Genomic DNA, 54,536 nt, shown 5'->3' on the forward strand with positions numbered 1-54,536 from the left:
GATGTATTACTCACCCGTTCGCCACTCGCCACCAGGGTTGCCCCCGTGCTGCCGTTCGACTTGCATGTGTAAGGCATGCCGCCAGCGTTCAATCTGAGCCAGGATCAAACTCTTCAGTTCAATACCTGTTACTGTTTTCGATTCAATTAAGAATCGGTCGCTCACTCAACGTACTGACAGTTCAAATTCGTCTCTCGACGAACAAAAACCTTCCTCAATACTGTGTGAGACTTGATACTTTCGCTCAGCCTCGACCCGAAGATCGAAGCACCGCGTTCGCCATCAAGCGCCCACACTTATCGGCTGTAAATTTTTAAAGATCGCGTCGCTCAACCGTCGGCCGCACCGAAGAACTTCCTTCTAGCACCGCCCGTCTTGCGTTGCTGCATCAGCAGCAGAGAAGCGAGATTATGCAGAGTCTTTCACATCGCGTCAACAGTTTTTTTAACTTCGTTCGAACTTCATCGAACCCTCAACCGTTGCCGCACCCTCTGCTCCGCACCCGCGCAAAACACGGATACAACCCGCTTCGCACAAGGCCTCGCTTCCCTTCGCTCAGTCGCATTGACTGCGCGAAAGGGCGTGATTCTAGGCCCCTTCCGAACACCGCGCAAGCGGAAATTCGCGGAACGCGTTTCAGGCCCCAGCGCTCGCTCGAGCCTGCGCGTGAGAAAGCACGACAAACGAAAGCGAGGGGTGCAGCACGCCTTTCCGCTTCGCGTGCACGGCTCGGCTTACTACGTGGCGGAACAGACTAGAATGGAGGGCTCATTGAATCCGACCAAGTCAGCCCCTATGCGCTCGCGAATCGCTAAACGCCTTCCACCCGATGCCGACAAGCTCGTCGGCCTGTCCCTCGCGCTGTTCGCGTCCGGCAGCCGAATCGAAGATCGCTTCTGGGAAGCCAAGCTAGACACGCTGCTCGCGAAAATCGTCCGCAACGGCAATCAAACGACGCTCGACGCCGCGCTCGATCATCTGCAGCAAAATCACCCCGACGCGTACGGTGCGCTCGCGGACATGGCCGAAACCCATAGCGAGTCATTCGTCGTCGACCACGAAGGCACGCCTCACGAGGCGCTGTTGATCGCGGCGCCGGTCTTGGCCTGGACACGCTACATGATCCCGTCGGGCCCGCTCAAAGGCGACGCCGTCGACTCACTGCGCGCCCATTTGCAGGCCCACGTACTGGCCGCGGATACGCGCGTCGCGCTCGCGCCGTTCCTCTATAGCATCGATCAGCTGCCGCGGCATCACGTCGAAACGTATCGCCTCGCGCAACAGCTCATCCAAGCGGCTTTGAACGGCACCGCGGCAAAGATGAGTTTCGGCGACTTGCCCGAGACCTCGCCGATTCTGGCCGACCCGCGCTTTCTGCTTGCCGTCGTCGCCGCACCGGTCGGCGCGCCGCTCTTTCGCTGGCAAGAGGAAGAGAACGGCGTGCGGATCGAGCGAGGCCAATGCCTCGAGCAATGGGCCACGCAAGGCGGCGCCAATCTCGCGCAGGTGCTGCCGGGCTGCGAGGTCGAATGCCTGCTGCCCGACGCCTATTACTCGGCATGCCGCGACGCCGACGAGCGCGTGCGGCCGCACACCGTGCGCACGGCCATCCGCTACTTGTACGACACCATCGGTGCGACACCGCAGGATCTGCGCGCCGTCGTGGCCGGCTTCGGCGAGCGGCGCATCGACGAATACCGCGTCGGCTTCACGCGCCGCGGCAACAACGACGTGATCTACGGTGTCGTCTGGCCGCTCTACGGCCGCGAAAACGGCGAGCTCGCAATCGACGAGGAAGCTGAAGACACGGGCGGCCCGCTCGAGGAAATCATCGCACTGCTCAAGGAAGCGGGCGTGACCGACATTCGCCGCCACGCCGGGCGCTTCGAGCCCGAATACTGCGACGACTGCGGCGTCCCGTTGTACGCAGATCCGCTCGGCGAAATCGTGCACGCTGAAATGCCCGAAGACGCGGAACCTGCTCAGCCTCACTTCCACTGACCCCCCGCCTCCCGCCCCTTCCCGCTACGACAGCGGGAAGGGGCGTCCTATGCCGTCCGGCTAGCCGCCTTCCCGTAAGGAATTTGTCATGATTGTGCGAGCGCGCATCGTGGCCGCCGGCACTCGCTCGGCGTTTTCCGCCGCGCGCTCCGTACCGACTACAAGGAGGCAAAACATGCGGTTCGCAGTTCTCAGCTCGGAAGCCGAGCGGCGCGAGGGGCTCAAGGCGCTGTTGCGGCAAATCGATCGGCACGCCCGATTTTGCGAAGCACGCGACTGGTCGCAGGCGAGCCGAGCAATGCGGCGCGTGCCGGCCGAGCTACTCGTCGTCGACTGGCAAGACGCCATGCGCGCCGGCTCCGTGCGTGCCCTGCTCAACGAATATCCTCGCCTGCGCGTCGCCGCGTTCGTCGATGACATCGCACCGGCGCGCGTGCGCACGCTCGTCGATGCCGGCGTGCACGGCATCATTCCGCGCGCGACGAATCCGCGGCTCATCGTCCGCCTGCTCGAACTCGTCCTGGCCGGCGGCCTGTATGCCCCCTTCCTCGCAGACGAACAGGGCGACGCGCGCCCGCGCAACCGCTTGCCCGCCGTCTTGCCCCCACTCGATTCAGCGCCCGACCTGCCGCGGCGCAAGCGCTTCGTGCCGGCCCTTTCACCGCGGCAAGAACAGATCATGCGATGCGTCCACATGGGCAGCACGAACAAGATGATCGCGCGCACGCTCGGAATCAGCGAGGGCACGGTAAAAATCCATCTGGCCAGCATATTCCAACAGTTGGGCGCGCCGAACCGGGCAGCCGCCGTCGCTATCTACAACGGCTGGCTCACGCCGCAGCTCGAAGTGCTGCGTGCGGAAGCCCAGGGCGCCGTCAAGCCGGTGCTGGGGCGACGCGGCCCGGTGCCGCTGCGCCGCGCCGCATCGTTCAAATATCCATTGTCGCGGAACGATCCGTCGCTCGATCTGCCGCTCGCCGCGGAGCCCGACGTGCCGTTCGGCGGCGGCCCTCCCGGGGGCGGCTGAGCACGGGTGTTGGGTATGCAAGGCGCGGTTCGCGGTTTGCTAGGCTCATAAAGCAGGGAGGCCGGGGAGCGCCGTACATGCTCTCCCCGTTTCGCAGCCCAACGAGTAATATGGACACTATGGGCTTCTTCTACACGCCGCTTCCGTTCTGGGTCGCCGTCGGTGGCTGGGCCACCGCCGCTGCGCTGCTCGCGCTCGCCCTCGCTCGGCGGCCGTTCAGGCGGCTACAGGACGGAACGCTGCAGCACGTCTGGCTGGCGATCATCGTGGCCATTTCGGTGCTTTGGGCGAGCAACGCCTGGCTCGACGACGGCCCGGTCATGCATCTGCTCGGCGCGACCTTGCTCGTCACGCTGTTCGACTGGGCGCTCGCGCTCGTCGCCATGGCCGCCGTTTCGGGTGTCGCGGCCCTCGTTTTCGATGCCGCGTGGCACGGCGTCGCGCTGACGTTCCTCATCTACGGAGCGATGCCGGTCGGCATCTCCGCCCTGTTCCAGCGCGCCTGCACGGCTTGGCTGCCGCGCAACCTGTTCGTGTTCATCTGCGCGCAAGGCTTCGTGTCGCCGGCGATCGCCGTCACGGTAGCCGGAGTCGCAGCCGCCGCCGCGCATATCGCGCTCGCTCACGGATCGCCCGCCGTCGTGCCGATCGGCTACGCATTCAGCGTATTTCTCTTGGCAACGGGCGAAGCCTGGTTCACGGGCATGTCCACGGCGCTCATTGCCGTCTACAAACCGACATGGGTGACGACGAACGACGTCCGCCGCTACCGGCTGGGCGGGCCACGCACTTGACGAAGCGCGGCGTTTTGCCATCGGTGCGTGCAGTCAAGCATGAAAAATTATTCATCCCGACATTGAACTCCGCCTTGGAGTGGGGCATCTTACGTGCCTGTGTCTCAATCACGCCTACCGGATGGATAGCTCCAAGTTCTCACGCCGCCTGCGGCAGTTCGCAGGGCTGCTGTTGGCCACTTCGGCCGTTTGCGCCGCGCCGCTGATCGCGATCGCCCCGGCCCGCGCCGATACGATCGATCAGCGCAACGAAATGATCGCCCACTTCATCAACGACATGCACGCCGACCCGCTCGTCGCCGATTGCGCGGCTCACGGGAATTTCGTGGCGAGCACGTCGACCGTCATCGATCACGTCGACTTCCCGCCCGAAGCATTCGATTCGGCCCACGCCGAAATCACGCCGTGGAACCAGCCGTTCGACGAGGGCAAGCAACGCACTACGGTCGAGAAAGTCGTCAGCGTGGAAGGACAAGGCATTCCGCGCGAAACGGCGCACGAGCCGTATCCGCTCAAGTTTCGCTGCGGCTATGTAGGCACTCAGATGCTCGCGTTCAGCTGGAACGATCCGGTCCCGGCACTGAAGCCGCGCAACGAGAGTTCTTCGTCGAGGAAAAAGGGCAAGCACCGCCACGGTGGCCACGCAACGGGACACACGAGCAAAAGCGCGGTCAAGCACTCTGCCGGCAAAAAGAAATCGTCCGCCAAATCGCGCACGAAGCACTGATCGCTCACGTTCGCCGGCACGCGCACCCGACGCTGTGCCGATCGGCGGGGCAGCGCGCTGGCCTCGGGCATCACGATAACGGCAGACGAAACGGCCGGCCGCGGCGCAGCTTCAGCCCCGCGCTCGAACGCCGAGCCGGGGCTCGATGCCCATTCGGCGCCGGCCCGCCACGGCGGCCTCGCGCAAGGCGAGGCGGGCGGTTCGTCAGGCGAACGCCTCCAACTGACGCAGTATCGCGCCCAGCATGGCCGCGCCGAGCGCAGCGCTGCGCTCGCCGTTCCAGCCCACGCGCTCGTCGGGCAGGTTCGCGTTGTCCTTGAACGGCATCTCCAACGTCAGCGACAAGCATCCGAACGTATGACCGATGTACTTCGACGCGAGCTTGAGCGCGTCTTCCCGGTACTTCGACGCTTCATAGCCGTGCTCGTCTTGAAAGTCCGGACTCGCTTGCTTGAATGCTTCGATGAATGAGCGCTGCTCGTGCAATTGTTGCTCGGTGAAGCTCGGCAGCATTTCGCTGCCCGCGACGAACACATACGGCAGCGCCTCGTCGCCGTGGATATCGAAGAACATGTCGCAGCCGTTGGCGTGAATCGCCTCGCGCACGACGAACACCTCGGGGCTGCGCTCCGGATCGGGCGCGAGCCATTCCCGGTTCAGGTTCGCGCCCGCGGCGTTCGTGCGCAGATTGCCGCGCACGCTGCCGTCCGGATTCATATTCGGAACGATGTAGAACACGGCGTGCTCATAAAGCTTGCGCGCAACCGCATCGCCCGCCCAATCGCCCCACCCGGCCAATCGCTTGACGAGCCCTTCGACGAACCATTCGGCCATCGTCTCGCCGGGATGTTGCCGCGCGACGATCCAAATCTTCTTTTTGGGCCGTGCTCCGCTCGCCTGCGGCGTGCCGAGCACGAGCAGCGACATCGGCCGGCCCTCCACCGTGCCGCCCAGCTCCACGAGCGTCGCCTGCGGCATCTGCTGGAGCGCCCCGAGGAATTGCGCATGCCGCTCCTCGCTGTATGGCTCGAAGTAGGCGTAGTAGATCGAATCGAACTCCGGCATGTGCTCGATCGTCAATGTCCGTCCGTCGTACGAGGCCGGCACGCGGAACCAGTTGACCCGGTCGTAGCTGGCCATCGCGCGATAGCCGCGCCAGCCTTCCGCGAATGCGCAGTCCGCAGCGTTCTCGAACGTCATCACGCAATGCTGCCCGCTCGCACCGGAGAGCCGAAAATAGAACCATTGCGCAAAGTCGGCATGGCTGTCTCGGCGTATGCGCAGACGAATGTCGTCCGCCCGGCTGCATGAGATGACTTCGATCGCGCCCGCGTCGAAGTTGCTCGTGATCGAAAGGCTCATGGGGAGTTCCGTGATGAAGGGATGGGACGATTGGCGTGCGAAGGCGAGTCCTAGTCGCCCGCGCGGCGGCGGAACACGAACGTCGCGTCGTTCGATGCCGCGGCATCGAACGCATAGCCTTCGACGCCGAAATCCTTCAGTTGCTCGGGCGAATCGATCCGATTTTCGACGGCGAACCGCGCCATCAGACCGCGCGCGCGCTTTGCGTGGAAACTGATGATTTTGTAGCGGCCGCCCTTCCAATCCTCGAATACCGGTGTCACGACGCGTGCGTCGAGCCGCCGCGGCCGAACCGACTTGAAGTATTCCGTGGACGCGCAGTTCACGAGCACGCGCTCGGCGCTTTTGCTCCGCCGCAACTGCACGTTCAGCGCATCGGTGATGCGCTCGCCCCAAAAAGCGTAGAGATCTTTTCCGCGCGGATTCGGCAAGCGCGTGCCCATTTCGAGGCGGTAAGGCTGCAATAGATCGAGCGGACGCAGCAGGCCGTAAAGCCCCGAGAGCACCCGCACGTGGCGCTGCGCGTAATCGAGATCGGCGCCCGAAAGCGTCTTCGCGTCGAACCCTTCGTAGACGTCGCCGTTGAATGCGAGCACGGCCTGCTTGGCGTTGCCGGCATGAAATTGCGGCGACCAATCGGCGTAGCGCTGAAAATTCAGATGAGCCAGCGCGTCGGAAATGTCCATCAGCGACGCGATCTGCTGCGGCGAATAGCGCCGCAACTCGCCGATGAGCTGCGCGGCGTCGTCGACGAAATCCGGGATCGTATGCTTGGCGATGTGCGGGGGCGTCTCGTAGTCGAGCGACTTGGCAGGAGACAAAACAATTATCATAAGGGTTCGCCGAAAGGCTCGCCGGCACGCCGTGCCGAGCGGTGAAAACGAAAAGCCCGATTGTAGCGAATGCCCCATACCGATGCTGAAGGCCTGAAAAACGTGCCGCGCGTGGTGCTCGATTCCAATGTCTGGATCGACATCCTCGTATTCGACGATCGAGCAACCCGCCCGATCCATGCCGCACTCGAGCGCGGCGAGCTCGATGCCGTCATCGACGAGCGCTGCCTGGCGGAGCTCGCGCACGTGCTCGATTATCCGCAATTCGTCGCCCGCGCCGTCGACAAAGCGGCCGCGCTGGCCGCCGTGGCGCGGCTCGCCGCGCTCGCGCAACAGGCCGAGCCCCGCGACGGGCCGCCCCTGCCCAAATGCAAGGACCGCGACGATCAGAAATTCCTCGAACTCGCCCACGCAGCGAGAGCCGATTGGCTCGTCTCGAAGGACCGCGCGCTGCTCAAGCTGAACAAGCGCACGTCGCGCGATTTCGGGTTTCGGATCGCGGAGCCGGCGCCGTTCGCGTCGGCCTGTTTTCTCGAGCTTCCTTTCGCCACCGCCAACCTCGGATAACCGCGCCCCATGAACGCACCGCACGCACCGACTCGCCCGCCCTTCGCCTTGGCCTCGCGTCTGCCGAACGTCGGCACGACGATCTTCACGGTCATGAGCGCGCTCGCCGCGGAGCGCGGCGCCGTCAACCTCGGCCAAGGTTTTCCCGATTTCGACTGCGACGCGCGCATCGTGGAGGCCGTGTCGCGCGCGATGCGCGACGGCCACAACCAATACCCGCCGATGGCCGGCGTCGCGCCGCTACGTGACGCGATCGCGCGCAAAATCGAAGCGATTCATGGCCGAGCCTACGATCCGGCCACGGAGATCACGGTCACGGCCGGTGCGACGCAAGCCTTGTTGACGACGATTCTCGCCACCGTCCATCCCGGCGACGAGGTCATCGTTCTCGAACCGACCTATGACAGCTACGTCCCGTCGATCGAGCTCGCGGGCGGCAAGCCGGTGTTCGTCGCGCTCGAGGCGCCCGACTACGCGATCGACTTCGAGAAGCTCGCGCGCGCGATCACGCCGCGCACGCGACTCATGCTCATCAACACCCCGCACAACCCGACCGGCCGAGTCTGGCATGCAAGCGACATGCGGCGCCTCGAAGCGATCGTGCGCGACACGAACGTGCTGATTCTGTCGGATGAGGTATACGAGCACATGGTCTACGACGGCGCGCCGCACGAGAGCGTCGCGCGCTACCCCGAACTCGCTCAGCGCAGTTTCGTCGTATCGAGCTTCGGCAAGACGTTCCACGTCACCGGCTGGAAAGTCGGCTACGTGGCTGCGCCCGCGGCGTTGACGGCCGAGTTCCGGAAGGTCCATCAGTTCAACGTCTTCACCGTGAACACGCCGATGCAAATGGGCCTGGCCGACTATCTCGGCGACCGGGCACCGTACGTGGAATTGCCGGCGTTCTACCAGCGCAAGCGCGACTTTTTCCGCGAGGGGCTCGCGAACACGCGCTTCAAGCTGCTGCCCTGTGAAGGGACGTACTTTCAATGCGTCGACTACTCGGGAATCAGCGATCTGCCCGAAGCCGAGTTCTCGAAGTGGCTGACCACCGAGATCGGGGTCGCCGCCATTCCCGTCTCGGCGTTCTATCACGAGCCTCGTGAGTCGGGCGTCGTGCGGTTTTGCTTCGCCAAGCGCGAAGCCACGCTCGCTACCGCGCTCGAACGCCTCGCACGTCTTTGAGCGGCGGCAATGTGCGAGCGCCAAGCGCCGCGACGCACATTGCCGCTAGGCCTCCTTGATGTCACGCGCGCTTTGCTGCCCCGGACAATGCCGCCATTTCCGCTTTTCGGTCGGCCACGATGCGCTGTGCGGCAGGACGCTCTTGTTCGATGCGCGTGACGTACGCCTTCCAATCGATGCCGGCCTCGTGCAGCAGGTCGCGGCCGAGCACGTTCTTCGTCGCCAGGCCGACGAGCGGCAGGCTCGCGTAGGTGCAGATGTCGGCGAAGGTGAACGTTTCGCCGCACGCGTACGGCGCGAATTTCGCGATCCGCTTGAACCCCGCGACATTGCGCGTCAAAGTGCGCGCAACGCGCACCTTCGTCTCGTCGCTCGCCATGGGTCCCCCCAGCATCTGCGGGTAAAGCTCACGCGCAACGAGTTCGACATGCAGTTCGAGCACCGCCGTGAGTTGGCGCACTTTCGCCGCTTCGAAAGGATCGGCGGGGAAGATGGCCTTGTCGGGAAAGCGCGCGGCCAAGTATTCGGCGATGGCTTGCGACTCGCTCAGATCGCCTTCTTCGGTACGGATGAACGGTATCTTGCCGAGCGGCGAGCGCGCGAGCGTGGCCTCGTCCTTGATCGGCAGCATCACCCGAACTTCCTCGAACGCGATCCCGTGCTCGAGCAGGATGAACTTGACCTTGTTGTAGTAGTTCGAAAACGCGATGCCGTGAAGTTGAATCATGCGTCTCTCCAAGCGAGGGGCGCCGAGGGCGCCTAGTTTTGTGCGTCTTGCGCGCTGACAGGGAAACGGCGCCTTAGCCCTCGGCCGTTTCGAACAAAACAGCCATGCTACTCTAACCGCACTCGTGGAACTTGGACGTCGACGATCGCGCTCGGTTTCGGCTCGCGCCGGGGCAACGCCGACGACAGCGACCGACTACGGCGACATCCGCATCGACGAATCGACCAAGATCATCGCATCAGGAGACATCATGAGCGCAGAGCTGCTCGCTTCCCGACCGCCCGAAAGCGAGTCGACCCTCGTCTTGACGCTGTCGAATCCCGGTGCGCGCAATGCGCTGCACCCCGACATGTATGCGGCCGGCATTCAGGCGCTCGAGACAGCCGAACGCGACGCCTCGATCCGCGCCATCGTTCTCACGGGCGCCGACGACTTCTTTTGCGCAGGCGGCAATCTGAACCGGCTGCTCGAGAACCGCGCTCGAGATCCGTCCGTGCAGGCGCAAAGCATCGATCTGCTCGCCCAATGGGTGCTCGCGCTACGCACGTCGAGCAAGCCCGTCATTGCGGCCGTGGCCGGCGCGGCGGCCGGCGCCGGCTGTTCGCTCGCGCTCGCCTGCGATCTGATCGTCGCAGCCGACGACGCCAAATTCGTCATGTCGTATGCACGCGTGGGCTTGACGCCCGACGGCGGCGGCTCGTGGTTCGTCGCCCAAGCGCTGCCGCGCGCGCTCGCAACGGAAATGCTGCTCGAAGCGAAGCCGGTGTCGGCCGAGCGGCTGCATGCGCTCGGCGTCGTCAACCGCCTCGTCAAGACGGCGCAACTGCGCGATGCGGCGATCGAGTGGGCCGATGAGCTCGGACGCGGCTCGCCGAACGCGCAAGCGCGCATCAAGGCGCTGATCGCACAAGCGGGCGCGCGTTCGCTGGCCGACCACCTAGAGGCCGAGCGCGATGACTTCGTTGCATCGCTGCATCACGCCGATGCGCTCGAAGGCATCACCGCGTTCCTCGATAAGCGCCCCGCCCGCTATCGTCGCGAGTGAGGCGCCGCAGCCTTCGCCGTGCTTGCCGCGGTGTCTTCGCTTTTCGGTCATCGATCTTCATCCCTTCAGCGGGAGTCGTTACATGGCAACGAACGAGCCGGCGGAACAGTCCAGCAAGGCGCCCGATTACTCGGCGTTCGTCGGCACGCATGCCGTTTCGGAGCCGCAGCGCTTCGACGCCGATGCGCTCTCAACCTGGTTGTGCGAGCATGTCGGCGGCTTTGCCGGGCCCTTGATCGTCGAGCAATTCGCCGGCGGCCAGTCGAATCCGACGTTCAAGCTCATCACGCCCTCGCGCGGCTATGTCATGCGCGCGAAGCCAGGCCCGGCGGCAAAGCTGTTGCCGTCCGCGCATGCGATCGAACGCGAATACCGCGTCATGGACGCGCTCTCGAACACCGACGTGCCGGTTGCGAAGATGCTGGCCTTGTGCGAGGACGAAGCCGTGATCGGACGAGCCTTCTACGTCATGGAGTACGTCGAGGGCCGCGTCCTGTGGGACCCGTCGCTGCCCGGCATGACGCCGCCGCAGCGCGCCGCGATCTACGATGAAATGAATCGCGTCGTCGCGGCGCTGCATTCGGTCGATGCGGCGGCGGTCGGCCTCGCCGATTACGGCAAGCCGGGCAATTATCTCGCGCGCCAGATCGCGCGCTGGAGCAAGCAGTACCAGGCGTCCGAAACCGAGCCGATCGAAGCGATGCATCGGCTGATCGAGTGGCTGCCCGCGCATGCACCGGCCGATACGGGCGAGCATCAGGCCGTCGTGCACGGCGATTATCGGCTCGACAATCTCATTTTTCATCCAAGCGAGCCGCGCATTCTCGCCGTGCTCGATTGGGAGCTGTCGACGCTCGGCGATCCGATCGTCGACTTCGCTTATCACTGCATGGCGTGGCACGTCGATCCGTTGCAGTTCCGCGGTATCGCGGGATTGAGCTGGGAGACGCTCGGCATTCCCGACGAACGCCGCTATGTCGAGCGTTATTGCGAGCGCACGGGCTATTCGGTCCCAGGCGACTGGAATTTCTATCTTGCCTTCAACATGTTCCGCATCGCCGCGATTCTGCAAGGCATCATGAAACGGGTGACGGTCGGCACTGCGTCGAGCGCGCAAGCGATCGATGCGGGCCGGCGCGCGCGGCCGATGGCCGAACTCGCCTGGTCGTATGCACGGAAAGTGCGGTAACGGTCGCGGTCACGGCAACGCCACGGCTAACGGCAAGGCTCGTACAACGGCAACCACCGGCGCGCAAGACGACGCCATCCTCTCGAGGGACACACCTGATGAACTTCGACTACACCCCGAAAGTGCAAGCCCTGCGCGAGAAGCTGCTCGCCTTCTTCGACGCGCACATCTATCCGAACGAGCGTGCCTTTCTCGAGGAAATCGCACGCAACCGGTCGGCGGGCAACGCATGGGTGCCCACCGAACTCGTCGAAACGCTGAAGGTGCGCGCGAGGGAAGCGGGCCTTTGGAATCTGTTTCTGCCCGCTTCGACGCGCGGCGCTGGACTCACGAACCTCGAATACGCGCCGCTCGCGGAGATCATGGGGCGCGTGCCCTGGGCGCCCGAAGTCTTCAACTGCAATGCGCCCGACACGGGCAACATGGAGACGCTCGAACGCTATGGCTCCGAGGAGCAAAAGCGCACTTGGCTCGAGCCGCTGCTCGCCGGCGAGATCCGCTCCGCCTTCTTGATGACGGAGCCGGACGTCGCGTCTTCCGACGCGACGAACATCGAAACGCGCATCGAACGCGACGGCGATGCTTACGTGATCAACGGCCGAAAATGGTGGTCCTCGGGCGCCGGCGATCCGCGCTGCAAGATTTATATCGTGATGGGCAAGACCGACCCTCGCGCGGCCAAGCACCTGCAACAGTCGATGATCCTCGTGCCCGCGAGCGCGCCCGGCGTCACCGTGCACCGCCCTCTGCACGTATTCGGCTACGACGATGCGCCGCACGGCCACATGGAAATCACGCTCGACGACGTGCGCGTGCCCGCATCGAACATGCTGCTCGGCGAAGGGCGAGGATTCGAGATCGCGCAAGGGCGATTGGGCCCGGGGCGCATTCACCATTGCATGCGATTGATCGGCCTTGCCGAGCGCGCACTCGAGCTCATGTGCAAGCGCACGTCGCAGCGGGTTGCATTCGGCAAACCGATTGCAGCGCAAACGGTCACGCAAGAACGGATCGCCGAAGCGCGCTGCATGATCGAGCAGGCACGGCTGCTGACATTGAAGGCGGCTTACATGATGGATACGGTCGGCAACAAGGGGGCCCGCGGCGAAATCGCGATGATCAAGGTCGTCGCGCCCAACATGGCCTGCCAGGTGATCGATTGGGCGATCCAGGCGCATGGGGGCGGCGGCATGTGCGACGATTTCCCGCTGGCTTACGCTTATACGTGCGCACGCACGCTGCGCTTCGCCGATGGCCCGGACGAGGTGCATCGAAACGCGATCGCAAAGCTTGAACTGGCCCGCCACGCCGCGGCATAGCGATCGGTCGACTTGCTTGCGCTCGTCCCGACCGGCTCGGTGGGCGCGTCTGCGGAGCGATACCCGCACGGGCGTCATGGCCTTGGTGGGACCGTCGGCGACGCCTGGCGATCCATGCTAATTTCCGCGTGGGAATCGGTTCCGCTCGTTGCGGCACCGATAAGACACACGAGGAGCGGCAATGATCGACGTCTACAGTTGGGCTACACCGAACGGCCACAAGGTGCACATCATGCTCGAGGAAACGGGCCTCGAGTACCGCGTTCATCCGATCGACATCGGCGCGGGCGATCAATTCAAGCCCGAGTTCCTGGCGATCAGCCCAAACAACAAGATTCCGGCGATCGTGGATTCCGATGGCCCCGGCGGCCGCCCGCTTTCGCTCTTCGAATCCGGCGCGATTCTGATTTATCTGGCCGAGAAAACCGGCAAGTTCTTGCCGCTAGATACCGCCGGCCGCTATGCCACGCTGCAGTGGCTGATGTTCCAAATGGGCGGCCTCGGGCCGATGCTCGGTCAGACGCATCATTTCCGCGTCTACGCGCCGCAGCAGATCGAATATGCGGTGAACCGCTACACGAACGAGGCGAAGCGCTTATACGGCGTCATGGACACGCAATTGGGCAAGTCGGCCTACCTGGCGGGGGACGACTACACGATCGCCGACATCGCAGCGTTTCCGTGGACGCGTTCATGGAAAAACCAAGGTCTCGAGTTGGCCGATTACCCGAACGTCAAACGCTGGCACGAGGCGATCGCTGCGCGACCGGCCGTGCAGCGCGGCGTTGAAGTGCTGGCCTCGGCGCGCAAGCCGCTGATGGACGACAAAGCGAAGGAAATGCTGTTCGGCGCGACGCAGTATGCCAAGCACTGAGCGCTTGACGCTGAACGAACGCTGAACGAGGCTGAACGCTGAACCGTACGGCCACGATCGCGGCTGATCCCCCGGTCTCTCCTCGCGCCCACGACGAAGTCGCCGCCGCGAAAGCCGCGGTCAGAAATAATGCCGCGTGACGAATTGAGCGATGCAAACGGGCTTGCCGCCCCCGTTGGCTTCGACGGTGACGTCCCACGTGACCTGCAACGCATCGTCGCCGACATCGGCCACTTCAGCGACGACAAATGAAGCCCTCAGGCATGCGCCCACAGGCACCGGTGCGGGAAACCGAACGCGATTGAGCCCGTAGTTCACGCCCATCCGCTGCTCGATGCGCACGACTTGCACGAGCAGCGACGGAATCAGCGACAGCGTCAAGAATCCATGCGCGACCGGGCCGCCGAACGGCGATTCGCGGCGCGCGCGCTCGGGATCGACATGAATCCATTGATCGTCGCCCGTGGCATCGGCGAATCGATCGACGCGTGCTTGATCGACCTCGATCCAATCGCTGACGAGCGCCGGGCCGCCTACACGCGCGCGCAGCGCCGCCGCATCCGGGATCGGCACAGGCGAGCGCGCCTGCGAGGCCATCGGAGCGGTCATTGCCGCGCCTATTGCAGCGACTCTTTCGGCACGCACGCGCCGGGCACCGCCATGACTTCGATGCCTTCGTCGACGAGCGCACGCGCATCCTCGGGTGTCGTCACGCCCCGGATGCTGCGCGCGGGCGCTTCGTTGTAATGAATTCGGCGCGCTTCTTCGGCGAAGCGATCGCCGACGTTTTCCGCCTTGCCGACCACTTCGCGCAACGTGCGCAGCGCCATGGCCTCGAACTCGCGCGCCCGTTCGGCAGCCGCCGCGCGATCGACGACAGCGCTGCCTTTGCCCTCACCCGCCGCCTCCGACGGGGCGTCCCGCCGCTGTGCACCGCCGTCCCGCGTGCGCGTGGCGCCCGACAAATTCAGGCGCGGCGCGGACGGCAGACGGCTCACCTCGGTCGAGGCGCAAACCGGGCATTCGACCAATTTGCGCGACAACTGGGATTCGAAGTCATCGGCGGAGGCGAACCAGCCTTCGAAGCGATGACCGAGCGGACATTGCAGATCGAGAACCTTCATGCTGAACGTTGAATATCGAACATCGAACGAATGTACGAATGTACTTTAGGGCGACGAGCTCGCCGGCTCCAGTCTTACGTAAAGCTAACGAACGCGCCCTAGTGTAGCGCAAACGGAGCGAACGGCCGTTCGCCCGACCCCGATTCTACGCGCTCGGCGCGGCCCCTGCCGAACCGGGCATGACGGGAAACGGCGGCTCCGTGCGATCGGGCTGCCATGCGCCCGACAGCACCTTTTCGAGCCAAAAATGCCCGATGATCGTCTTCACGTCGGTGATTTCGCCGGTGCGGATCCACTCGCCCAGTTGCTGCGCGTCGGCCGTGAAGATTTCGAGAAACTCGCCGTCGTCGAGCTTGCGCTCGCCCTCGGTCAAGCCGCGCGCGAGGAAAATGTCGATGAATTCGGTCGAATACGAAATGATCGGATGAATGCGCGTGAGAAACGTATAGTCGCGCGCGGAATATCCCGTTTCCTCGCGCAGCTCGCGCTCGGCGCAGGCGAGTGCGCCCTCGTCCGGATCGAGCTTGCCGGCCGGGAACTCCGTCATCACCTTGCCGATCGGGTAGCGGAACTGCCGCTCGAGCAGCACGCGGCCATCGTCGAACAGCGGAATGACCATGACGGCGCCCGAGTGCACGACGTACTCGCGCGTCGTCTCCTTGCCATCGGGCAAGCGCACGGTGTCGCGTTTGACTTTGAGGAAATTGCCGTCGTACGCCGATTCGCCGGCAATACGTATCTCGGTCAGTGACGCGTGGTGATGCGGATGATTGGGATCGGACGGCTGAGCCATCAGCAACTCCTGCAAGAAGCCGCCGATGGCCGACTGACCATCAGCGGCGTTTGACGAGATATTGAAACGTGAAGCCGGGGAACGCGAACACGACGAACATACTGAACGTGATCGCGTAGAACTGCCAGCCTTGATCGAAGCGGTTTCCGGCCCGCGCCTCGAGCGCGAAACCGATCATGCCGATCACGAAATACAGGACGAGCATCTCGAAGATGCGAATCCACGCGCTCTTTTTCGCCGCGCCGAGCGGCACCAAGGCGAACAGCCGCTGATTGAAGAACGGCACGTTGGCGCCCACGAGCGCCAACAGAACGATGAACCAGCCTGCTGCGCTCATTACAGCGCTACGGGCAGCGTATGCGCGACGGCGTTCAAGCACAGCGTCATGAGCGGGCCCGGAATGATACCGAGCGCGACCACGGCAATGCCGTTCAGCACGAGCAACCAGCGGCCCGATGCATCGCTCTCGATCGGCGAGGCATCTTGCGGTGCATCGAAGTACATCAGCTTGACGATACGCAGATAGTAGAACGCGCCGAACAGCGACGTGATCACGGCCAGCACCGCGAGCCACGTCAAGCCGGCGTTCACCGTCGCCTCGAGCACGGCGAGCTTCGCGTAGAAGCCGACCGTCGGCGGAATGCCCGCCAGCGAGAACATCATCGCCATCATGACGAACGCGAACACCGGGCTGCGCTTGTTCAAGCCTTTGAAGTCGTCGAGCGTGTCGGCTTCGAAGTCGCGGCGTGCGAGCAGCATGACGATCCCGAACGAACCGAGCGTCGTCAGCAGATAGATGATGCTGTAGAACATCGCCGAGCTGTAGGCGCCCGCCATGCCTTCGGCCTTGCCGTCGACGACGCCCGAGAGCAAGCCGAGCAGCACGAAGCCCATGTTCGAGATCGCCGAGTACGCCAGCATCCGCTTGACGTTGCGCTGGACGATACCGGTGATGTTGCCCACGATCAGCGAGAGCGCCGCCAAGATCGTCAGCATTTGCTGCCAATCGCCGGCCAGCGGCAGCACGCCCATGACGAGCAAACGCAACCCCCATGCGAAGGCCGCGACCTTCGGGCCGCCGCCGACGAGCAGCGTCATGGCCGTCGGTGCGCCGTGATAGACGTCAGGCACCCACATATGGAACGGAACCGCACCCATCTTGAACGCAATGCCGGCCACGATGAAGATCACGCCGAACAGCAACACCGCGTTGTTGATGTGACCCGATGCGACGGCCTTGAGCACTTCGTTCAAGTCGAGCGAGCCCGTCGCGCCGTACAGCATCGACATCCCGTAGAGCAGGAAGCCCGAAGCCAGCGCGCCGAGCACGTAGTACTTCATCGCTGCTTCGTTCGACTGCGACGCGTCGCGGCGCAATGCGATCGCCGCGTACAGCGACAGCGACATCAACTCCAAGCCCAGGTACAGCGTCAGGAAGTTGCTGCCCGAAATCATGACGAGCTGGCCGAGCAGCGCGAACATGCCGAGCAGGAAGAAATCCCCGCGGAACAAACCGCGCTGCTCGAGGTACTTGCGCGAGTAGATCAGCGTGACCGCATAGCCGATCGACACCACCGCCTTCATCGCGCTCGCAAAGCCGTCGACGACGTACATGTGCGAGAAGAAGTACTGGGGCTGGGGCTCGAACACGAGCGTGACGAACCACACGCCCGCGACGATCGACGAAAGAACCGCGATCAGATACGTGAGGCGCTTGCCGGACTCGCCGGCGAACGTTTCGTTCAGCCACGCGAGAACGGCGGCCGCCATCAGCAGCCCGTCGGGCAACAAGAGAGACATAGAAGCGTTTTGCATGATCGTTTCGTTGCTCCGCTCGGCGTTACTGAGACACCGGCAGCTTCGACTGCGCGACGTGTGTGAGGAGGTTGTCCACGGAAGCGTGCATCACATCGGTGAAGGGCTTCGGATACACACCCATGAACAGCGTCAGCGCAGCCAGCACGCCGAGAATCAGATATTCGCGGCCGTTGATGTCCTTCAGTTCCTTCACGTGCTCGTTCGTGACGGCCCCGAAGTACACGCGCTTGTACATCCACAGCGTGTAGGCCGCGCCGAGAATCAGCGTGAACGCCGCGCCGAACGCGATCCAGAAGTTGTACTGAACCGACGCGAGAATCACCATGAATTCGCCGACGAACCCGGAGGTGCCCGGTAGGCCGCAGTTGGCCATCGAGAACAGCATCACGAGCGCCGCGAACTTCGGCATGACGTTCACGACGCCGCCGTAATCGGCGATCTGACGCGAGTGCATGCGGTCATAGAGCACACCGATGCAAAGGAACATCGCACCGGACACGAAGCCGTGCGAGATCATCTGCACGATCGCGCCTTCGACGCCGAGCTGGTTGAAGATGAAAAAGCCCAGCGTGACGAAGCCCATGTGCGCGATCGAGGAATACGCGACGAGCTTCTTCATGTCGGCCTGCACCATCGCGACGAGCCCGATGTAGATCACGGCGATCAGCGACAGCGTGATGACGACGGGCGCCAGCGCGTGGCTCGCGTCGGGCGCGATCGGCAGCGAGAAGCGCAGGAAACCGTACGCGCCGAGCTTCAGCATGATCGCGGCCAGCACGACCGAGCCGCCCGTCGGCGCTTCCACGTGGGCGTCGGGCAACCACGTGTGCACCGGCCACATCGGCACCTTCACCGCGAACGCGAGGAAGAATGCGATGAACAGCAGGATCTGCGGCGTCATCGCGATCTGAGCGCCTTGCCATGCGGCCAAGTCGAACGTGCCCGTTTCGACGTACAGGTAGATCAGCGCAACCAGCATCAGCAGGGAGCCGGCCAGCGTGTAGAGGAAGAACTTGAACGCGGCGTAGATCCGGTTCGGGCCGCCCCACACGCCGATGATCAGGTACATCGGGATCAGCGTCGCTTCGAAGAACACGTAGAACAGCAGGCCGTCGGCGGCGGAGAACACGCCGATCATGATCCCCGAGAGGATCAGGAACGCAGCCATGTACTGCGAAACGTGCTCCGTGATGACTTCCCAGCCCGCGATCACGACGATTGGCGTGATCAAGGCCGTCAGCACGACGAACCACATCGAGATGCCGTCGACCCCGAGGTGATACGTGATGTGGAAGCGTTCGATCCAGTTCGCCTGCTCGACGAACTGCAGGGCGCTAGTGCTCGAATCGAACCCGCTGATGAGCGGCAGCGTCACGAGCAACCCGAGGATCGAGCCGATCAGCGCGAGCCAGCGCGCGGGAGCGGGGTTCTTGTCGGAACCGACGGCGAGAACGAGCAGACCGAAAACGATCGGCAGCCAGATCGCGGTACTTAGAATCGGAAAAGAGTGCATTAAGTGTCCCCCGCCTTATTTGCCGCCGAGCGTTACAAACAGGGTAAGGAGCCCCAGCATGCCGATAATCATGGCGAACGCGTAGTGGTAGATGTAACCGGATTGCAGGAAGCGAATCACGCTCGCGAACCAACCGATGAAGCGTGCGCTGCCGTTGACGACACCGTCGATGACCACGACGTCGCCTTCCTTCCACAGGCCGCGGCCGATGGCCACCGCACCGCGGGCGAAAACGACTTCGTTGATCTTGTCCATGTAGTACTTGTTGTCGAGCAACGTGTAGATCGGCCCGAACGCGCGGCGGATCACCGCCGGCAGGTCGGGACGCCGCAGGTAGAGGAACCACGCCGTCACGAAGCCCGCGACGGCCAGCCACAGCGGCAGCGAGGCCACGGAGTGCAAGCCCATCTGCGCCCAGCCGTGGAATTCCTTGCCCATTTCTTCGAGCGCGCCGTGGTTCTCGCCGATGAAGATGACCTTGTCGAACGCCACGCCATGCGCGAAGAAGTCGCCGTAGATCATCGGGCCGATCGCGATCGCGCCGATGATCACCGAAGGAATCGCCAGCAGGACGAGCGGCACCCACACCACCCACGGCGTTTCGTGCGGCTCGTGCGCATGGCCGTGATCGTCATGGCCGTGGCTGTGGCCGTGATCATGATCGTCGTGACCGTGGCTGCCGTGCGCCGCCGATTCCGCACCGTGGCCGTTGCCGAAGTCCTTCGGATGACGGAAACGCTCTTCGCCGTGGAAGACCATGAAGTACATCCGGAACGAGTACAGCGCCGTCACGAACACGCTGGCCACCACCGCAAAGTACGCGAAACCCGAGCCCGGCAGATGCGAGAGGCCCACGGCGTCGATGATCGAATCCTTCGAATAGAAACCTGCGAAGAACGGCGTGCCGCACAGCGCGAGCGTGCCCATCAGCGACGTGAACCAGGTGATCGGCATGTACTTGCGCAGGCCGCCCATGTTGCGCATGTCTTGATCGTGATGCATGCCGATGATGACCGACCCGGCACCGAGGAACAGCAGCGCCTTGAAGAACGCGTGTGTCATCAGGTGGAACACGGACACCGAATAGGCCGAGGCACCGAGCGCGCAGGTCATGTAGCCGAGCTGCGACAGCGTCGAGTAAGCGACGACTCGTTTGATGTCGTTCTGCACGACCCCGAGCAAGCCCATGAACAGCGTCGTGATCGCGCCGATCACCATGATGAACGACAGCGCCGTATCAGACAGCTCGAACAGCGGCGACATGCGCGACACCATGAAGATGCCGGCGGTCACCATCGTTGCCGCGTGAATCAGCGCGGAGATCGGCGTCGGGCCTTCCATCGAATCGGGCAGCCAGACGTGCAGCGGGAACTGCGCCGACTTACCCATCGCACCGATGAACAAGCAGATGCAAGCGACCGTCAGCAGGCCCCACTGCGTGCCGGGGAACGTCAATGCGGCGAGCGCCTCGCGCTTGGCGAACACTTCGCCGTAGTTCATCGAGCCGGCGTAGGCGAGCACGAGGCCGATCCCGAGCAGGAAGCCGAAATCGCCGACGCGGTTCACGAGGAACGCCTTCATGTTCGCGTAGATGGCGCTCTCACGCGTGAAGTAGAAGCCGATCAGCAGGTACGACACGAGGCCCACCGCTTCCCAGCCGAAGAACAGCTGCAGGAAGTTGTTGCTCATGACGAGCATCAGCATCGAGAACGTGAACAGCGAGATATACGAGAAGAAGCGCTCGTAGCCGTCGTCCTCGGCCATGTAGCCGATCGTGTAGATGTGCACCATCAGCGACACGAAGGTGACGACGACCATCATCATCGCCGTGAGCGAATCGACGAGGAAGCCGATCTCGAACTTGAGCGTGCCGACCTTCATCCATTCATAGACGGTCGCGTTGTAGCTGCCGCCTTGCATGACGTCGGCGAACACGATCGCCGACAGGATGAACGAGATCAGCACGCCGAGGATCGTGACCCGGTGGCTGCCTTTGCGCCCTACCACCTTCCCGCCAAGACCTGCGATCAGCGAGCCGGCGAGCGGTGCGAGCGGAACCGCCAGCAGCAGGTTTTCATTGAGTGTCGTGGACATAACCGCAGTGCCTGAATTTAACCTTTGAGCTGATCGAGATCCTCGACGTTGATCGTGTCGAGGGTACGGAACAGAGTCACGAGAATCGCGAGGCCGATCGCCGCTTCCGCTGCCGCGACCGTCAGCACGAAGAACACGAAGATCTGCCCGTGCACGTCGCCGAGGTAGTGCGAGAACGCGACGAAGTTCGTGTTCACCGCGAGCAAGATCAGTTCGATCGCCATCAGGATGATGATGACGTTGCGACGATTCAGGAAAATGCCGACGACGCCGATCGCAAACAGGATCGCGCCGAGCACGAGGTAATGAGCCAGGGTCAACATGTTTTTCTCCTCGGCGTTCAGCGGTTGCTGCCGACGCTGCCCGCGCCGACATTGGCGTTCGGTTCGCCTGCGGCGCCTTCCGCCGTCGCCGGTAGCGCCGAACGCTCGGCCGGCATCTTCACGATGCGCACGCGATCCTTCGCGCGCACCTTCACTTGTTCCGACACGCGCTGGCGCTTGCTGTCCTTGCCCTGGCGCGCCGTCAGCGCGATCGCCGCGATGATCGCCACGAGCAGAACGAGGCCTGCGACTTCGAACGCGAAGACGTAGTCGGTGTAGATCACCTTACCGATCAGGTAGGTGTTCGGCACCGCGGCAGCAGCGGCGCCGGCCGCGACGGGCGCGGTCGTCGCGCCATAGCCGTGCCAGAGGATCAGCGCGGTCTCGACGACGATGATCGCGCCGACGATGGTGGCCGTCGGCACGAAGCGCTTGAAATCGCGGCGCAGCACGTCGAGATTGATGTCGAGCATCATCACGACGAACAGGAACAGCACCATCACCGCGCCCACGTAGAGCAGCACGAGCAGGATCGCGAGGAATTCGGCCCCGAGCAGCATCCAGATCGCCGCGGCGTTGAAGAACGCGAGCACGAGAAAGAGCGCCGACCCGACCGGGTTGCGCGACGTGATCACCTTCAGGCCCGACACCGTCAGGAGCAGCGCGAAGATGTAAAACAGTACGGTCGTGAATTCCATGATTACCGGTTCATCGTTAGCTCATCAATCGGGCGCGGCGGCAGGCACACGCGGGGCCTGACCGCGGCGGCGTGAGCACCGCCGCGTCACCTCGACTACGCGTCGAGCAGGTACGTCTCAATGCTTTAACGGTACGGCGCGTCGGCCGCCTTGGCCGCGGCGATTTCCGTTTCGTAGCGATCGCCAACCGCGAGCAACATGTCCTTCGTGAAGTACAAGTCGCCGCGCTTCTCGCCGTGGTACTCGAGGATGCTCGTCTCGACGATCGAATCGACGGGGCAGCTTTCCTCGCAGAAACCGCAGAAAATGCACTTGGTCAGATCGATGTCGTAGCGCGTCGTGCGGCGCGTGTTGTCCGCGCGCACTTCCGATTCGATCGTGATGGCCAGTGCCGGACACACCGCTTCGCACAGCTTGCAAGCGATGCAGCGCTCTTCGCCGTTCTCGTAGCGGCGCAGCGCATGCAGGCCGCGAAAACGAGGCGACAGCGGCGTTTTTTCCTCGGGGAACTGCACCGTGAACTTGCGCCGGAACGTATATTTGCCCGTCAGCGCGAGCCCCTTGAGCAGTTCGGTCAGGAAAAACGTCTTGAAGAAATTTTGTATAGCATTCATTTCGCTCGCCTTATCCTTTATTTCCAGATGTTCAGCGGCGACATGATCCAGAAGCCGACCACGATCACCCAGAGAATGCACACGGGCAAGAAGATCTTCCAACCCAAACGCATGATCTGGTCATAGCGGTAGCGCGGGAACGTCGCGCGGGCCCAGATGAACACCGACAGCAGAAGGAATACCTTCAGCATGAGCCAGAAGATGCCCGGGATGAACGACAGGAATCCGAACGGGGCACTCCAGCCGCCGAGGAACAGCGTCGCCGCCAGCGCCGAGATCACGATCATGTTGATGTACTCGGCGAGGAAGAACAGCGCGAACGCCATCCCCGAGTAATCGATCATGTGGCCGGCCACGATTTCGGACTCCCCTTCCACCACGTCGAACGGGTGACGGTTCGTTTCGGCGATGCCCGAAATGAAGTAGACGACGAACACCGGCAAGAGCGGCAGCCAGTTCCACGATAGGAAGTTGACGCCGTGTGCCGCGAAGAAGCCGTGCTCTTGCGAGCCGACGATCGCCGACAGGTTCAGGCTGCCCGAGGTCATCAGCACGACGACGAGCGCGAAGCCCATCGACACTTCATACGAGACCATCTGCGCCGCGGCGCGCATCGCACCGAGGAACGCGTACTTCGAGTTCGAGGCCCAGCCCGCGAGAATCACGCCGTACACGCCGATCGACGAAATCGCGATCACGTACAACAGGCCGGCGTTGATGTCGCCAAGCACCGCTTTCGCCTGGAACGGGATCACGGCCCAGACCGCGAACGCGGGCACCACCGTCATGACCGGCGCGATCAGATAGAGCCAGCGATTGGCGGCCGTCGGCTGAATCACTTCCTTGAGCAGGAGCTTGAGCACGTCGGCGATCGGCTGCAGCAAGCCGGCAGGGCCGACGCGGTTCGGCCCGAGACGCACGTGCATCCAGCCGATGAGCTTGCGTTCCCAAAGGATCAGGTACGCCACGCACAGCAAAATCGCGACGGAGACGACGACGATGCGCACGAGCGCCCAGACCGTGGGCCACGCCACACCGAGCGCCTCGGCGCCGCCTGCGTTGATCGTATCGAACAAGCTCATTTACGCCTTCTCCACCACGAGTTCACCGAACAAGCCGCCGAGCGCCGCGCCAAGCTGCGTGCCCGCCGATACGCGCACGGCCGTTTCCGCGAGCGCCGCATCGCGCGTGGCGCCGGCTTGCACCGTACGATCGCCCTGGCGCACGCGCACCGCGTCGCCCTCCTTCAATCCGAGCTTGTCGAACAGCGCGGCCGGCAAGCCAACCGCGTTCGCCGTGCGCGCGGCGGTCGTCAGATGCAACGACGGCGCACGGCGCACGAGCGCGTCGGCATGATAGATCGCCACGTCGGCAATGCGCTCGAGCGCGCCGTTCGGCGTTCCTTGCGTGCTACGTGCCACGGGCGCGTTCGTCCGATTGTTCAGGCGCGACGCGTCGACGCCGGCCGGCAGCGCCGCGGCACGCACTTCTTCGACCGTGTCGTAGTCGAAGCCGGGCAGACCGAGCACGTTGCCGAGCACGCGCAGCACCTTCCAGCCCGGGCGCGTTTCGCCGAGCGGACGGACGACACCGTTGAACGATTGCAGCGTGCCTTGAGCGTTGACGAACGCACCGCCCGTTTCCGTGAACGGCGCGACCGGCAGCAGGACGTCGGCATAGTCGAGCCCCGTCTTGAACGGCGAGAGCACGACGACCGTTTCGGCTTGGCCCAGCGCGGCAAGCGCTTGCGCGGGATGGGCCGTATCGAATTCGGGTTCGAAGTTCAGCAGCACATAGCCCTTGCGCGGCTGCTCGAACGCGGCGCGCGCGTCGAGGCCTTGCGGGCCGGGCAGCGCGCCGACGAGGTGCGCACCGACCGTGTTCGCCGCTTCGGTGAGGAAGCCGAGCGTAGCGCCCGTTTGCTCGGCGATCCACTGCGCGAGCGCATGGATGCGCGAGAACTCGGGATGCTGGACGGCGCTGTTGCCGATCAGCACGGCACGGCGCTCGCCGTTCGCCAGCGACGCGGCCACTTCTTGCGCGGCAGCCGATGCCTCGACGCCCGCCGCGCCCTCGGGCAACGCGACGCCGCGTGCCTGAGCGACGGCGGCCGCGATGCCGGCCAACGCATCGACCCATGCCGACGGCGCGGCCACGATCGCTTTCGCGGTCGGGATCAGCGAGTTGTCGCCCGTCGCTTGCAGCAGATGCAGCTTGGCACCGCTGCGCGCGGCCTGGCGCAGGCGTGCGGCCATCAGCGGATGATCGCGGCGCAGGAACGAGCCGATCACGAAGGCGGCATCGATCGTCGACAGTTCGGCCAGCGGCATGCCGAGCCACGGCGTACCTTCCGTCGTCGACGAGAAATCGGATTGACGCAGGCGGAAATCGACGTTCGGCGTACCGACCGCTTGTGCGAGCTGCTTGAGCAGGAACAGCTCTTCCACCGTGCTGTGCGCGCTGCCGAGCAGGGCGAGCGCGTTCGCACCGTGATCGGCGGCGACGCCCTTCAGGCTCTTCGCGACGTATTCGAGCGCGGTTTGCCAGTCGGTTTCGATCCACTGTCCGCCTTGCTTGAGCATCGGCTGCGTCAAGCGGTCTTCGCTGTTCAGGCCTTCGTACGAGAAGCGGTCCTTATCGGAGATCCAGCACTCGTTGATCGCTTCGTTCTCGAGCGGCAGCGCGCGCATGACGCGATTGTTCTTGCTCTGCACGACGAGGTTCGCGCCGACGGAATCGTGCGGGCTGACCGACTTGCGGCGCGACAGCTCCCACGTCCGTGCGCTGTAGCGGAACGGCTTGCTCGTAAGCGCGCCGACCGGGCACAGATCGATCATGTTGCCCGACAGTTCGGAGTCGACCGTCTTGCCGACGAACGTCGTGATTTCCGAATGCTCGCCGCGGCCGAGCATGCCGAGCTCCATGACGCCCGCGATTTCTTGGCCGAAACGGACGCAGCGCGTGCAGTGAATGCAGCGCGTCATCTCTTCCATCGAAATCAGGGGGCCGACGTTCTTGTGGAACACGACGCGCTTCTCTTCGGCGTAGCGCGAAGCCGACTTGCCGTAGCCCACAGCCAAGTCCTGCAGCTGGCACTCGCCGCCTTGATCGCAGATCGGGCAATCGAGCGGGTGATTGATGAGCAGGAATTCCATCACCGATTGCTGCGCCTTGACGGCCTTGTCGGACGTCGTGCGCACGATCATGCCGGCCGATACGGGCGTCGCGCAGGCAGGCACGGCCTTCGGCATTTTCTCGACTTCGACGAGACACATGCGGCAGTTCGCCGCGATCGAAAGCTTCTTGTGATAGCAGAAGTGAGGAATGTACGTGTCGACCTTATGCGCAGCCTGGATCACCATGCTGCCTTCGGGCACCTCGACCTTCTTCCCGTCTATTTCAAGTTCAACCATGATGATGAATGGTCCTTAACCTATTACCGCTCAAGAGCACGCCGGGCGGTTTGAATGAAGCGACGGCGTCGCCTTGGCGGGCAGTTACGCGAGCACCGCGTCCGCGGCGTGCGACGCACCCGCGTGGCCCCCGACGAGGCAACGCTTGTGCTCCACGTGATATTCGAACTCGTCCCAGTAATGCTTGAGCATCCCGCGCACGGGCATCGCCGCCGCATCGCCGAGCGCACAGATCGTGCGGCCCATGATGTTTTCGGCCACCGAGTTGAGCAGATCGAGGTCTTCCTTGCGACCTTCGCCATGCTCGATCCGGTTCACGACGCGATAGAGCCAGCCCGTGCCTTCACGGCACGGCGTGCACTGGCCGCACGACTCTTCATAGTAGAAGTACGACAGGCGCAGCAGCGAGCGCACCATGCAGCGCGTCTCGTCCATGACGATGACGGCGCCCGAGCCGAGCATCGAACCGGCCTTGGCGATCGAATCGTAGTCCAAGTCCGTTTGCATCATCAGATCGCCGGGCACGACGGGTGCCGACGAACCGCCCGGGATCACGGCCTTCAGCTTCTTGCCGCCGCGCATGCCCCCGGCCAGCTCCATCAGCGTCGCGAACGGCGTGCCGAGCGGCACTTCGTAGTTGCCCGGACGCTCGACGTCGCCCGACACCGAGAAAATCTTCGTGCCGCCGTTGTTCGGCTTGCCGAGCTCGAGATATTGCTGAGGCCCGATTTCGAGCAGGAACGGCACCGCGGCGAACGTCTCGGTGTTGTTGATCGTCGTGGGCTTGCCGTACACGCCGAAGCTCGCCGGGAACGGCGGCTTGAAGCGCGGCTGGCCCTTCTTGCCCTCGAGCGATTCCAGCAGCGCGGTTTCCTCGCCGCAGATGTAGGCGCCGTAGCCATGATGCGCGTGGAGCTGGAACGAGAAGCCCGAGCCGAGGATGTTCTCGCCGAGGAAGCCGGCGCGGCGCGCCTCTTCGAGCGCCTCTTCGAAGCGCTTGTAGACGTCGAAGATCTCGCCGTGAATGTAGTTGTAGCCGACCGTGATCCCCATCGCATAGGCGCCGATCGCCATCCCCTCGATGAGGGAGTGCGGGTTCCAGCGCAGGATGTCGCGGTCCTTGAACGTGCCGGGCTCGCCTTCGTCCGAGTTGCAGACGAGATATTTTTGCCCCGGGAACTGACGCGGCATGAAGCTCCACTTCAGGCCCGTCGGGAAGCCCGCACCGCCGCGGCCGCGCAGGCCCGAGGCCTTGACGTCGGCGATCACTTGCTCGGGAGGAATCTTCTCTTCGAGGATGCGGCGCAACTGCTTGTAGCCGCCGCGCGCCACGTAATCGTCGAGATGCCAGTTCTCGCCGTTCAAGCCGGCCAGAATCAGGGGTTTGATGTGACGGTCGTGCAAAGACGTCATTTCGAAAGCTCCTCGAGCAAAGCGTCGATCTTTTCGGGGCTCATGAAGCTGCACATGCGATGGTTGTTCACGAGCAGCACCGGTGCGTCGCCGCACGAGCCGAAGCACTCGCCTTCCTTGAGCGTGAACTTGCCGTCGGGCGTCGTTTCGCCGAAGTCGATGCCGAGCTTGCGTTTCAGATAGTCGGCCGTTGCCTCGGCGCCGCCATGCGGCCCGAGTTGGCACGGCAGGTTCGTGCAGAGCGTGATCTTGTGCTTACCGACGGGCGAAGTCTCGTACATCGTGTAGAACGTCGCCACTTCCTGCACGGCGACCGCCGGCATGCCGAGATAGTCGGCCACGAACTGCATCAGTTCGGGCGACAGCCAGCCGTGCTCTTCTTGAGCCACGGCCAACGCCGACATCACGGCGGACTGCTTCTGATCGGCGGGATACTTCGCCACCGCGCGATCGATTTCTTTCAGGCCTTCAGCTGAGATCATTTTGAGAACACGAACTCTTTCAATTCCTACCGAACGAAAACCCGCCGCGCTAGTGCGTCGCGGCAGACCCGGCGCATCGGCCAACGGGGGCATATCGGCCACCCGCGTTGCCGGCGCGCCGTGCGGCGCTTACCGGTCGATTTCGCCGAACACGATGTCCTGCGTGCCGATGATGGTCACGGCGTCCGCGATCATGTGACCGCGCGCCATTTCGTCGAGCGCCGCCAGGTGCGCGTAGCCCGGCGCGCGAATCTTCAGGCGATACGGCTTGTTCGCGCCGTCCGACACCAGGTAGATGCCGAATTCGCCCTTCGGATGCTCGACCGCCGCGTACGCTTCGCCTTCCGGCACGTGAAACCCTTCCGTGAAGAGCTTGAAGTGGTGAATCAGCTCTTCCATGTTCGACTTCATGCCCACGCGCGAGGGCGGCGCGACCTTGTGATTGTCGATCATCACCGGCCCCGGATTCTTGCGCAGCCAGTCGATGCATTGCTTGGCGATGCGCACCGATTGGCGCATTTCTTCGACGCGCACGAGATAACGGTCGTAGCAATCGCCGTTGACACCGACGGGGATGTCGAAGTCGAGCTGATCGTACACCTCGTACGGCTGCTTCTTGCGCAAATCCCACTCCACCCCGGAGCCGCGCAGCATCGGGCCCGTCAAACCGAGTTGGAACGCACGCTCCGGGCTCACGACGCCGATGCCGACCAAGCGCTGCTTCCAGATCCGGTTGTCGGTGAGCAGCGTTTCGTACTCGTCGACGCAACCCGGGAAGCGCGTGAAGAAATCATCGATGAAGTCGAGCAGCGACCCTTGGCGCGCTTCGTTCATCCGCTCGAGCGCCTTCGCATTGCGGATCTTCGACGCCTTGTATTGCGGCATCGCATCGGGCAGATCGCGATAGACGCCGCCCGGGCGATAGTAAGCCGCGTGCATGCGCGCACCCGATACCGCCTCGTAGACGTCCATCAGATCCTCGCGCTCGCGGAACGCATAGAGGAACACGGCCATCGCACCGACGTCGAGCGCGTGCGCGCCGATCCACATCAGGTGGTTCAAGACGCGCGTGATTTCGTCGAACAGCACGCGGATGTATTTCGCACGAATCGGCACGTCGATGCCGAGCAGCTTTTCGATCGCGAGCACGTAGCCATGCTCGTTGACCATCATCGACACGTAGTCGAGACGATCCATGTACGGCACGGACTGGATGTAGGTCTTGCTCTCGGCGAGCTTTTCCGTCGCGCGGTGCAACAGGCCGATATGCGGGTCGGCACGCTGAATCACTTCACCGTCGAGCTCGAGCACGAGGCGCAGCACGCCGTGCGCAGCCGGGTGCTGCGGGCCGAAGTTGAGCGTGTAGTTCTTGATCTCTGCCATGGCGCCCTCTTAGTGTTTCAGACCGCCGTAGCGATCCTCGCGAATCACGCGCGGCGTGATTTCGCGCGGCTCGATCGTCACCGGCTGGTAGACGACGCGCTTTTCTTCCGGGTCGTAGCGCATTTCGACGTAGCCCGAAACCGGGAAGTCCTTGCGGAACGGGTGACCGATGAAGCCGTAGTCGGTGAGGATGCGGCGCAGATCGGGGTGGCCTTCGAACACGATGCCGTACAGATCGAATGCTTCGCGCTCGTACCAGTTGGCCGAATTCCAGATCTCGACGAGCGACGGCACGATCGGCATCTCATCGTCGGGCGCGAACACGCGCAGACGCAAACGCCAGTTGTTCGACACCGACAGCAGATGCGAAACGGCGGCGAAACGCGGGCCGTCATAGGCGCCGTCGCCATACGATTGGTAGTCGACGCCGGCGAGATCGATCAATTGCTCGAAGCCGAGCGTGCGATCGTCGCGCAGACGCGTGGCGACTTCGAGCGAGTCCGCCGCCTTGACGACGATCGTGAGTTCGCCGACCGATTCGGTGATGCTCGTCAGACGGCCGCCAAAGGCCGCCTCGAGGTTCGCTTTGAGGGTCTCGAGTTTGCTTGCCATAAAGTGGGGAAGCTTGCGCTTATTGACGGGCGATGGTGTTGGTGCGGCGGATCTTCGCCTGCAGCTGGATCACGCCGTAGACCAGCGCTTCCGCCGTCGGCGGGCAGCCGGGCACGTAGACGTCCACCGGTACGATGCGATCGCAGCCGCGCACGACCGAATACGAGTAGTGGTAATAGCCGCCACCGTTCGCGCACGAACCCATGGAGATCACCCAGCGCGGCTCGGCCATTTGGTCGTAGACCTTGCGCAGCGCGGGCGCCATCTTGTTGCACAACGTGCCGGCCACGATCATGACGTCGGACTGACGCGGGCTCGGACGGAAAACGACCCCGAACCGGTCGAGGTCGTAACGGGCCGCGCCCGCATGCATCATCTCGACCGCGCAGCAGGCAAGACCGAACGTCATCGGCCAAAGCGAACCCGTGCGCGTCCAGTTGATCAGTTTGTCGGCCGTGGTGGTGACAAACCCTTCCTTCAAGACCCCTTCGATACTCATTTGCTTTGCACTCCAGACGAGACGGCGAAGTCCTCGCCGCCCGCGAGAAACCGGCGATTAACCATCACTCCCAGTCGAGCCCGCCCTTGCGCCAGATGTAGGCGAAGCCGAGCAGCAGTTCGACGAGGAAAATCATCATCGCCAGGAAGCCGGGCCAGCCGATATCGCGCAGGGCAACGCCCCACGGAAATAGGAACGCGGTCTCGAGATCGAAAATGATGAACAGGATGGCGACGAGGTAGTAGCGCACATCGAACTTCATGCGCGCGTCTTCGAATGCTTCGAAGCCGCACTCGTACGGCGAATTCTTTTGATTGTCGGGGCGACTGGGGGCGAGGATCTTGCCGATGCTGACAAGTGCAATGCCTAAACCGGCGCCCACGAGGAGAAAGAGCAATACGGGGAAGTAGGCTGCGAGGTTCAAGACTATCCTCTTTCGGTTGGTTCTGAGCGCCCCAAACCTGGCGCTGCGCGCCAGGCCCCCCGAGGGGGTCGAGAAAACTTGGGGCGGCCCGGCGTTTTCTCGAGAGTACCGTAGGGATCGGTCTCATCCCTACGGCAAATCACTTCGATCTACCATTCGTCTTTGCAAGATACACTGCATGCAAGACGTAAGCATGATTCCAGAAGTGACAATGCCAGCCGAAGCGAAGCATGCGGCTGGCATTGGATAACTTTGGTGCCGACGGCGAGACTCGAACTCGCACAGCTTTCGCCACTACCCCCTCAAGATAGCGTGTCTACCAATTTCACCACGTCGGCACTGTCTGCAATCCGGGACACAACTCGTTGGAACCCGCGAATCGCTTCAAGACTTAAATTCTAACGTGCTTCCTAGATTTGTTCAACGCACAAACGCAACTTTGCGCGAAATTTATTATTTCGGCACCGCGCTGCTCGAGGGTGCCGGCGCGGCCGCCGACGCTTGACCGGCGGGGGTCGACGCGGGGCTCGACGCTGCGGCCGGGCTCGATGCCACCGGCGCCGTGATCGAACCGAGCACACCCGCGGAGGGCCTCGACTTGTACGACCCGAGGTACGTGAGCGCAAGCGTCGTCACGAAGAAAATCGTTGCGAGAACCGCCGTCGTGCGGGACAAGAAGTTGGCCGATCCGGTCGCGCCGAACAAACTGCCCGACGCTCCGCTGCCGAAGGCCGCGCCCATGTCGGCACCCTTGCCATGCTGCAGCAGCACGAGGCCGATAACGCCCAGCGCGGACAGCAACTGCACGACAATGATCAACGTTTTGAAAAACAGCATCTGACTCACCTAATTTGGGATTTTCAGTCCTACCCCCTCGATGGGAGCGGACACCGCTTCGCGTTTGCGCTCGAGATTTCAGCGAGCCAGGCTCGCCGCCTTCGCTTGCGCGCAGATCGCGAGGAAATCTTGGCTCTTCAGCGACGCACCGCCGATCAGCCCGCCGTCGATATCCGCCTGGCCGAACAGCGCCTGCGCATTCTCGGGCTTCACGCTGCCGCCGTACAACACGGCCACGCGCGCAAGCGACGCATCCTTTTGCACGAGCCGCGTACGCAAGAACGCATGGACTTCCTGCGCTTGCTCGGCCGTGGCGCTACGCCCCGTGCCGATCGCCCATACGGGCTCATAGGCCACGATGATGCGCGCGGCCTGCTCGATCGACAGCAGATCGAGCACCGCATCGAGCTGCGCACCCACGACCGCCTCGGTCGTGCCCGCTTCACGCTCGTCCAGCGTTTCGCCGATGCAGACGATCGGCGTGAGGCCGGCCTCGAGCGCGCGGCGCGTCTTGGCCGCCACCAGATCCGAGCTTTCCGCGTGATACGCGCGGCGCTCCGAATGGCCGACGATCGCGAGCGTCGCACCGAACTCGCACGCCATTTCGGCGGCGACTTCACCGGTATAGGCGCCGTGCGTGTAAATAGAAACGTCCTGCACGCCCCATGCGAGCGGACGACCCGAAAGCATCGCCTGCGCTTGCGCGAGATAAGGCGTGGGTACGCAAACGCCGATGCGAACGACGTCGGCAATAGCGCCGGCGCCTTCGGCGACGGCCTGCAGCAGCGCCGCATTCTCTGCGAGCCGCCCGTGCATCTTCCAATTACCGATTACCCACTTCACCCGCTGTTCAGCCATGTGTCTTGTCTCGCCCGTGTTCAATTCGGTTCCAGGCACGCGAAGGCGCACGCAAAACGCTCCATTTTACTGTGTCCGGCCGGACCGGGTCAAACCGGCTACCCGAGCGAGCGCATGCGCGAGGCGGTGCGGCCGGTAAGCGGCGCCCATACGCTGCCATCTCCGCCAGCACCTGCGCAGCCACCTACGCAGCCCCGTCGCCACACCGCCCGCCCCCCCTGCGCACTCATTTCGCTCCGGCACTCCAATCCAAGACGATCTTGCCGATGTGCTCGCCGCTTTCCATCAGCGCGTGGGCGCGGCTCGCTTCGTGCGCCGGCAGGACGCGATAAACGACGGGTTTGATCCGTCCGGCCTCGATCAGCGGCCACACGCGCGCTTCGAGTTGCGCGGCAATCTTCGCCTTGAAATCGATCGACCGCGGACGCAGCGTCGAGCCCGTTACCGTCAAGCGCCGGCGCAGCACGTCGGCGAGGTTGAGTTCGGCTTTCGCGCCACCTAGCAGCGCGATGATGACGAGCCGGCCGCCGTCGGCGAGCGCCGACAGCTCGCGCGGCACGTAGCCGCCCGCCACCATGTCGAGGATGACGTCCACGCCGCGGTCGTTCGTCAGCGATTTCACGACTTCGACGAAATCTTCCGTCTTGTAATCGATCGCGCGTTCCGCGCCGAGCGCCTCGCAGGCCTTGCATTTCTCGGCCGTTCCCGCCGTGGCGAACACGCGAAATCCGAGCGCGTGCGCGATTTGGATGGCCGTGACGCCAATACCGCTCGAGCCGCCCTGCACGAGCAGCGTTTCGTTGGCGCCGCCCTCCCCCGCACCGAGCTGCGCGCGATCGAATACGTTGCTCCAGACGGTGAAGAACGTTTCGGGCAGCGAAGCGGCCTCGACGTCGGAGAGCCCCTTCGGCACCGGCAAGCACTGGGCGAGCGGGACGGTCGCGTATTGCGCGTAGCCGCCGCCGGCGAGCAGCGCGCAAACGCGATCGCCGATCGCGAGGCCGAACGGGTTGTGCTTTTCGTCGATGTTGCCGCCGACGATTTCGCCCGCGATCTCGAGCCCCGGCAAGTCGGATGCGCCCGGCGGCGGCGCATACGCCCCCTTGCGCTGAAAGACGTCGGGGCGATTCACGCCCGATGCCGACACCTTGACGAGGACTTCGCCCTGGCCGGGCAAGGGATCGGGCCGCTCGGCAAGCGCGAGTACTTCAGGCCCGCCGAACTCGGTGATTTCGATCGCTTTCACATCGCCTCCGAGGCAGTCGTTCAGTAAGGGATGCCGCTATTCTGATGAAAAAAAGGCCGGCGCGCTTGGAAAGCGGCCGGCCGTTCTGGAGCCTGTCACAGGCCCGAAGAGCAGATGCGTCGACGCGTTACTGCGGCGTGGGCTCCGCCGGAGCAGCGCCTGCACCGCCCTCGTTCAGCAGCGCCTTCGCCGACAGGCGCACGCGACCCTTTTCATCCGTTTGGATGACCTTGACCTTCACGTGCTGGCCTTCGCTCAAGTAATCCTTGATGTCCTTGATGCGCTCGTTCGCGATTTCGGAGATGTGCAGCAGGCCATCCTTGCCCGGCAGGATGTTCACGATCGCGCCGAATTCGAGCAGCTTGAGCACGGTGCCTTCGTAGACTTGCCCGACTTCGACTTCGGCCGTGATCGCTTCGATGCGGCGCTTGGCCTCGGCCATGCCCTCGCTGCTCGTGCTCGCGATCGTCACGACACCGTCGTCGGAGATGTCGATCGTCGTGCCCGTTTCCTCGGTCAGCGCGCGAATCACCGAACCGCCCTTGCCGATCACGTCGCGGATCTTCTCCGGGTTGATCTTGACCGTGATCATGCGCGGCGCGAACTCCGACAATTCCGTGTTCGCACCGGACACGGCATCCTTCATCTTGCCGAGGATGTGCATGCGGCCTTCCTTCGCCTGTGCCAGCGCGACCTGCATGATCTCCTTCGTGATCCCTTGGATCTTGATGTCCATCTGCAGCGCCGTCACGCCGTCGGCCGTGCCGGCCACCTTGAAGTCCATGTCGCCGAGGTGGTCTTCATCGCCCAGAATATCGGTCAGCACGGCGAACTTGTTGCCGTCGAGAATCAGGCCCATCGCGATGCCCGCGACGTGCGCCTTCATCGGCACGCCCGCATCCATCAGCGCGAGGCAGCCGCCGCACACCGAGGCCATCGAGGACGAACCGTTCGATTCCGTGATTTCCGATACGACGCGGATCGAGTAGCCGAACTCCTCGGCGCTCGGCAGGCATGCGACGAGCGCGCGCTTGGCCAGGCGGCCGTGGCCGATTTCGCGGCGCTTCGGCGTGCCGACGCGGCCCGTTTCGCCCGTCGCGAACGGAGGCATGTTGTAGTGGAGCATGAAGCGCTCGCGGTATTCGCCTTCGAGCGCGTCGATGATCTGCTCGTCGCCCCTCGTGCCGAGCGTCGCCACGACGAGCGCTTGCGTTTCGCCGCGCGTGAACAGCGCCGAGCCGTGCGTACGCGGCAGCACGCCGGTGCGGATTTCGATCGGGCGCACCGTGCGGGTATCGCGGCCGTCGATGCGCGGTTCGCCGTTCAAGATCTGGCTGCGGACGATCTTCGCTTCGATATCGAACAAGATGTTGCCGACGGCCGTTTTGTCGGCAGGCACTTGGCCCGCGGCCACGGCCGCTTCGTCGAGCTTGGCGCTCGTCGCGGCGTAGATTTCCTTCAGCTTGGCCGAACGCTGCTGCTTGTTGCGCAGTTGGTAGGCGGCGACGAGTTCGCCATGAGCGATCTCGGTCACGCGCGCGATCAGCGCTTCGTCCTTCGGCGCCGGCTGCCAATCCCATTCGGGCTTGCCGCCTTCGCGCACGAGTTCGTGGATCGCGTCGATCGCCGTTTGCATTTGCTCGTGGCCGAACACGACCGCGCCGAGCATGACGTCTTCCGGCAGTTGATCCGCCTCCGATTCCACCATCAGCACGGCGCGCTCGGTGCCGGCCACGACGAGATCGAGACTCGATTGCTCTTGCTGGCTGCGCGTCGGGTTGAGGACGTATTCGTTGTTGACGTAGCCGATGCGGGCGGCGCCGACGGGGCCGTTGAACGGCAGGCCCGACACGGCGAGCGCGGCCGACGCGCCGATCAGCGCCGGGATGTCGGCCGGCACTTCCGGATTGATCGACAGCACGTGGATGACGACTTGGACTTCGTTATAGAAGCCTTCGGGGAAGAGCGGGCGCAACGGACGGTCGATCAGCCGCGACGTCAGCGTTTCGTGTTCCGAGGGACGGCCTTCGCGGCGGAAGAAGCCGCCGGGAATCTTGCCGGCCGAGTAGGTCTTTTCGATGTAATCGACGGTCAGCGGGAAAAAGTCCTGACCCGGCTTGGCCGTCTTCGCGCCGACGACGGTCGCGAGCACGACGGTATCTTCCACGTCGACGATGACGGCGCCCGAAGCTTGGCGCGCGACTTCACCGGTTTCGAGGCGAACGTTGTGCTGGCCCCATTTGAATTCTTTGACGATCTTGTTGAACATGGACATAAGCAACTCCTTGATGTCTTCTCATCTGTTTGGGACTGCCGCCGCGATGCAGGCATCGGCGGGCGGCGCCGGCGGCCGGCGCACCGGCGGGAAGAGGAGTGTATGCCATTCCAGCGCCGCGCTCGGCGATTCGTGCGGCCATCTCGCCGCGCTGGAATGACACAAAGCTCTGCCCGCCTTTGCCGACTGCTGTGAAACCACCCGAAGCGCGCGTCGATGCGCACTCGGGCCTTGCTACGTCACGCTACGCTCCGTACGGGGTAGGACGAAGTGCTGACCCAAAAAACAAATGCCTGTATCAGCGCGCTGACACAGGCATCTTGCGTAAAGCGGTGGCGGCCGATTACTTGCGCAGACCCAGCTTTTCGATCAGCGAACGGTAACGGTCGGCATCCTTGCCCTTCAGGTAGTCGAGCAGCTTACGGCGACGGCTCACCATGCGCAGCAAGCCGCGACGGCTGTGGTGATCCTTCGTGTGCGACTTGAAGTGCATGGTCAACTCGTTGATACGCGACGTCAGCAGGGCGACCTGCACTTCAGGCGAACCCGTGTCGTTCGTGCCGCGTGCGAATTGCGCGACGATGTCGGACTTCTTGATATCAGCAACAGACATTTGATTTCCTTTGAAACAAACAGGCGGTCACGGAAGAAAGGCCGTGCCGTGGGTTACGACGAAAGCGCGCATTGTAGCACAACCGAAAGCGGCAGCATGGCCAACCCGCCGGGCCGCCGCGGCTTCGCCCGCTCAGGGCCGCTCAGGGCCGCTCAGGGCCGCTTCATCCGGCACTCGCTCGGCGTTTCCGTCTGCTCCGGCGCCAGCGCCAGCACCGTGCGGAACCCATAACCGGAGCCCTCGTTGTCGAAACGCACGCCCGGAGCACCGAGCTTGCCCATCTCGATCACATAAAGGGGTTGGATCAATTGGTGATCGTCGGCCCGCATCCAGCCGCGATCGAACCCGTTGTCGAACTTCATGCCTTCGAGCGCCTTTGCGACTGCCGCGGGATCGGCACCATGCGCCCGCGAGATGGCCTGCGCGAGCATGTCGACCATCACGTCGATCCGTGCGAGCGCATAGTCGTCGCGCGCGGCCGGAAAGCGGGCACGGAACGCGGCGTAATAGGCGTCGGACGCCGCGGCGTTCGCGCGAGGCAGGCGCTCGCCCGCGGGCGCGGCCGTACCGGCATTCGGGTGCCAGTCCGCGACGGCCACCACGCGGCCGACGCCTGCCTCCCCGATGGCGGCGGGCGCATCGAGGCTGTTGCCGTAGAACGTATAGAACTTGCCGGCGAAACCCTGCTCGCGGGCGGCTTTCACGAGCAGCGCGAGATCGTTCCCCCAGTTGCCCGTGACGACGGCGTCCGCGCCGCTCGCGCGCAGTTTCGCGATGTAGGGCGTGAAATCCTTGACCCGGCCGATCGGATGAAATTCGTCGCCGACGATGGCGATGTCGGGCCGCCGCGCCGCCAGCGCTTCCCGCGCGAGCGTGCTGACGTCGTGCCCGAAGCTGTAGTCCTGGTTCAGCAGATAGACGCGCTTGACGGATTCGTCGTGCGCGATGACATCGGCGAGCGCGTTCATCCGCATGCCGGCGTGGGCGTCGAAACGGAAATGCCAAAAACTGCAGAGCGTGCCGGTGAGCGCGGGATCGTCGGCCGAGTAGTTCAGGAACAACTCGCGATTGTCGGGCTCACGCGCGTTTTGCTTGTCGATCGCCGATACGAGCGCCGCCGCCACGGCCGAGCTGTTGCCCTGCAGGACGAACGCGATATGCCGATCAGCGGCCGCTCGCAACTGGACGAGCGCCTGCAGGGCGCTGCCCTGGCTGTCGAGCACGACGAGTTCGAGCGGATGCGCGCCATCGGGCAGTTGGACGCCTCCGCGCGCATTGACGCGCTCGATCGCGAAACGCACGTTGCGCTCGACGGCCGCGCCCGCATCGGCAAACGGGCCCGACATGCCTTCGATCAGCGCGAGCCGGATCGGGGCATGCGCCGCCGCATCGCTCGTTCCGCTCGTTCCGCTCGTTCCGCTCGTTCCGCTCGTTCCGCTCGTTCCCGCGGCGCACGCGAGCGGCGCTGCGAATGCGCACGCGGCGGCGGCGATCGCCGCCCACTTCGTCCATCTACCCTTCATCGTTCGTTCCTTGCCGCTATCGAAATGGGCGGATATTAGGCTGCGATGGCACCGGCTCGCAAGCCGGCCGTCCGGCCGAGCGCGACGGCCGCCAGCTACCCGGCGCCAGCCAAAGGCGTAAATCTTTGCGAGCCGCCCCTGTCCAAACGAGGCGAGCCCGTGATACAACGCCGCTCATGGAAGTCATCGGAGAAATGTATGGTGTGCAAGCGTCTTTCCGCGGCACTCGCCTGCGCGGCGGTCTTCGCGCTCGCGGGATGCGCCCAGCCATGGCAGGGTTTCACGGCCGGCGAGGATCAATCGGCGGTGATCGCCCGTCTCGGGCCGCCACGCGAAATCTACGATCTGCCCGGCGGCGGCAAGCGGCTGATGTGGCCGACTCAGCCGATGGGCGAAACGACGACGGCGGCGGACGTCGATGCTTCCGGCAAAGTGGTCGCGGTGCGGCAAGTGCTGCAGCCGAGCGAGTTCTACAAGGCGCAGATCGGCACCTGGACGAAGCAGGACGTTCTCGTCCATTTCGGCCGCCCCGAGGAAACGGCCTATTTCCCGCTCATGAAGCGCGAAGTGTGGAGCTATCGCTACCTCGAGAACAACGTCTGGTACCAGCTTTACCACTTCTATTTCGACCCTGAAGGCATCCTGCGCCTCACGCAAAAGACGCCCGACCCGCTGCACGAGCCCGAGCGCAATCGTTTCGGCTTCTAAAAGCCGGACCTTGAAGCGGGACTCGCGGATCGGAGCCATGCGTTCTCGTCCACCCGCTCATGGCCCTCGTCGGCTTCGTATCGCGACACGCGCGGCAAACGGCGAGCGATAAGCAAAGGGGCTCTCGCACCGAGAGCCCCGAACGACTGGCCGACCTCGCCCTCAAACGCCCTGAGGATTCACCTTATCGACGTTCGCGTAGAGCTTGTTGAGCGCGGAGATATACGCCTTCGCCGACGCGGCGACGATGTCCGGGTCGGTGCCGACGCCGTTGACGATCCGCCCGCTCTTGGACAAGCGCACCGTCACCTCGCCTTGCGCCTGCGTCCCCGTCGTGATCGCGTTCACCGAGTACAGCAACAACTCGGAGCCGCTGCCGACTTCGCCTTCGATCGCATTGAGCGTCGCATCGACGGGCCCGTTGCCGCGTGCCTCGCCCACCGTTTCCTTGCCGTCCACCGAGAACACCACGCGCGCATGGGGACGCTCGCCCGTTTCGGAATGCTGGGCCAACGCGACGAACTTGTAGTGCTCGCGCGCCTGCGCAGCGGCCGATTCCTCGGAGACGATCGCGATGATGTCCTCGTCGAAGATTTCCGCCTTGCGATCGGCCAGTTCCTTGAAACGGGCAAAGGCTTCGTTGAGCTCCGTCTCGCTATCGAGCGCGATACCGAGCTCTTGCAGACGCTGCTTGAACGCGTTGCGGCCCGACAGCTTGCCGAGAACGATCTTGTTGGCCGTCCAGCCCACGTCTTCGGCCCGCATGATTTCGTAGGTGTCGCGCGCTTTGAGCACGCCGTCCTGGTGAATCCCGGACGCGTGCGCGAACGCGTTCGCGCCGACCACCGCTTTGTTCGGCTGAACGACGAAGCCCGTGATTTGCGATACGAGCTTCGAGGCCGGCACGATCTGTGACGTGTCGATCCCGACGTCGAGGCCGAAGTAGTCCTTGCGCGTCTTCACCGACATCACGATTTCCTCGAGCGCCGTGTTGCCCGCGCGCTCGCCGAGGCCGTTGATCGTGCATTCGACTTGGCGTGCGCCGCCGATCTTCACGCCGGCCAGCGAATTCGCCACGGCCATGCCGAGATCGTTGTGGCAATGCACGGAGAAAATCGCCTTGTCCGAGTTCGGGATTCGCTCGCGCAGCGTCTTGACGAGATTGCCGTAGAGCTCGGGCACACCGTAGCCGACGGTATCGGCGATGTTGATCGTCGTCGCGCCCTCGTCGATCACCGCCTCGAGCACGCGGCACAGGAAATCCATATCCGAGCGGCTGCCGTCCTCGGGCGAGAACTCGACGTCGTTCGTGAACTTGCGCGCAAAGCGCACGGCCAGCCGGGCCTGCTCGTACACTTGCTCGGGCGTCATGCGCAGTTTCTTCTCCATGTGCAGCGGAGAGGTCGCGATGAACGTGTGGATGCGGAAGTGATCGGCCGGCTTCAAAGCGTCGGCGGCCCGCTGGATGTCCTTGTCGTTCGCGCGCGCGAGCGAGCACACGGTGCTGTCCTTGATCAGCGACGCGATCGTGTTGATCGCATCGAAGTCGCCGTTCGAGCTGGCCGCGAAACCGGCTTCGATCACGTCGACTTTCATTCGCTCGAGCTGCTTCGCGATGCGGATCTTCTCTTCCTTCGTCATCGACGCACCAGGCGATTGCTCGCCATCACGCAACGTCGTGTCGAAAATAATCAGTTTGTCTGCCATGTCATGTCTCCAGGGGGACGTTTGCGTTCGGAATGCTTGGGGATACGGAAAACGGAATTTGGGTGTTCGCGCCACCGTAGGCGACGCCAAACAACGAACGAGGCAGACGGGGGGCGAAAACGGTCAGCGCGGCAGGCGCGCTAGTGCTAGCGCGCGTAGAGGCGCACCGGCGAGAAGGGATAGAAGGGGGAAGGTCAAAATCGACATGTCGACGACTATAGCGGCATTCCGGGAATCGTGCAATCGGCCGAACATAGCGATAACCGAGCGCTGGTCCGTGCGGCCGACGCGATACCAAAGCGAGCAATATGTCGATGAGCCGCATTTGCCATATGCGACTCCTGCCGTGAGCCGTATCGGACGAGATGCGGCTCGAGCCTCTGACTATCGGTCTTAGTGCGGCCTGAGTGTCCGCCTCAGTGATCGTGCGGAACGGACCGCGCCGGATTGTCGCGTCCGCGCGCGGCCATATAGCCCCAAAACGCGTAACCCGACAGGCCGTAGAGGACGAACAGGCCGAACAGCATCAGCGGCGGATCGGACGAGACGAGCACGAACGCGACGACGACGAGCAAGATCGCCGCGAACGGCACGCGATGGCGCACGTCGAGCGCCTTGCCGCTGTAAAACGGTGCGTTCGACACCATCGTCACGCCCGCGTAGACGGTCAGCGCGAACGCGACCCACGGCAGCCAAACGAGCTTGAGCGGTACCCGGTTGTCGGTCGCGAGCCAGACGAAGCCGGCGATCAGCGCCGCCGCCGCCGGGCTCGGCAAGCCCTGGAAGAAGCGCTTGTCGACGACGCCGATGTTGGTGTTGAAGCGCGCGAGCCGAAGCGCCGCGCCCGAGCAATAGACGAACGCGGCGAGCCAGCCCCAGCGCCCGAGATCCTTGAGGACCCACTCGTACATGACGAGCGCGGGCGCCACGCCGAACGAGACCATGTCGGACAGACTATCGAATTGCTCGCCGAAGGCGCTTTGCGTGTGCGTCATGCGGGCCACGCGCCCATCCATGCCGTCGAGCACCATCGCGACGAAGATCGCGATCGCCGCGATCTCGAAGCGCACGTTCATCGCCTGCACGACGGCGAAGAAGCCGCAAAAAAGCGCGGCCGTGGTGAACGCGTTCGGCAGCAGGTAAATCCCGCGCGTGCGCAGAAATTTCTGGCGTGCGGCGCGCCGGCTCTCGGCCGGCGCGGAATCGACGCCGAGCGCCTTGTTGCGGCGAAACGGATTGCGCCGGAACGAACGCGGCATCGGTGTCGTGCCGGAACGCGGGCGACGTTTGAAAGCGGCCATCTAACCCTCCTGCCGCCGTGTCAAAGCTCGGCGAGAATCGTCGACGAGGCGAATACTTTCTCGCCGATCGACACTTTCGCGCGGCTGCCGAGCGGCAGATAAACGTCGACGCGCGAGCCGAAACGGATGAACCCGTAGCGCTGGCCGCGCGCGAGCGGCTCGCCCGCGCGCACGTAGCAAAGAATACGGCGCGCGATGAGGCCCGCGATCTGCACCGACGTGACCGTATGGCCGCTCGCGGTCAGCAGCACGATCGCATTGCGCTCGTTCTCGAGCGATGCCTTATCGATCGCGGCGTTCAGGTACGCCCCCGGGAAGTATTCGACCTTCGTGATCGCGCCATCGACGGGCGAGCGCTGCGAGTGCACGTTGAAAACGTTCATGAACACGCTGATCTTCAGCGCTTCTCGATCCGCATAAGGATCCCGCGTGGTCTCGACGGCAACGATGCGGCCGTCGGCCGGGCACAGCACGGCATTCGCTTGCATGGGGATCGGACGCGGCGGATCGCGGAAGAACTGCACGACGAAGATCAGGATCAGCCAGAACGGCCAGGCAAAACCGAACCCCGCGACCGCATGGATCAACAGCGCGACGACGGCGGCAATCGCGATGAACGGCCAGCCTTCGCGCGCGATGATCGGATGTGGGTAATTCATGGATCGTTTCGAAGTTTTTGTAAAACCACTAGGATAGCAAAAGCCGTCCCGTGCGAGACGCACGGGACGGCTTTCAAGGGGCATCGAGCGGCCGGCGGCGGCATGACACCGCCCGGCAAAACCCGGGCGCGAGGAGTGAGGCGCGCGCTTCTCCCCGCGCCGGCAGGCCTCACGCGTGGCGTAACGCGCCGTAACGCGCGCGGCCTGCCGCCGGTTCCGGTCTTAGTTCTTCGACTGATCGACGAGCTTGTTCTTAGCGATCCACGGCATCATCGCGCGCAGCTTGCCGCCGACTTGCTCGATCTGGTGCTCGGCCATCAGGCGGCGGCGCGATTGCAGCGTCGGTGCGCCGGCCTTGTTCTCGAGAATGAAGCTCTTCGCGTATTCGCCCGTCTGGATGTCCTTCAGGACGTCCTTCATGACCTTCTTCGTCTCTTCCGTCACGACGCGCGGGCCCGTCACGTATTCGCCGTACTCGGCGTTGTTCGAGATCGAATAGTTCATGTTCGCGATGCCGCCTTCGTAGATCAGGTCCACGATGAGCTTGAGCTCGTGCAGGCACTCGAAGTACGCCATTTCCGGCGCGTAGCCCGCTTCGACGAGCGTCTCGAAACCGGCCTTGATCAGCTCGACGGTGCCGCCGCAGAGCACGGCTTGCTCGCCGAAGAGGTCAGTTTCCGTCTCTTCGCGGAAGTTCGTCTCGATGATGCCGGCACGGCCGCCGCCGTTCGCTGCCGCGTACGACAGCGCGACGTCGCGCGCCGCGCCCGATTTGTCTTGCGCGACGGCGATCAGGTGCGGCACGCCGCCGCCTTGCGAGTACGTGCCGCGCACGGTGTGGCCCGGGGCCTTCGGCGCGATCATGATGACGTCGAGATCGGCGCGCGGAATGACTTGGCCGTAGTGGACGTTGAAGCCGTGCGCGAAGGCGAGTGCCGCGCCTTCCTTGATGTTGGCGTGCACTTCGTTCTTGTAGACGTCGGCGATCTGCTCGTCGGGCAGCAGCATCATGACGACGTCGGCGCCCTTCACGGCTTCGGCCACTTCCTTGACCGTGAGGCCCGCGCCTTCGGCCTTCTTCCACGAGGCGCCGCCTTTGCGCAGCCCGACCGTCACGCGCACGCCGCTGTCCTTCAGGTTCAGTGCGTGAGCATGGCCTTGCGAGCCGTAGCCGATGATCGTGACGTCCTTGCCTTTGATGAGGGACAGGTCGGCGTCTTTATCGTAGAAAACTTTCATGTCGGTTCCTTCTCGTTAATCGTATTCGTCAATTCTTCAAAAATCGCTCGCTTTCCGGCGAGCGTCGACCGGGTAGCTGGCGTCACACCTTCAAAATGCGTTCGCCGCGCCCAATGCCCGAGCTGCCCGTGCGGACGGTCTCGAGAATCACGGCGGCGTCGAGCGCTTCGATGAAGGCGTCGAGCTTGTCGCTCGCCCCCGTCAGCTCGATCGTGTAGGTCTTTTCGGTTACGTCGATGATGCGGCCGCGGAAGATATCCGCCATCCGCTTCATTTCTTCACGTTCCTTGCCGACCGCCCGTACCTTGATCAGCATCAGCTCGCGCTCGATGTGGGCGCCTTCTGTCAAGTCGACCACCTTCACCACCTCGATCAGGCGGTTCAAGTGCTTCGTGATCTGTTCGATCACGTCGTCCGAGCCGATGGAGACGATGGTAAGGCGCGACAGCGAATGGTCTTCCGTCGGCGCCACCGTCAAGGTTTCGATGTTGTAGCCGCGAGCCGAAAACAAGCCGACCACGCGCGAAAGCGCGCCCGGTTCGTTCTCGAGCAAGACGGAGATGATATGTCTCATGTTGCTTTCCCGTTTATCCAGATGTCGATTGTCCGCGGCGCCGGCCTCCCTCGAGCTCGATGAAGGCGCCCTTCGTGAGCGCGCCGGACGAGCGAATGGGCCGTGGCGCCAGTCCGTCGTTAGAGGTCCTCGGCGCCCAGCAGCATCTCGGTGATGCCCTTGCCGGATTGAACCATCGGCCAGACGTTTTCGGTCGGATCGGTCTGGAAATCGAGAAATACGGTGCGATCCTTCAAGCGCAGCGCTTCTTTCAGCGCCGGTTCGACGTCGGCCGTCTTCTCAACCCGGATGCCGACGTGGCCATACGCCTCGGCGAGCTTGACGAAGTCGGGCAGCGCGTCCATGTACGAATGGGAGTAGCGCTTGCTGTATTCGATCTGCTGCCACTGGCGCACCATGCCCAGATAGCGGTTGTTCAGCGAGATGATCTTGACGGGCGTGTCGTACTGCTTGCAGGTGGACAGCTCCTGGATGCACATCTGAATCGAGCCCTCGCCCGTGATGCAGACGACCTCCGACTCGGGATGCGCCATCTTCACGCCCATCGCCGCCGGCAGGCCGAAGCCCATCGTGCCGAGACCGCCCGAGTTGATCCAGCGGCGCGGCTTGTCGAAGCGGTAGAACTGCGCGGCCCACATCTGATGCTGGCCGACGTCGGAGCAGACGAACGCGTTGCCGTCGGTCAGCTCCCAGAGCTTTTCGACGACGTATTGCGGCTTGATGATCTCGCTCTTGCGGTCGTACTTCAGGCAATTCTTCTCGCGCCAGCCCTCGATGTCCTTCCACCACTGCGCGAGCGCTTCCGTGTCGGGGCCGTGCTCGGCATGCTGGAGCTGCTCGATGATTTCCTTGAGCACTTCCTTGACGTCGCCGACGATCGGAATGTCGACCTTCACGCGCTTGCTGATCGACGACGGATCGATGTCGATATGGATGATCTTGCGCGGACGCGACGAGAAGTGCTGCGGATCGCCGATCACGCGATCGTCGAAGCGCGCGCCGATGGCGATCAGGACGTCGCAGTTCTGCATCGCCATGTTCGCTTCGTACGTGCCGTGCATCCCGAGCATGCCGAGGAATTTCTTGTCGCTCGCGCGGTAGCCGCCGAGCCCCATCAGCGTGTTCGTGACGGGGTAGCCGAGCAGATCGGCGAACTGATTGAGCTCGCGCGACGCATCGGCCAGAATGATCCCGCCGCCCGTATAGATATAGGGGCGCTTGGCCGACAGCAGCAGCGATACGGCTTTGCGGATTTGGCCCGAGTGGCCCTTCGTGACCGGGTTGTACGAACGCAGCGAAACGGTCTTCACGGGCTCGTACTGGCACGGCGTTTTCGAGATGTCCTTCGGGATGTCGATCAGCACGGGGCCAGGACGGCCCGTACGCGCGATGAAGAACGCCTTCTTGACGGTCGAGGCAAGCTCGCGCACGTCCTTCACGAGGAAATTGTGCTTCACGCACGGACGCGTGATGCCGACGGTGTCGCATTCCTGGAAGGCGTCCTGGCCGATCGCGGCAGTGGGCACCTGCCCGCTGATGATGACCATCGGGATCGAATCCATGTAGGCCGTGGCGATGCCGGTGACGGCATTCGTCACGCCGGGGCCGGACGTCACGAGGCAAACGCCGACCTTGCCCGTCGAGCGCGAGTAAGCGTCGGCCGCATGCACGGCTGCCTGTTCATGGCGCACGAGCACATGCTGGACTTTGTCCTGCTTATAGAGTTCGTCGTAGATATACAGTACCGCGCCGCCGGGATAGCCCCAAAGCACCTCGACGCCCTCGTCGGCCAATGCGCGCATGAGCACGGTGGCACCGATCGATCCGGCTTCGTGGGGAGGAGTGGTATCCGACGTGGAGAATTCCGCGCTGGGCATGTTCATCGTTAACCTTTCGAATTTTCGGCAAAAAATTGATCGGGTGCTCTCTGCCGGGCTTATGGCTCGGGTTCAAGCGGCGCGTCCACTTTGACAGACGGACCTCATGGGCCCGCCCAAAAAGAGACAAGTCACTTATGTTGCGAACCGGAGACGTTAGCTGCTCCGCGCGCGAAGGTCAAGTGAAAGTTGTCGGGCCGGCCCAGCCCATGCACGGCCGAACCGGTCGTTTTGCGCCCGAAACAGGGTATTTCCAACCCATCGGGGCATGGATCGCCCCCGGTATCTCGAAAATTTGCTAGCATCCGCGAGTTTTACGACATTTTTCTATCGATTACGGTGCGCGCGAAAGTCTCGCGCCGCCCCCCTCGGATGGCATCAGACAAGGAACTCGCCGATTTTCTGGCGGGCGCCGAAAGGCGCGCGTTCAAGCAGACCGTCTACGCCGTGCGCGATGACGATGCCGCCCTCGACATCGTCCAGGACGCGATGATCAAGCTCGCCGAAAAATACGGCGATCGCCCCGCCGCCGAGCTTCCGCTGCTGTTTCAGCGTATCTTGCAGAATGTGATGCATGATTACTTTCGTCGTCAGAAAGTGCGCAACACGTGGGTCAGCCTGTTCTCGTCGCTCGGCAGCGGTGACGACGAAGAATTCGATCCTCTGGAGACGATCGAAGCGAGCGACGGCTCGAGCGCGGGCGTCAGTAGCGAACTGAAGCTCGAGCGCGAGCAGGTGCTCGCCTCGATCGACGAAGAAATCCAAAAATTGCCGGCGCGTCAACGGGAAGCGTTCCTCATGCGTTACTGGGAAGATATGGATGTCGCCGAGACCGCCGCCGCGATGGGCTGCTCCGAGGGAAGCGTGAAAACGCACTGCTCGCGAGCGACGCACACGTTGGCGGTCGCGCTCAAGGCCAAAGGAATTACGCTATGAGCTCCGCTCCAGAAATCAAAGAATCCGAGTTCGCGGACAAGATTTGCCGCGTGCTCGACGAAAGCACAGCCGACTTGCCCGCCGCCACGCTCGAGCGCTTGGCCGGCGCGCGTCGTCTCGCCCTCTCGCGCAAGAAGCCCGAAACCGTCGCCGCGCCGGCGTTCGTGCCCGTGCTCGCGCATGCCGGTGCGGGCGCCGCGCTCGGCCAGCCGAGCCAGCCCAAGCGCCATCTGTCGCCGCTCGGCCGCGTGCTGCGCGTGTGGCCGGTCGTCGCGCTCATCGGCGGCATCGCCGTCATCGCCTATTGGGAAAACCTGCAGCGGTCCGCCGAACTGGCGGACATCGACGCGGCCATGCTCAGCGACGACTTGCCGCTGAACGCTTATCTCGACCACGGGTTCAATGCGTACCTGTCACGGGCGCGCTAAGGCAGGCGGAGAGCGACGCCGGTGAGCTACAAGCGCGGCTTGGCCGTTGTTTTCGGATGCGCGATCGCCGCGGCGGTCGCGTTCACGGCAACCTACCCTCGATTCTTCGAGCACGCACCCGTGCACGCGACGGCCGGGGTGTCGGGCGTCGCCGCGCCGTCGCCGGCCGCGCTCACCGTGGCATTTCCCCCGCTCGCCAACGATACGAATCCGTTGTCGTGGTCGCATTTGAGCAACGCACAGCACGAAGCACTCGCGCCGTTCGCCGCGGAATGGGATACGTTCAGCGACGAACGCAAGCGCAAATGGATCAAGATCGCCGGGCGTTACGCGAAGATGTCGCCAGAATCGCAGAAGCGCCTCCACGAGCGCATGATGGAATGGATCCGCATGACGCCCGATCAACGCCGAGTCGCACGCGAGAACTATCAGGTGTCGAAGGCCCTGCCGCCGCAAGCGCGCAAGAAAGCTTGGCAGGCCTATCAGGAGCTCTCGCCCGAGCAGAAGGCCAAGCTCGCTGCCATCGGGCGCAAGCGGCGGCCTACCGTCGTGAGCGCTCCGCCGTCGGGTGAGCGCAGCGAAATCCGCGGGCTGAACCGGCTCGTGAATCCGGCGAATCCGACGCTTGGCGCAAGCGGCGCCGCAGGGGCCGCAGCCGCCGCGAGCGCCGGCGCAGCCGCGCCGGCCTCGGGCGGCACGCCGGCCTCCGGCCCCGTCAACTCGACGGTGCCGGTACCGCCCACGCCCGTCTCGCCGTCGGACGAGCCGTCTCTCTTCCGGGGCGCATGAGATGGCCCCCACGCTCACTGCGTTCGCTGTCGACCGGAGTTGGCGCTTCAGCGCTTACTCCGGTCCCATGCAAAGCTCCCCCCGAGGGGGCGCTCCGTGCACTTGGGGCGGCCCGGCGCGCACTGAGATGCCCCCCACGCTCACTGCGTTCGCTGCCCCCCGAGGGGGCGCTCCGTGCACTTGGGGCGGCCCGGCGCGCACTTCGCCGGCTCCGATCCAGACATCGATAACATGACAGCCACCGTTCCGACGATTCGCCGCCGCCTCGCCGCGCTCGTCTACGAAAGCGTGCTGCTGTTCGGCGTCGTGTTCATCGCCGGCTATCTGTTCGGGACGCTGACGCAGCAACGCAACGGCCTCACGCACCACAACCTGCTCACCGCCTGGGTCGCGCTCGTCGTCGGCGCCTACTTCGTCTGGTGCTGGACACGCGGCGGCCAGACGCTGCCGATGAAGACCTGGCGCCTGCGGCTCGTTACCGTCGAAACGGGCGAGCCGCCGAAGGCGCTGCGTGCCGTCGCCCGATATCTCGCCGCCTGGCTCTGGTTCTTGCCACCGCTCGCGCTGCATCCGCTGCTTCACCTGCCCGTGCCGGCCACGCTTGCCGCTACCGTCGCCTGGTTCGCGCTATGGACCGCCGCGGCCCGCCTCGACCCCGCTCGACAGTTCCCGCACGACCGCCTGGCCGGCACGCGCATCGTGGCTGTCGAGCGCGGCTGAGCGCAGATGTGCCGGTGCGCCGAGCGCCGATGCACTCGTAGCACGTTCGGCCCACTCTCCAAGACACGTAATAAGAAGTTCTCGTGACTGTCATGTGGCAGTCACGAGCACATGGCGCAATGTGCGCCATGTACAACTCGACGCGAGAAGCCATGGACCGCACGCCGTCCGCGACTTCCCTTCTCAGACAACTCGGCGCAAGCGTCGAAACCGTCCCCTTTCAGCCCGCGCTGCCGAGCGGCGGCCCACCGCCCCCGTCGGGCGCCAACCCCGCCGATGCGTCCGGCGATCAGCACGACGACGGCGTCGGCGAGCCGCTGCGCTACCGCACGATTTGGCTGTCGGACATCCACCTCGGATCGAGCGGCTGCCAGGCGCCGTACCTGCTCGACTTCCTGCGGCACAACGAATCGGAGTACCTGTACCTCGTCGGCGACATCATCGACGGCTGGCAGTTGAAGAAGGGCTGGTACTGGCCGCAAGCGCACAACGACGTGGTCCAAAAGATCTTGCGCAAGGCCCGCAAAGGCACGCAGGTCATCTACATCCCCGGCAATCACGACGAGGGCGCGCGCCAATTTTGCGACCTCGCGTTCGGCGACATCCACGTGCGCGGCGAAGCATTTCATACGACGCTTGCGGGCAAGCGCCTGTGGATCGTCCACGGCGATCTGTTCGACGGCGTCATCCAGCATGCGAAGTGGCTAGCCTACCTCGGCGACACGGCCTATACGGCCATCCTCGTCCTGAACCGCTGGTTCAACCGTGTGCGCAGCCGCTTCGGCCTGCATTATTGGTCGCTCTCGCAATACCTGAAGCATCAGGTCAAGAACGCCGTCAATTTCATCTCTTCGTTCGAGCACGTCATGGTCGAGGAAGCGCGTCGCCGCGGCTGCGACGGCGTCGTGTGCGGCCATATCCACAAGGCCGAGATCCGCGACGTGGACGGCCTGCTCTATTGCAACGACGGCGACTGGGTCGAGAGCCTGTCCGCCCTCGTCGAAACGCTCGACGGCGAGCTCAAGGTGGTCTACTGGACCGTCATGCGCTCGCCGGCCGCCGCCCCGCGTAAAACCAAGGCTACCGCCTAACCGCTTCGCGAACCGGACCGACCGCATGAAAATCATGATTGTCACCGACGCCTGGGAACCTCAGGTCAACGGCGTCGTGCGCACGCTGAAGAACACCACGCGCGAGCTGACTGCGCTCGGCCATCGAGTCGAGCTGCTCACCCCGCTCGAATTCCGCACGATTCCCTGCCCGACTTATCCTGAAATTCGCCTCTCGCTGCTGCCGCGCCGGCGCGTGCATGCCCGTATCGACGAGTTCGCGCCCGATGCGCTGCACATCGCCACCGAAGGCCCGCTCGGCATGGCCGCGCGCGCTTATGCGATTCGCCGCGGCCTGCCGTTCACGACCGCCTATCACACGCGCTTTCCGGAGTACGTGCATGCGCGCTTCGGCATTCCGACGACGGCCACCTACCGCTTTCTGCGCTGGTTCCATGGCCAGTCGCTGGCCGTGATGGCGCCCACCCCCGTCGTCAAGCACGATCTCGAGCAGCACGGCTTCGACAACGTCGTCCTGTGGACTCGCGGCGTCGATCTCGACATCTTTCATCCGATGGAATCGAAGGTGCTCAACACGGCGCGGCCGATCTTCTTGTACGTGGGACGAGTCGCGATCGAAAAGAACGTCGAGGCCTTTCTCAAGCTCGACCTGCCCGGCTCGAAGTGGGTGGCCGGCGAAGGCCCCGCGCTGGCCGAGCTCAAATCGCGCTATCCCGAAGTCAACTACCTGGGCGTGCTCAGCCAAGCCGAGCTCGCGAAGGTCTACGCGGCGGCCGACGTCTTCGTATTCCCGAGCCGGACCGACACCTTCGGTCTCGTGCTGCTCGAGGCGCTCGCCTGCGGCACGCCGGTCGCAGCCTACCCCGTGACGGGCCCGATCGACGTGCTCGGCGACGGCAACGCGGGGGCGATGAACGACGACTTGCGCGAGGCGTGCCTCGACGCGCTGAAGATCGATCGCACCGATGCGCGCGCATGGGCCGAGCGCTTTTCGTGGCAAGCGGCTTCGATGCAGTTCGCCGCCCATTTGAAACCGCTTCAGCGCGCCGGCGCGCGCGAGGAAAACGCCGCCGCATGAAACGCGACGATCCGCTCGTGCACGACGAGCATGACGATTCCGACACGGGCGAGGGAGTGGCGCATGAGCCGCTCTCTCCGGACGATCCGTTCGCACCGCTGCCGTTCAACCCCTATAAAGGCAACCGGGGCTTCGCGCGAGCTTGGCATGCGCTGAAGAACTCGATCGCCGGCTTTCGCGTCGCCATCCAAGAAGAAAGCGCGTTCCGCCAAGAGCTCACGCTGGCCGCGATTCTCGTGCCGTGCGGCGCGCTCGTGCCCGTCGACGCCGTTTCCCACGTGCTCTTGATCGGCTCGGTGCTGCTCGTGCTCATCGTCGAGCTCTTGAACTCGAGCGTCGAGGCGGCGATCGACCGTATCTCGCTCGAGCGCCATGAACTGTCCCGCCGAGCAAAAGACCTCGGCAGCGCCGCCGTCACCGTCGCCCTGGCCGCCTGTGTGCTCACCTGGGCGCTGATCGTCGGCCCCATCGTCGTCCGCTGGACCGGCGGCTAGCCGCTTGGGCCTCTCGCGCCGCTTTGCGGCGTACTTTTAAGGAAATTCCTACACAACGTTCGAGGAAGAGAACGACCGGTTTATAATCGCCCGACGCAGTGCCAAGATACCAACCGAGCCGGGCGCATCACCGCAGCGTCGCGCGAGCGCCGTGCGTGCCCGGCAGCACAGGGCCGGACGACATGGAAGCGAAAACTCCCCGCCGCACCCGCGAACGGATCCTCGAACTGTCGTTGAAGCTATTCAACGAAATCGGAGAGCCGAACGTCACCACGACGACGATCGCGGAGGAAATGGAGATCAGCCCAGGCAATCTCTACTACCATTTCCGCAACAAAGACGACATCATCAACAGCATCTTTGCGCAGTTCGAGCAGGCGATCGAGAAGCGGCTTCGTTTTCCGGAAGACCATCGTCCGACGATCGACGAAACTTGGTCGTACCTGCAGTACATGGCCGATTTCATGTGGACCTACCGGTTCCTCTATCGCGACCTGAACGATCTGCTCGCGCGCAACCGCACACTCGAGACGCACTTCAAGCAGATCATCAGCCACAAGGTGCGCTTCGCGAAAGAGATGTGCGAGTTGCTCGTCGCCGATGAAGAAATGGTCGCGTCGCCCGAGGAAATCCAAGTCATCGCGACGAACATGGGTGTGACCGCCACGTACTGGCTCTCGTACCAGTTCGTCATGCACCCGCGCAAATACAACGATCAGGAAGCAATTCGCGACGAGCTGCATCAGGTCAGCGTGCACGTCATTTCGATGATGGCGCCCTATCTGCGCGGCCGCTCGCGGCAATTGTTCGACGATCTGGTCTCGGGCAAGCTGCCCAAGCGCCAATTCCAGGACTACCTGCCCCCTCGCGGGAAGGACAACACTGTATGAAAGTGCCCCCACGCTCGCTCCGTTCGCTGTCGACCGGAGTTGGCGCTTCAGCGCTTACTCCGGTCCCATGCAAAGCTCCCCCCGAGGGGGCGCCGGCCTCCCTCGGGGCGGCCCAGCGGGAGGCTGTATGAAATCGGTTTGCGTCTATTGCGGCTCATCGACGGGAGCCAAGCCCCTCTATGCGCAAGCGGCGCAAACGTTCGCGCGCGCACTCGTCGAGGCGGGCTGCTCGCTCGTCTACGGCGGCGGGCGCGTCGGCCTCATGGGCGTCATCGCCGATGAAGTACTGGCAGCGGGCGGGCGCGTCGTCGGTGTCATCCCGGAGCTGCTCGTCGACAAGGAAGTCGGCCACGAAGGCTTGACCGAGCTGCACGTCGTGCCCGACATGCATCAGCGCAAGCGCATGATGGCCGATCTGTCCGATGCGTTCGTCGCCCTGCCCGGCGGCGCGGGCACGCTCGAGGAACTGTTCGAGGTGTACACCTGGGCGCAGCTCGGCTATCACCACAAGGCAATCGGCCTTTACGACATCGGCGGCTATTACGCGCCGCTCGTCGGCATGCTGGAGCATACGGTGCGCGAAGGCTTCATGCAGCAGGCCTATCTGGATATCCTCCAGATCGATGCCGACGCCCCTGCGCTGCTCGACAAGCTGCGCCGCTATCACCCGCCCGGCCGCGATAAATGGGCCACGCAGCGGGAAGTCGTCTGAGCGCTGTGCCGGTCGGGGCGAGGGCCGCCTCGAGCGTTCGTTGCATCATCGCCATCGTCGCCGTCATCTCCATTTGAGGGAGCGCTCCCCATGAATGCCGAACGCCGCGTCGTCCTCGTCACCGGAGCCGGCCGCGGCATCGGCCGCGCCACCGCCCGTCTGCTCGGCAAGCAAGGTTCGGCGGTCGGCGTGAACTACGTGCGCGATCTCGCCGCGGCCCAGGAAACGGCCGACGAAGTCGAGCGGGCAGGCGGCCGCGCGCTGCTGCTGCCCGGCGACGTCGCCGACGAAACGGCCGTCGTCGCCCTGTTCGACGAACTCGAGACGGCTTTTGGCCGCGTCGATGCCCTCGTCAACAACGCAGGCATCGTCGGGCCCTCGATGCCGCTGGCCGAGATGGACATCGCTCGGCTCAAGCGCATGTTCGACGTCAACGTGCTCGGCGCCTATCTTTGCGCCCGCGAGGCCGCGCGCCGCATGTCGACGGACCGCGGCGGGCGCGGCGGCGCCATCGTCAACGTGTCGTCGGCCGCGTCGAGGCTCGGCTCGCCGAACGAATACGTCGATTACGCCGGCTCGAAGGCCGCCGTCGATACGATGACGATCGGTCTGGCCAAGGAACTCGGGCCGCGAGGCGTGCGCGTCAATGGCGTGCGCCCGGGCTTGATAGAAACCGACATCCACGCGAGCGGCGGCCAGCCCCAACGGGCCGCCGTGCTCGGCGCCCAAACGCCGCTCGGCCGGGCGGGCCAAGCGGAGGAAGTGGCCCAGGCGATCGTCTGGCTGCTCAGCGACGCCGCGTCCTATGTCACCGGCGCGCTGCTCGACGCCAGCGGCGGGCGTTGACTGCTTCAGTTGACTGCTTCAACTACCTCCTCGCTCAGCGCAGCAACGCTCGCTCCCCTCCGAGCAGGAAATTCGCGTCGTCTCTCAGAACGAGGAGCCGGGCTCGCGCAGGAACGCAAGTTCCTCGGCCGTGGACGCACGCCCGAGCACGGCATTTCGATGCGGGAACCGGCCGAATCGCTCGATCACGGCGGCGTGCCGACACGCGTAATCGTAATAGCTGCCCTTGCCCGCAGAGCCACTGTCACGAGCCAACGCCTCGAATAGCCGCACCGATTCGCGCTGAGCGGCACGCGACTCCGC

The 54,536-nt window shown here is 64.0% G+C and carries 55 protein-coding genes, 1 tRNA gene and 1 rRNA gene; 21 read left to right on the forward strand and 36 right to left on the reverse strand.

Annotated features, from left to right (window positions below):
- Positions 1 to 120: ribosomal RNA gene (locus ACTHNZ_RS09655) — 16S ribosomal RNA — on the reverse strand; the annotation flags it as partial.
- Between the two features lie 675 nt (positions 121 to 795).
- Here ACTHNZ_RS09655 and ACTHNZ_RS09660 point away from each other — a divergent pair.
- From ACTHNZ_RS09660 to ACTHNZ_RS09675, 4 genes are all read left to right on the forward strand, one after another.
- Complete coding sequence (locus tag ACTHNZ_RS09660) at positions 796 to 2,001, forward strand: DUF2863 family protein (RefSeq protein ID WP_440542332.1); 1,206 nt, start codon at positions 796 to 798, stop codon at positions 1,999 to 2,001.
- Positions 2,002 to 2,176: 175 nt separating this feature from the next.
- Positions 2,177 to 3,028, forward strand: a complete 852-nt coding sequence (locus ACTHNZ_RS09665; RefSeq protein ID WP_440542284.1) for a helix-turn-helix transcriptional regulator — start codon at positions 2,177 to 2,179, stop codon at positions 3,026 to 3,028.
- A gap of 119 nt (positions 3,029 to 3,147) precedes the next feature.
- On the forward strand, positions 3,148 to 3,822 hold the full coding sequence (locus tag ACTHNZ_RS09670) for an energy-coupling factor ABC transporter permease (protein ID WP_440542333.1): 675 nt from the start codon (positions 3,148 to 3,150) through the stop codon (positions 3,820 to 3,822).
- A 121-nt stretch (positions 3,823 to 3,943) separates the two neighbouring features.
- Positions 3,944 to 4,549 carry a BspC domain-containing protein gene (locus ACTHNZ_RS09675; protein ID WP_440542285.1) on the forward strand — a complete coding sequence of 202 codons (606 nt, stop codon included), beginning with the start codon at positions 3,944 to 3,946 and terminating at the stop codon, positions 4,547 to 4,549.
- 204 nt (positions 4,550 to 4,753) lie between these two features.
- Here ACTHNZ_RS09675 and ACTHNZ_RS09680 read toward each other — a convergent pair whose 3' ends face one another.
- Positions 4,754 to 5,911 carry a M14 family metallopeptidase gene (locus ACTHNZ_RS09680; RefSeq protein WP_440542286.1) on the reverse strand — a complete coding sequence of 386 codons (1,158 nt, stop codon included), beginning with the start codon at positions 5,909 to 5,911 and terminating at the stop codon, positions 4,754 to 4,756.
- Between the two features lie 50 nt (positions 5,912 to 5,961).
- Positions 5,962 to 6,744, reverse strand: coding sequence for a peroxide stress protein YaaA (gene yaaA, locus ACTHNZ_RS09685; RefSeq protein ID WP_440542287.1), 783 nt, complete (start codon positions 6,742 to 6,744; stop codon positions 5,962 to 5,964).
- Positions 6,745 to 6,813: 69 nt separating this feature from the next.
- Between yaaA and ACTHNZ_RS09690 the strand changes: the two genes are divergently transcribed.
- Both ACTHNZ_RS09690 and ACTHNZ_RS09695 read left to right on the forward strand, forming a co-directional pair.
- Positions 6,814 to 7,311, forward strand: coding sequence for a putative toxin-antitoxin system toxin component, PIN family (locus ACTHNZ_RS09690; RefSeq protein ID WP_440542288.1), 498 nt, complete (start codon positions 6,814 to 6,816; stop codon positions 7,309 to 7,311).
- A gap of 9 nt (positions 7,312 to 7,320) precedes the next feature.
- Positions 7,321 to 8,496, forward strand: a complete 1,176-nt coding sequence (locus ACTHNZ_RS09695) for a pyridoxal phosphate-dependent aminotransferase (protein ID WP_440542289.1) — start codon at positions 7,321 to 7,323, stop codon at positions 8,494 to 8,496.
- A 61-nt stretch (positions 8,497 to 8,557) separates the two neighbouring features.
- Here ACTHNZ_RS09695 and ACTHNZ_RS09700 read toward each other — a convergent pair whose 3' ends face one another.
- Positions 8,558 to 9,223, reverse strand: a complete 666-nt coding sequence (locus tag ACTHNZ_RS09700) for a glutathione S-transferase family protein (protein WP_440542290.1) — start codon at positions 9,221 to 9,223, stop codon at positions 8,558 to 8,560.
- A gap of 250 nt (positions 9,224 to 9,473) precedes the next feature.
- Between ACTHNZ_RS09700 and ACTHNZ_RS09705 the strand changes: the two genes are divergently transcribed.
- The 4 genes from ACTHNZ_RS09705 to ACTHNZ_RS09720 all read left to right on the forward strand — a co-directional run bounded on the left by ACTHNZ_RS09705 (position 9,474) and on the right by ACTHNZ_RS09720 (position 13,650).
- Positions 9,474 to 10,268 carry an oxepin-CoA hydrolase, alternative type gene (locus tag ACTHNZ_RS09705; protein WP_440542291.1) on the forward strand — a complete coding sequence of 265 codons (795 nt, stop codon included), beginning with the start codon at positions 9,474 to 9,476 and terminating at the stop codon, positions 10,266 to 10,268.
- Between the two features lie 82 nt (positions 10,269 to 10,350).
- Complete coding sequence (locus tag ACTHNZ_RS09710; RefSeq protein WP_440542292.1) at positions 10,351 to 11,457, forward strand: phosphotransferase; 1,107 nt, start codon at positions 10,351 to 10,353, stop codon at positions 11,455 to 11,457.
- Positions 11,458 to 11,555: 98 nt separating this feature from the next.
- Positions 11,556 to 12,776 (forward strand): acyl-CoA dehydrogenase family protein, encoded by a 1,221-nt coding sequence (locus ACTHNZ_RS09715; protein ID WP_440542293.1) that lies wholly within the window; start codon positions 11,556 to 11,558, stop codon positions 12,774 to 12,776.
- Positions 12,777 to 12,957: 181 nt separating this feature from the next.
- Positions 12,958 to 13,650 carry a glutathione binding-like protein gene (locus ACTHNZ_RS09720; protein WP_440542294.1) on the forward strand — a complete coding sequence of 231 codons (693 nt, stop codon included), beginning with the start codon at positions 12,958 to 12,960 and terminating at the stop codon, positions 13,648 to 13,650.
- 120 nt (positions 13,651 to 13,770) lie between these two features.
- On the opposite strand, the gene ACTHNZ_RS09725 is transcribed toward ACTHNZ_RS09720, so the two are convergent.
- From ACTHNZ_RS09725 to ACTHNZ_RS09845, 25 genes are all read right to left on the reverse strand, one after another.
- Entirely contained in the window at positions 13,771 to 14,259 is a 489-nt protein-coding gene (locus ACTHNZ_RS09725) for a MaoC family dehydratase (RefSeq protein ID WP_440542295.1), read from the reverse strand.
- Between the two features lie 8 nt (positions 14,260 to 14,267).
- The gene (locus ACTHNZ_RS09730; RefSeq protein ID WP_440542296.1) at positions 14,268 to 14,774 is read right to left on the reverse strand and encodes a DUF1178 family protein; all 507 of its coding nucleotides are present in this window, start codon (positions 14,772 to 14,774) and stop codon (positions 14,268 to 14,270) included.
- 145 nt (positions 14,775 to 14,919) lie between these two features.
- The gene (locus ACTHNZ_RS09735; protein WP_440542297.1) at positions 14,920 to 15,567 is read right to left on the reverse strand and encodes an NUDIX domain-containing protein; all 648 of its coding nucleotides are present in this window, start codon (positions 15,565 to 15,567) and stop codon (positions 14,920 to 14,922) included.
- 40 nt (positions 15,568 to 15,607) lie between these two features.
- On the reverse strand, positions 15,608 to 15,904 hold the full coding sequence (locus tag ACTHNZ_RS09740; RefSeq protein ID WP_440542298.1) for a DUF2818 family protein: 297 nt from the start codon (positions 15,902 to 15,904) through the stop codon (positions 15,608 to 15,610).
- Positions 15,904 to 17,382 (reverse strand): NADH-quinone oxidoreductase subunit NuoN, encoded by a 1,479-nt coding sequence (nuoN, locus tag ACTHNZ_RS09745; protein ID WP_440542299.1) that lies wholly within the window; start codon positions 17,380 to 17,382, stop codon positions 15,904 to 15,906. Before nuoN ends, ACTHNZ_RS09740 begins: the two co-directional genes overlap by 1 nt.
- 25 nt (positions 17,383 to 17,407) lie before the next feature.
- Positions 17,408 to 18,898, reverse strand: a complete 1,491-nt coding sequence (locus tag ACTHNZ_RS09750; protein WP_440542300.1) for an NADH-quinone oxidoreductase subunit M — start codon at positions 18,896 to 18,898, stop codon at positions 17,408 to 17,410.
- Between the two features lie 15 nt (positions 18,899 to 18,913).
- Positions 18,914 to 20,992 (reverse strand): NADH-quinone oxidoreductase subunit L, encoded by a 2,079-nt coding sequence (gene nuoL / locus ACTHNZ_RS09755; protein WP_440542301.1) that lies wholly within the window; start codon positions 20,990 to 20,992, stop codon positions 18,914 to 18,916.
- A 17-nt stretch (positions 20,993 to 21,009) separates the two neighbouring features.
- A complete protein-coding gene (gene nuoK, locus ACTHNZ_RS09760; RefSeq protein WP_102646422.1) occupies positions 21,010 to 21,315 on the reverse strand; it encodes an NADH-quinone oxidoreductase subunit NuoK in 306 nt (101 codons plus the stop codon).
- Positions 21,316 to 21,332: 17 nt separating this feature from the next.
- Positions 21,333 to 22,013, reverse strand: coding sequence for an NADH-quinone oxidoreductase subunit J (locus ACTHNZ_RS09765; protein WP_440542302.1), 681 nt, complete (start codon positions 22,011 to 22,013; stop codon positions 21,333 to 21,335).
- A gap of 125 nt (positions 22,014 to 22,138) precedes the next feature.
- Positions 22,139 to 22,627, reverse strand: a complete 489-nt coding sequence (gene nuoI / locus ACTHNZ_RS09770) for an NADH-quinone oxidoreductase subunit NuoI (RefSeq protein ID WP_440542303.1) — start codon at positions 22,625 to 22,627, stop codon at positions 22,139 to 22,141.
- Positions 22,628 to 22,644: 17 nt separating this feature from the next.
- Entirely contained in the window at positions 22,645 to 23,709 is a 1,065-nt protein-coding gene (nuoH, locus tag ACTHNZ_RS09775; RefSeq protein WP_440542304.1) for an NADH-quinone oxidoreductase subunit NuoH, read from the reverse strand.
- Positions 23,710 to 26,040: an NADH-quinone oxidoreductase subunit NuoG gene (gene nuoG, locus ACTHNZ_RS09780; protein WP_440542305.1), complete on the reverse strand. Its 2,331-nt coding sequence runs from the start codon at positions 26,038 to 26,040 to the stop codon at positions 23,710 to 23,712. It abuts the gene before it with no gap.
- Positions 26,041 to 26,124: 84 nt separating this feature from the next.
- On the reverse strand, positions 26,125 to 27,453 hold the full coding sequence (gene nuoF / locus ACTHNZ_RS09785; RefSeq protein WP_440542306.1) for an NADH-quinone oxidoreductase subunit NuoF: 1,329 nt from the start codon (positions 27,451 to 27,453) through the stop codon (positions 26,125 to 26,127).
- Positions 27,450 to 27,935: an NADH-quinone oxidoreductase subunit NuoE gene (nuoE, locus tag ACTHNZ_RS09790; protein ID WP_440542307.1), complete on the reverse strand. Its 486-nt coding sequence runs from the start codon at positions 27,933 to 27,935 to the stop codon at positions 27,450 to 27,452. Before nuoE ends, nuoF begins: the two co-directional genes overlap by 4 nt.
- A 129-nt stretch (positions 27,936 to 28,064) precedes the next feature.
- Positions 28,065 to 29,318 (reverse strand): NADH-quinone oxidoreductase subunit D, encoded by a 1,254-nt coding sequence (locus tag ACTHNZ_RS09795; protein ID WP_440542308.1) that lies wholly within the window; start codon positions 29,316 to 29,318, stop codon positions 28,065 to 28,067.
- 9 nt (positions 29,319 to 29,327) lie between these two features.
- Positions 29,328 to 29,930, reverse strand: a complete 603-nt coding sequence (locus tag ACTHNZ_RS09800) for an NADH-quinone oxidoreductase subunit C (protein WP_440542309.1) — start codon at positions 29,928 to 29,930, stop codon at positions 29,328 to 29,330.
- Between the two features lie 19 nt (positions 29,931 to 29,949).
- On the reverse strand, positions 29,950 to 30,429 hold the full coding sequence (locus tag ACTHNZ_RS09805; RefSeq protein WP_006052903.1) for a NuoB/complex I 20 kDa subunit family protein: 480 nt from the start codon (positions 30,427 to 30,429) through the stop codon (positions 29,950 to 29,952).
- A gap of 64 nt (positions 30,430 to 30,493) precedes the next feature.
- Positions 30,494 to 30,853: an NADH-quinone oxidoreductase subunit A gene (locus tag ACTHNZ_RS09810; protein ID WP_440542310.1), complete on the reverse strand. Its 360-nt coding sequence runs from the start codon at positions 30,851 to 30,853 to the stop codon at positions 30,494 to 30,496.
- 253 nt (positions 30,854 to 31,106) lie between these two features.
- A tRNA-Leu gene (locus ACTHNZ_RS09815) sits at positions 31,107 to 31,191 on the reverse strand.
- A 115-nt stretch (positions 31,192 to 31,306) separates the two neighbouring features.
- A complete protein-coding gene (gene secG / locus ACTHNZ_RS09820; RefSeq protein ID WP_440542311.1) occupies positions 31,307 to 31,690 on the reverse strand; it encodes a preprotein translocase subunit SecG in 384 nt (127 codons plus the stop codon).
- A gap of 78 nt (positions 31,691 to 31,768) precedes the next feature.
- Positions 31,769 to 32,548 (reverse strand): triose-phosphate isomerase, encoded by a 780-nt coding sequence (gene tpiA, locus ACTHNZ_RS09825; protein ID WP_440542312.1) that lies wholly within the window; start codon positions 32,546 to 32,548, stop codon positions 31,769 to 31,771.
- A gap of 226 nt (positions 32,549 to 32,774) precedes the next feature.
- Entirely contained in the window at positions 32,775 to 33,794 is a 1,020-nt protein-coding gene (locus ACTHNZ_RS09830) for an NAD(P)H-quinone oxidoreductase (protein ID WP_440542313.1), read from the reverse strand.
- 127 nt (positions 33,795 to 33,921) lie between these two features.
- Positions 33,922 to 36,069 (reverse strand): polyribonucleotide nucleotidyltransferase, encoded by a 2,148-nt coding sequence (gene pnp, locus ACTHNZ_RS09835; RefSeq protein ID WP_440542314.1) that lies wholly within the window; start codon positions 36,067 to 36,069, stop codon positions 33,922 to 33,924.
- Positions 36,070 to 36,412: 343 nt separating this feature from the next.
- The gene (gene rpsO / locus ACTHNZ_RS09840) at positions 36,413 to 36,682 is read right to left on the reverse strand and encodes a 30S ribosomal protein S15 (RefSeq protein WP_440542315.1); all 270 of its coding nucleotides are present in this window, start codon (positions 36,680 to 36,682) and stop codon (positions 36,413 to 36,415) included.
- Between the two features lie 152 nt (positions 36,683 to 36,834).
- Positions 36,835 to 38,205 (reverse strand): branched-chain amino acid ABC transporter substrate-binding protein, encoded by a 1,371-nt coding sequence (locus ACTHNZ_RS09845; protein ID WP_440542316.1) that lies wholly within the window; start codon positions 38,203 to 38,205, stop codon positions 36,835 to 36,837.
- A 198-nt stretch (positions 38,206 to 38,403) separates the two neighbouring features.
- Here ACTHNZ_RS09845 and ACTHNZ_RS09850 point away from each other — a divergent pair, with 198 nt between their 5' ends.
- Positions 38,404 to 38,913, forward strand: a complete 510-nt coding sequence (locus ACTHNZ_RS09850; protein ID WP_440542317.1) for a hypothetical protein — start codon at positions 38,404 to 38,406, stop codon at positions 38,911 to 38,913.
- A gap of 162 nt (positions 38,914 to 39,075) precedes the next feature.
- Here ACTHNZ_RS09850 and ACTHNZ_RS09855 read toward each other — a convergent pair whose 3' ends face one another.
- From ACTHNZ_RS09855 to ACTHNZ_RS09880, 6 genes are all read right to left on the reverse strand, one after another.
- Positions 39,076 to 40,620 carry a 2-isopropylmalate synthase gene (locus ACTHNZ_RS09855; protein ID WP_440542318.1) on the reverse strand — a complete coding sequence of 515 codons (1,545 nt, stop codon included), beginning with the start codon at positions 40,618 to 40,620 and terminating at the stop codon, positions 39,076 to 39,078.
- Between the two features lie 416 nt (positions 40,621 to 41,036).
- A complete protein-coding gene (pssA, locus tag ACTHNZ_RS09860) occupies positions 41,037 to 41,921 on the reverse strand; it encodes a CDP-diacylglycerol--serine O-phosphatidyltransferase (protein WP_440542319.1) in 885 nt (294 codons plus the stop codon).
- Positions 41,922 to 41,941: 20 nt separating this feature from the next.
- On the reverse strand, positions 41,942 to 42,580 hold the full coding sequence (locus tag ACTHNZ_RS09865; protein ID WP_440542320.1) for a phosphatidylserine decarboxylase: 639 nt from the start codon (positions 42,578 to 42,580) through the stop codon (positions 41,942 to 41,944).
- A 222-nt stretch (positions 42,581 to 42,802) separates the two neighbouring features.
- Positions 42,803 to 43,819: a ketol-acid reductoisomerase gene (gene ilvC, locus ACTHNZ_RS09870; protein ID WP_102646315.1), complete on the reverse strand. Its 1,017-nt coding sequence runs from the start codon at positions 43,817 to 43,819 to the stop codon at positions 42,803 to 42,805.
- Positions 43,820 to 43,901: 82 nt separating this feature from the next.
- Positions 43,902 to 44,393, reverse strand: a complete 492-nt coding sequence (ilvN, locus tag ACTHNZ_RS09875) for an acetolactate synthase small subunit (protein ID WP_102611725.1) — start codon at positions 44,391 to 44,393, stop codon at positions 43,902 to 43,904.
- A 119-nt stretch (positions 44,394 to 44,512) separates the two neighbouring features.
- Positions 44,513 to 46,276, reverse strand: a complete 1,764-nt coding sequence (locus ACTHNZ_RS09880) for an acetolactate synthase 3 catalytic subunit (protein WP_440542321.1) — start codon at positions 46,274 to 46,276, stop codon at positions 44,513 to 44,515.
- Positions 46,277 to 46,642: 366 nt separating this feature from the next.
- Between ACTHNZ_RS09880 and ACTHNZ_RS09885 the strand changes: the two genes are divergently transcribed.
- The 10 genes from ACTHNZ_RS09885 to ACTHNZ_RS09930 all read left to right on the forward strand — a co-directional run bounded on the left by ACTHNZ_RS09885 (position 46,643) and on the right by ACTHNZ_RS09930 (position 54,233).
- A complete protein-coding gene (locus ACTHNZ_RS09885) occupies positions 46,643 to 47,206 on the forward strand; it encodes an RNA polymerase sigma factor (RefSeq protein ID WP_440542322.1) in 564 nt (187 codons plus the stop codon).
- A complete protein-coding gene (locus ACTHNZ_RS09890; protein WP_440542323.1) occupies positions 47,203 to 47,634 on the forward strand; it encodes a DUF3619 family protein in 432 nt (143 codons plus the stop codon). Before ACTHNZ_RS09885 ends, ACTHNZ_RS09890 begins: the two co-directional genes overlap by 4 nt.
- A gap of 21 nt (positions 47,635 to 47,655) precedes the next feature.
- On the forward strand, positions 47,656 to 48,423 hold the full coding sequence (locus ACTHNZ_RS09895; protein WP_440542324.1) for a DUF3106 domain-containing protein: 768 nt from the start codon (positions 47,656 to 47,658) through the stop codon (positions 48,421 to 48,423).
- Positions 48,424 to 48,654: 231 nt separating this feature from the next.
- Positions 48,655 to 49,143: an RDD family protein gene (locus ACTHNZ_RS09900; RefSeq protein ID WP_440542325.1), complete on the forward strand. Its 489-nt coding sequence runs from the start codon at positions 48,655 to 48,657 to the stop codon at positions 49,141 to 49,143.
- Positions 49,144 to 49,295: 152 nt separating this feature from the next.
- Positions 49,296 to 50,234 carry a UDP-2,3-diacylglucosamine diphosphatase gene (locus ACTHNZ_RS09905; RefSeq protein WP_440542334.1) on the forward strand — a complete coding sequence of 313 codons (939 nt, stop codon included), beginning with the start codon at positions 49,296 to 49,298 and terminating at the stop codon, positions 50,232 to 50,234.
- 25 nt (positions 50,235 to 50,259) lie between these two features.
- Complete coding sequence (locus tag ACTHNZ_RS09910; RefSeq protein WP_440542326.1) at positions 50,260 to 51,291, forward strand: glycosyltransferase family 4 protein; 1,032 nt, start codon at positions 50,260 to 50,262, stop codon at positions 51,289 to 51,291.
- Positions 51,288 to 51,785, forward strand: coding sequence for a diacylglycerol kinase (locus tag ACTHNZ_RS09915; protein ID WP_440542327.1), 498 nt, complete (start codon positions 51,288 to 51,290; stop codon positions 51,783 to 51,785). The genes ACTHNZ_RS09910 and ACTHNZ_RS09915 overlap by 4 nt, the downstream gene beginning before the upstream one ends.
- Before the next feature lie 182 nt (positions 51,786 to 51,967).
- Positions 51,968 to 52,675 carry a TetR/AcrR family transcriptional regulator gene (locus ACTHNZ_RS09920; RefSeq protein ID WP_440542328.1) on the forward strand — a complete coding sequence of 236 codons (708 nt, stop codon included), beginning with the start codon at positions 51,968 to 51,970 and terminating at the stop codon, positions 52,673 to 52,675.
- A 127-nt stretch (positions 52,676 to 52,802) separates the two neighbouring features.
- Positions 52,803 to 53,387: a TIGR00730 family Rossman fold protein gene (locus ACTHNZ_RS09925; protein WP_440542329.1), complete on the forward strand. Its 585-nt coding sequence runs from the start codon at positions 52,803 to 52,805 to the stop codon at positions 53,385 to 53,387.
- Positions 53,388 to 53,477: 90 nt separating this feature from the next.
- Complete coding sequence (locus ACTHNZ_RS09930; protein ID WP_440542330.1) at positions 53,478 to 54,233, forward strand: SDR family oxidoreductase; 756 nt, start codon at positions 53,478 to 53,480, stop codon at positions 54,231 to 54,233.
- 84 nt (positions 54,234 to 54,317) lie between these two features.
- Here the strand turns inward: ACTHNZ_RS09930 and ACTHNZ_RS09935 are convergent.
- Positions 54,318 to 54,536: DUF924 family protein (locus ACTHNZ_RS09935; RefSeq protein WP_440542331.1), on the reverse strand; the 219-nt coding region annotated here is incomplete at its 5' end.

Origin of the sequence: Trinickia sp. (genome assembly GCF_051953955.1) — a bacterium.
Lineage (GTDB): Bacteria > Pseudomonadota > Gammaproteobacteria > Burkholderiales > Burkholderiaceae > Trinickia.

What these genes read in the sequence shown, in the direction of transcription:
- nuoK (WP_102646422.1), bottom strand. Translation starts at nt 21,315, where the DNA reads ATGTTGACCCTGGCTCATTACCTCGTGCTCGGCGCGATCCTGTTTGCG.
- ACTHNZ_RS09720 (WP_440542294.1), top strand. Translation starts at nt 12,958, where the DNA reads ATGATCGACGTCTACAGTTGGGCTACACCGAACGGCCACAAGGTGCAC.
- ACTHNZ_RS09925 (WP_440542329.1), top strand. Translation starts at nt 52,803, where the DNA reads ATGAAATCGGTTTGCGTCTATTGCGGCTCATCGACGGGAGCCAAGCCC.
- ACTHNZ_RS09910 (WP_440542326.1), top strand. Translation starts at nt 50,260, where the DNA reads ATGAAAATCATGATTGTCACCGACGCCTGGGAACCTCAGGTCAACGGC.
- nuoF (WP_440542306.1), bottom strand. Translation starts at nt 27,453, where the DNA reads ATGACGTCTTTGCACGACCGTCACATCAAACCCCTGATTCTGGCCGGC.
- pnp (WP_440542314.1), bottom strand. Translation starts at nt 36,069, where the DNA reads ATGTCCATGTTCAACAAGATCGTCAAAGAATTCAAATGGGGCCAGCAC.
- ACTHNZ_RS09920 (WP_440542328.1), top strand. Translation starts at nt 51,968, where the DNA reads ATGGAAGCGAAAACTCCCCGCCGCACCCGCGAACGGATCCTCGAACTG.
- ACTHNZ_RS09845 (WP_440542316.1), bottom strand. Translation starts at nt 38,205, where the DNA reads ATGAAGGGTAGATGGACGAAGTGGGCGGCGATCGCCGCCGCCGCGTGC.
- ACTHNZ_RS09905 (WP_440542334.1), top strand. Translation starts at nt 49,296, where the DNA reads ATGGACCGCACGCCGTCCGCGACTTCCCTTCTCAGACAACTCGGCGCA.
- ACTHNZ_RS09705 (WP_440542291.1), top strand. Translation starts at nt 9,474, where the DNA reads ATGAGCGCAGAGCTGCTCGCTTCCCGACCGCCCGAAAGCGAGTCGACC.
- secG (WP_440542311.1), bottom strand. Translation starts at nt 31,690, where the DNA reads ATGCTGTTTTTCAAAACGTTGATCATTGTCGTGCAGTTGCTGTCCGCG.
- nuoH (WP_440542304.1), bottom strand. Translation starts at nt 23,709, where the DNA reads ATGAGCTTGTTCGATACGATCAACGCAGGCGGCGCCGAGGCGCTCGGT.
- ACTHNZ_RS09680 (WP_440542286.1), bottom strand. Translation starts at nt 5,911, where the DNA reads ATGAGCCTTTCGATCACGAGCAACTTCGACGCGGGCGCGATCGAAGTC.
- tpiA (WP_440542312.1), bottom strand. Translation starts at nt 32,548, where the DNA reads ATGGCTGAACAGCGGGTGAAGTGGGTAATCGGTAATTGGAAGATGCAC.
- ACTHNZ_RS09880 (WP_440542321.1), bottom strand. Translation starts at nt 46,276, where the DNA reads ATGAACATGCCCAGCGCGGAATTCTCCACGTCGGATACCACTCCTCCC.
- ACTHNZ_RS09750 (WP_440542300.1), bottom strand. Translation starts at nt 18,898, where the DNA reads ATGCACTCTTTTCCGATTCTAAGTACCGCGATCTGGCTGCCGATCGTT.
- rpsO (WP_440542315.1), bottom strand. Translation starts at nt 36,682, where the DNA reads ATGTCTGTTGCTGATATCAAGAAGTCCGACATCGTCGCGCAATTCGCA.
- ACTHNZ_RS09800 (WP_440542309.1), bottom strand. Translation starts at nt 29,930, where the DNA reads ATGGCAAGCAAACTCGAGACCCTCAAAGCGAACCTCGAGGCGGCCTTT.
- ACTHNZ_RS09730 (WP_440542296.1), bottom strand. Translation starts at nt 14,774, where the DNA reads ATGAAGGTTCTCGATCTGCAATGTCCGCTCGGTCATCGCTTCGAAGGC.
- ACTHNZ_RS09855 (WP_440542318.1), bottom strand. Translation starts at nt 40,620, where the DNA reads ATGGCAGACAAACTGATTATTTTCGACACGACGTTGCGTGATGGCGAG.
- ACTHNZ_RS09890 (WP_440542323.1), top strand. Translation starts at nt 47,203, where the DNA reads ATGAGCTCCGCTCCAGAAATCAAAGAATCCGAGTTCGCGGACAAGATT.
- nuoE (WP_440542307.1), bottom strand. Translation starts at nt 27,935, where the DNA reads ATGATCTCAGCTGAAGGCCTGAAAGAAATCGATCGCGCGGTGGCGAAG.
- ACTHNZ_RS09850 (WP_440542317.1), top strand. Translation starts at nt 38,404, where the DNA reads ATGGTGTGCAAGCGTCTTTCCGCGGCACTCGCCTGCGCGGCGGTCTTC.
- ACTHNZ_RS09660 (WP_440542332.1), top strand. Translation starts at nt 796, where the DNA reads ATGCGCTCGCGAATCGCTAAACGCCTTCCACCCGATGCCGACAAGCTC.
- ACTHNZ_RS09675 (WP_440542285.1), top strand. Translation starts at nt 3,944, where the DNA reads ATGGATAGCTCCAAGTTCTCACGCCGCCTGCGGCAGTTCGCAGGGCTG.
- ACTHNZ_RS09900 (WP_440542325.1), top strand. Translation starts at nt 48,655, where the DNA reads ATGACAGCCACCGTTCCGACGATTCGCCGCCGCCTCGCCGCGCTCGTC.
- ACTHNZ_RS09710 (WP_440542292.1), top strand. Translation starts at nt 10,351, where the DNA reads ATGGCAACGAACGAGCCGGCGGAACAGTCCAGCAAGGCGCCCGATTAC.
- nuoG (WP_440542305.1), bottom strand. Translation starts at nt 26,040, where the DNA reads ATGGTTGAACTTGAAATAGACGGGAAGAAGGTCGAGGTGCCCGAAGGC.
- yaaA (WP_440542287.1), bottom strand. Translation starts at nt 6,744, where the DNA reads ATGATAATTGTTTTGTCTCCTGCCAAGTCGCTCGACTACGAGACGCCC.
- ACTHNZ_RS09695 (WP_440542289.1), top strand. Translation starts at nt 7,321, where the DNA reads ATGAACGCACCGCACGCACCGACTCGCCCGCCCTTCGCCTTGGCCTCG.
- ACTHNZ_RS09865 (WP_440542320.1), bottom strand. Translation starts at nt 42,580, where the DNA reads ATGAATTACCCACATCCGATCATCGCGCGCGAAGGCTGGCCGTTCATC.
- nuoN (WP_440542299.1), bottom strand. Translation starts at nt 17,382, where the DNA reads ATGCAAAACGCTTCTATGTCTCTCTTGTTGCCCGACGGGCTGCTGATG.
- ACTHNZ_RS09700 (WP_440542290.1), bottom strand. Translation starts at nt 9,223, where the DNA reads ATGATTCAACTTCACGGCATCGCGTTTTCGAACTACTACAACAAGGTC.
- ACTHNZ_RS09725 (WP_440542295.1), bottom strand. Translation starts at nt 14,259, where the DNA reads ATGACCGCTCCGATGGCCTCGCAGGCGCGCTCGCCTGTGCCGATCCCG.
- ACTHNZ_RS09930 (WP_440542330.1), top strand. Translation starts at nt 53,478, where the DNA reads ATGAATGCCGAACGCCGCGTCGTCCTCGTCACCGGAGCCGGCCGCGGC.
- ACTHNZ_RS09885 (WP_440542322.1), top strand. Translation starts at nt 46,643, where the DNA reads ATGGCATCAGACAAGGAACTCGCCGATTTTCTGGCGGGCGCCGAAAGG.
- ilvC (WP_102646315.1), bottom strand. Translation starts at nt 43,819, where the DNA reads ATGAAAGTTTTCTACGATAAAGACGCCGACCTGTCCCTCATCAAAGGC.
- ACTHNZ_RS09915 (WP_440542327.1), top strand. Translation starts at nt 51,288, where the DNA reads ATGAAACGCGACGATCCGCTCGTGCACGACGAGCATGACGATTCCGAC.
- ACTHNZ_RS09795 (WP_440542308.1), bottom strand. Translation starts at nt 29,318, where the DNA reads ATGGCAGAGATCAAGAACTACACGCTCAACTTCGGCCCGCAGCACCCG.
- nuoI (WP_440542303.1), bottom strand. Translation starts at nt 22,627, where the DNA reads ATGAATGCTATACAAAATTTCTTCAAGACGTTTTTCCTGACCGAACTG.
- pssA (WP_440542319.1), bottom strand. Translation starts at nt 41,921, where the DNA reads ATGGCCGCTTTCAAACGTCGCCCGCGTTCCGGCACGACACCGATGCCG.
- ACTHNZ_RS09665 (WP_440542284.1), top strand. Translation starts at nt 2,177, where the DNA reads ATGCGGTTCGCAGTTCTCAGCTCGGAAGCCGAGCGGCGCGAGGGGCTC.
- ACTHNZ_RS09805 (WP_006052903.1), bottom strand. Translation starts at nt 30,429, where the DNA reads ATGAGTATCGAAGGGGTCTTGAAGGAAGGGTTTGTCACCACCACGGCC.
- ACTHNZ_RS09740 (WP_440542298.1), bottom strand. Translation starts at nt 15,904, where the DNA reads ATGAGCGCAGCAGGCTGGTTCATCGTTCTGTTGGCGCTCGTGGGCGCC.
- ACTHNZ_RS09670 (WP_440542333.1), top strand. Translation starts at nt 3,148, where the DNA reads ATGGGCTTCTTCTACACGCCGCTTCCGTTCTGGGTCGCCGTCGGTGGC.
- ACTHNZ_RS09765 (WP_440542302.1), bottom strand. Translation starts at nt 22,013, where the DNA reads ATGGAATTCACGACCGTACTGTTTTACATCTTCGCGCTGCTCCTGACG.
- ACTHNZ_RS09690 (WP_440542288.1), top strand. Translation starts at nt 6,814, where the DNA reads ATGCCCCATACCGATGCTGAAGGCCTGAAAAACGTGCCGCGCGTGGTG.
- ACTHNZ_RS09735 (WP_440542297.1), bottom strand. Translation starts at nt 15,567, where the DNA reads ATGGCTCAGCCGTCCGATCCCAATCATCCGCATCACCACGCGTCACTG.
- nuoL (WP_440542301.1), bottom strand. Translation starts at nt 20,992, where the DNA reads ATGTCCACGACACTCAATGAAAACCTGCTGCTGGCGGTTCCGCTCGCA.
- ACTHNZ_RS09715 (WP_440542293.1), top strand. Translation starts at nt 11,556, where the DNA reads ATGAACTTCGACTACACCCCGAAAGTGCAAGCCCTGCGCGAGAAGCTG.
- ilvN (WP_102611725.1), bottom strand. Translation starts at nt 44,393, where the DNA reads ATGAGACATATCATCTCCGTCTTGCTCGAGAACGAACCGGGCGCGCTT.